Source organism: Caballeronia sp. LjRoot34, assembly GCF_964253815.1.
GTDB lineage: Bacteria > Pseudomonadota > Gammaproteobacteria > Burkholderiales > Burkholderiaceae > Caballeronia.
On the sequence record NZ_CAXUSB020000002.1, the window covers coordinates 2,239,531 to 2,297,201 of the forward strand.

General features: G+C 60.7%; 48 protein-coding genes and 1 pseudogene (2 of these 49 only partly in view). 23 read left to right on the forward strand and 26 right to left on the reverse strand.

What is annotated here, in order from left to right; all coding sequences use genetic code 11:
- Positions 1–112, forward strand: the 3' end of a protein-coding gene (locus ACSQ36_RS29530; RefSeq protein ID WP_436184697.1) for a hypothetical protein. It extends 227 nt beyond the left edge of the window; the window shows 112 of its 339 coding nt (coding positions 228–339); the start codon falls outside the window, past its left edge; it ends in the stop codon at positions 110–112.
- 24 nt (positions 113–136) lie between these two features.
- On the opposite strand, the gene ACSQ36_RS29535 is transcribed toward ACSQ36_RS29530, so the two are convergent.
- Entirely contained in the window at positions 137–844 is a 708-nt protein-coding gene (locus ACSQ36_RS29535) for an aspartate/glutamate racemase family protein (RefSeq protein WP_436184698.1), read from the reverse strand.
- 553 nt (positions 845–1,397) lie between these two features.
- On the opposite strand from ACSQ36_RS29535, the gene ACSQ36_RS29540 reads away from it, so the two are divergent.
- Entirely contained in the window at positions 1,398–1,700 is a 303-nt protein-coding gene (locus ACSQ36_RS29540) for a type II toxin-antitoxin system death-on-curing family toxin (protein ID WP_436184975.1), read from the forward strand.
- An 85-nt stretch (positions 1,701–1,785) separates the two neighbouring features.
- Here ACSQ36_RS29540 and ACSQ36_RS29545 read toward each other — a convergent pair whose 3' ends face one another.
- Entirely contained in the window at positions 1,786–2,580 is a 795-nt protein-coding gene (locus ACSQ36_RS29545) for a CDP-diacylglycerol diphosphatase (RefSeq protein WP_436184699.1), read from the reverse strand.
- A gap of 40 nt (positions 2,581–2,620) precedes the next feature.
- Complete coding sequence (locus ACSQ36_RS29550; RefSeq protein WP_436184700.1) at positions 2,621–4,012, reverse strand: PLP-dependent aminotransferase family protein; 1,392 nt, start codon at positions 4,010–4,012, stop codon at positions 2,621–2,623.
- Between the two features lie 416 nt (positions 4,013–4,428).
- On the opposite strand from ACSQ36_RS29550, the gene ACSQ36_RS29555 reads away from it, so the two are divergent.
- The 8 genes from ACSQ36_RS29555 to ACSQ36_RS29590 are packed head-to-tail and all read left to right on the forward strand — an operon-like array spanning position 4,429 to position 11,352.
- Positions 4,429–4,911 (forward strand): MSMEG_0572/Sll0783 family nitrogen starvation response protein, encoded by a 483-nt coding sequence (locus tag ACSQ36_RS29555; protein WP_213764490.1) that lies wholly within the window; start codon positions 4,429–4,431, stop codon positions 4,909–4,911.
- A gap of 38 nt (positions 4,912–4,949) precedes the next feature.
- A complete protein-coding gene (locus ACSQ36_RS29560; protein ID WP_436184701.1) occupies positions 4,950–5,963 on the forward strand; it encodes a Nit6803 family nitrilase in 1,014 nt (337 codons plus the stop codon).
- Complete coding sequence (locus ACSQ36_RS29565; protein ID WP_436184976.1) at positions 5,956–7,038, forward strand: MSMEG_0568 family radical SAM protein; 1,083 nt, start codon at positions 5,956–5,958, stop codon at positions 7,036–7,038. Before ACSQ36_RS29560 ends, ACSQ36_RS29565 begins: the two co-directional genes overlap by 8 nt.
- A 2-nt stretch (positions 7,039–7,040) precedes the next feature.
- Positions 7,041–7,601 carry an MSMEG_0567/Sll0786 family nitrogen starvation N-acetyltransferase gene (locus tag ACSQ36_RS29570; protein WP_436184702.1) on the forward strand — a complete coding sequence of 187 codons (561 nt, stop codon included), beginning with the start codon at positions 7,041–7,043 and terminating at the stop codon, positions 7,599–7,601.
- On the forward strand, positions 7,598–8,569 hold the full coding sequence (locus ACSQ36_RS29575) for a sll0787 family AIR synthase-like protein (protein WP_436184703.1): 972 nt from the start codon (positions 7,598–7,600) through the stop codon (positions 8,567–8,569). The genes ACSQ36_RS29570 and ACSQ36_RS29575 overlap by 4 nt, the downstream gene beginning before the upstream one ends.
- An 11-nt stretch (positions 8,570–8,580) precedes the next feature.
- Complete coding sequence (locus ACSQ36_RS29580) at positions 8,581–9,750, forward strand: MSMEG_0565 family glycosyltransferase (protein WP_436184704.1); 1,170 nt, start codon at positions 8,581–8,583, stop codon at positions 9,748–9,750.
- Between the two features lie 9 nt (positions 9,751–9,759).
- Positions 9,760–10,044 carry an MSMEG_0570 family nitrogen starvation response protein gene (locus tag ACSQ36_RS29585; RefSeq protein WP_436184705.1) on the forward strand — a complete coding sequence of 95 codons (285 nt, stop codon included), beginning with the start codon at positions 9,760–9,762 and terminating at the stop codon, positions 10,042–10,044.
- Between the two features lie 27 nt (positions 10,045–10,071).
- Positions 10,072–11,352: an MSMEG_0569 family flavin-dependent oxidoreductase gene (locus ACSQ36_RS29590; RefSeq protein ID WP_436184706.1), complete on the forward strand. Its 1,281-nt coding sequence runs from the start codon at positions 10,072–10,074 to the stop codon at positions 11,350–11,352.
- A gap of 112 nt (positions 11,353–11,464) precedes the next feature.
- Here ACSQ36_RS29590 and hydA read toward each other — a convergent pair whose 3' ends face one another.
- The 5 genes from hydA to ACSQ36_RS29615 all read right to left on the reverse strand — a co-directional run bounded on the left by hydA (position 11,465) and on the right by ACSQ36_RS29615 (position 18,593).
- Positions 11,465–12,943: a dihydropyrimidinase gene (hydA, locus tag ACSQ36_RS29595; RefSeq protein WP_436184707.1), complete on the reverse strand. Its 1,479-nt coding sequence runs from the start codon at positions 12,941–12,943 to the stop codon at positions 11,465–11,467.
- Between the two features lie 30 nt (positions 12,944–12,973).
- Positions 12,974–14,482 (reverse strand): NCS1 family nucleobase:cation symporter-1, encoded by a 1,509-nt coding sequence (locus ACSQ36_RS29600; RefSeq protein ID WP_213764481.1) that lies wholly within the window; start codon positions 14,480–14,482, stop codon positions 12,974–12,976.
- Between the two features lie 125 nt (positions 14,483–14,607).
- Positions 14,608–15,900 carry an NAD-dependent dihydropyrimidine dehydrogenase subunit PreA gene (gene preA / locus ACSQ36_RS29605; protein ID WP_436184708.1) on the reverse strand — a complete coding sequence of 431 codons (1,293 nt, stop codon included), beginning with the start codon at positions 15,898–15,900 and terminating at the stop codon, positions 14,608–14,610.
- 37 nt (positions 15,901–15,937) lie between these two features.
- Complete coding sequence (locus ACSQ36_RS29610; protein WP_436184709.1) at positions 15,938–17,275, reverse strand: NAD(P)-dependent oxidoreductase; 1,338 nt, start codon at positions 17,273–17,275, stop codon at positions 15,938–15,940.
- Positions 17,276–17,333: 58 nt separating this feature from the next.
- Positions 17,334–18,593: a Zn-dependent hydrolase gene (locus ACSQ36_RS29615; RefSeq protein WP_436184710.1), complete on the reverse strand. Its 1,260-nt coding sequence runs from the start codon at positions 18,591–18,593 to the stop codon at positions 17,334–17,336.
- A 333-nt stretch (positions 18,594–18,926) separates the two neighbouring features.
- Here ACSQ36_RS29615 and ACSQ36_RS29620 point away from each other — a divergent pair, with 333 nt between their 5' ends.
- From ACSQ36_RS29620 to ACSQ36_RS29630, 3 genes are all read left to right on the forward strand, one after another.
- Positions 18,927–19,661: a TetR family transcriptional regulator C-terminal domain-containing protein gene (locus tag ACSQ36_RS29620; protein WP_436184711.1), complete on the forward strand. Its 735-nt coding sequence runs from the start codon at positions 18,927–18,929 to the stop codon at positions 19,659–19,661.
- Between the two features lie 1,261 nt (positions 19,662–20,922).
- Positions 20,923–22,173 carry an amidohydrolase family protein gene (locus ACSQ36_RS29625; protein WP_436184712.1) on the forward strand — a complete coding sequence of 417 codons (1,251 nt, stop codon included), beginning with the start codon at positions 20,923–20,925 and terminating at the stop codon, positions 22,171–22,173.
- Between the two features lie 62 nt (positions 22,174–22,235).
- A complete protein-coding gene (locus tag ACSQ36_RS29630) occupies positions 22,236–23,615 on the forward strand; it encodes an MFS transporter (protein WP_436184713.1) in 1,380 nt (459 codons plus the stop codon).
- A gap of 36 nt (positions 23,616–23,651) precedes the next feature.
- On the opposite strand, the gene ACSQ36_RS29635 is transcribed toward ACSQ36_RS29630, so the two are convergent.
- From ACSQ36_RS29635 to ACSQ36_RS29650, 4 genes are read right to left on the reverse strand one after another with little or no spacing between them, the layout of a single operon-like run.
- Entirely contained in the window at positions 23,652–27,857 is a 4,206-nt protein-coding gene (locus ACSQ36_RS29635) for a molybdopterin-dependent oxidoreductase (protein WP_436184714.1), read from the reverse strand.
- Positions 27,858–27,882: 25 nt separating this feature from the next.
- Positions 27,883–28,230 carry a nitrite reductase small subunit NirD gene (gene nirD / locus ACSQ36_RS29640; protein WP_436184715.1) on the reverse strand — a complete coding sequence of 116 codons (348 nt, stop codon included), beginning with the start codon at positions 28,228–28,230 and terminating at the stop codon, positions 27,883–27,885.
- A 31-nt stretch (positions 28,231–28,261) separates the two neighbouring features.
- Positions 28,262–30,802, reverse strand: a complete 2,541-nt coding sequence (nirB, locus tag ACSQ36_RS29645) for a nitrite reductase large subunit NirB (RefSeq protein ID WP_436184716.1) — start codon at positions 30,800–30,802, stop codon at positions 28,262–28,264.
- A gap of 13 nt (positions 30,803–30,815) precedes the next feature.
- Positions 30,816–32,144: an MFS transporter gene (locus tag ACSQ36_RS29650; protein ID WP_213766106.1), complete on the reverse strand. Its 1,329-nt coding sequence runs from the start codon at positions 32,142–32,144 to the stop codon at positions 30,816–30,818.
- Positions 32,145–32,886: 742 nt separating this feature from the next.
- On the opposite strand from ACSQ36_RS29650, the gene cobA reads away from it, so the two are divergent.
- From cobA to ACSQ36_RS29675, 5 genes are all read left to right on the forward strand, one after another.
- Positions 32,887–33,699 carry a uroporphyrinogen-III C-methyltransferase gene (gene cobA / locus ACSQ36_RS29655; RefSeq protein WP_436184977.1) on the forward strand — a complete coding sequence of 271 codons (813 nt, stop codon included), beginning with the start codon at positions 32,887–32,889 and terminating at the stop codon, positions 33,697–33,699.
- A 112-nt stretch (positions 33,700–33,811) separates the two neighbouring features.
- Positions 33,812–34,387 carry an ANTAR domain-containing response regulator gene (locus ACSQ36_RS29660; RefSeq protein ID WP_213766104.1) on the forward strand — a complete coding sequence of 192 codons (576 nt, stop codon included), beginning with the start codon at positions 33,812–33,814 and terminating at the stop codon, positions 34,385–34,387.
- Positions 34,388–34,396: 9 nt separating this feature from the next.
- Positions 34,397–35,554 (forward strand): CmpA/NrtA family ABC transporter substrate-binding protein, encoded by a 1,158-nt coding sequence (locus ACSQ36_RS29665; RefSeq protein WP_436184717.1) that lies wholly within the window; start codon positions 34,397–34,399, stop codon positions 35,552–35,554.
- 395 nt (positions 35,555–35,949) lie between these two features.
- Positions 35,950–37,284, forward strand: coding sequence for a YihY/virulence factor BrkB family protein (locus ACSQ36_RS29670; protein WP_436184978.1), 1,335 nt, complete (start codon positions 35,950–35,952; stop codon positions 37,282–37,284).
- 620 nt (positions 37,285–37,904) lie between these two features.
- Positions 37,905–39,092 carry a porin gene (locus tag ACSQ36_RS29675; protein WP_213766101.1) on the forward strand — a complete coding sequence of 396 codons (1,188 nt, stop codon included), beginning with the start codon at positions 37,905–37,907 and terminating at the stop codon, positions 39,090–39,092.
- A 289-nt stretch (positions 39,093–39,381) separates the two neighbouring features.
- On the opposite strand, the gene ACSQ36_RS29680 is transcribed toward ACSQ36_RS29675, so the two are convergent.
- The 7 genes from ACSQ36_RS29680 to ACSQ36_RS29710 form a co-directional block, all read right to left on the reverse strand.
- Positions 39,382–40,251, reverse strand: coding sequence for a proteasome-type protease (locus ACSQ36_RS29680; RefSeq protein ID WP_213766100.1), 870 nt, complete (start codon positions 40,249–40,251; stop codon positions 39,382–39,384).
- Between the two features lie 245 nt (positions 40,252–40,496).
- Complete coding sequence (locus ACSQ36_RS29685) at positions 40,497–41,294, reverse strand: transglutaminase family protein (RefSeq protein WP_213766099.1); 798 nt, start codon at positions 41,292–41,294, stop codon at positions 40,497–40,499.
- A 34-nt stretch (positions 41,295–41,328) separates the two neighbouring features.
- A complete protein-coding gene (locus ACSQ36_RS29690; RefSeq protein ID WP_213766166.1) occupies positions 41,329–42,282 on the reverse strand; it encodes an alpha-E domain-containing protein in 954 nt (317 codons plus the stop codon).
- 81 nt (positions 42,283–42,363) lie between these two features.
- Positions 42,364–43,770 carry a circularly permuted type 2 ATP-grasp protein gene (locus tag ACSQ36_RS29695; RefSeq protein WP_047847114.1) on the reverse strand — a complete coding sequence of 469 codons (1,407 nt, stop codon included), beginning with the start codon at positions 43,768–43,770 and terminating at the stop codon, positions 42,364–42,366.
- A gap of 687 nt (positions 43,771–44,457) precedes the next feature.
- Positions 44,458–45,996 (reverse strand): efflux transporter outer membrane subunit, encoded by a 1,539-nt coding sequence (locus ACSQ36_RS29700; protein ID WP_436184718.1) that lies wholly within the window; start codon positions 45,994–45,996, stop codon positions 44,458–44,460.
- A 1-nt stretch (position 45,997) separates the two neighbouring features.
- Positions 45,998–47,566, reverse strand: a complete 1,569-nt coding sequence (locus tag ACSQ36_RS29705; protein ID WP_213766097.1) for a DHA2 family efflux MFS transporter permease subunit — start codon at positions 47,564–47,566, stop codon at positions 45,998–46,000.
- A complete protein-coding gene (locus tag ACSQ36_RS29710) occupies positions 47,563–48,747 on the reverse strand; it encodes an HlyD family secretion protein (RefSeq protein WP_436184719.1) in 1,185 nt (394 codons plus the stop codon). Before ACSQ36_RS29710 ends, ACSQ36_RS29705 begins: the two co-directional genes overlap by 4 nt.
- Before the next feature lie 498 nt (positions 48,748–49,245).
- Here ACSQ36_RS29710 and ACSQ36_RS29715 point away from each other — a divergent pair, with 498 nt between their 5' ends.
- Complete coding sequence (locus ACSQ36_RS29715; protein ID WP_436184720.1) at positions 49,246–49,644, forward strand: hypothetical protein; 399 nt, start codon at positions 49,246–49,248, stop codon at positions 49,642–49,644.
- Between the two features lie 238 nt (positions 49,645–49,882).
- On the opposite strand, the gene ACSQ36_RS29720 is transcribed toward ACSQ36_RS29715, so the two are convergent.
- The 4 genes and pseudogenes from ACSQ36_RS29720 to ACSQ36_RS29735 form a co-directional block, all read right to left on the reverse strand.
- Positions 49,883–50,365 carry an HU family DNA-binding protein gene (locus ACSQ36_RS29720; RefSeq protein ID WP_213766094.1) on the reverse strand — a complete coding sequence of 161 codons (483 nt, stop codon included), beginning with the start codon at positions 50,363–50,365 and terminating at the stop codon, positions 49,883–49,885.
- A gap of 154 nt (positions 50,366–50,519) precedes the next feature.
- Positions 50,520–50,655, reverse strand: a pseudogene (locus ACSQ36_RS29725) (endonuclease/exonuclease/phosphatase family protein); the annotation flags it as partial.
- Between the two features lie 120 nt (positions 50,656–50,775).
- Positions 50,776–50,997, reverse strand: a complete 222-nt coding sequence (locus ACSQ36_RS29730) for a hypothetical protein (RefSeq protein WP_436184721.1) — start codon at positions 50,995–50,997, stop codon at positions 50,776–50,778.
- 299 nt (positions 50,998–51,296) lie between these two features.
- Positions 51,297–51,716 (reverse strand): hypothetical protein, encoded by a 420-nt coding sequence (locus ACSQ36_RS29735; protein WP_436184722.1) that lies wholly within the window; start codon positions 51,714–51,716, stop codon positions 51,297–51,299.
- 564 nt (positions 51,717–52,280) lie between these two features.
- Between ACSQ36_RS29735 and ACSQ36_RS29740 the strand changes: the two genes are divergently transcribed.
- From ACSQ36_RS29740 to ACSQ36_RS29750, 3 genes are all read left to right on the forward strand, one after another.
- On the forward strand, positions 52,281–52,904 hold the full coding sequence (locus ACSQ36_RS29740; RefSeq protein WP_213766090.1) for a LysE family translocator: 624 nt from the start codon (positions 52,281–52,283) through the stop codon (positions 52,902–52,904).
- A gap of 311 nt (positions 52,905–53,215) precedes the next feature.
- Entirely contained in the window at positions 53,216–53,380 is a 165-nt protein-coding gene (locus ACSQ36_RS29745; protein WP_213766089.1) for a hypothetical protein, read from the forward strand.
- A 255-nt stretch (positions 53,381–53,635) separates the two neighbouring features.
- Positions 53,636–53,797 carry a DUF1328 family protein gene (locus tag ACSQ36_RS29750; RefSeq protein ID WP_031363615.1) on the forward strand — a complete coding sequence of 54 codons (162 nt, stop codon included), beginning with the start codon at positions 53,636–53,638 and terminating at the stop codon, positions 53,795–53,797.
- A gap of 135 nt (positions 53,798–53,932) precedes the next feature.
- On the opposite strand, the gene ACSQ36_RS29755 is transcribed toward ACSQ36_RS29750, so the two are convergent.
- Positions 53,933–55,342 carry a PLP-dependent aminotransferase family protein gene (locus ACSQ36_RS29755; RefSeq protein ID WP_436184723.1) on the reverse strand — a complete coding sequence of 470 codons (1,410 nt, stop codon included), beginning with the start codon at positions 55,340–55,342 and terminating at the stop codon, positions 53,933–53,935.
- A 171-nt stretch (positions 55,343–55,513) separates the two neighbouring features.
- Between ACSQ36_RS29755 and ACSQ36_RS29760 the strand changes: the two genes are divergently transcribed.
- A complete protein-coding gene (locus ACSQ36_RS29760) occupies positions 55,514–56,842 on the forward strand; it encodes an aspartate aminotransferase family protein (protein WP_436184724.1) in 1,329 nt (442 codons plus the stop codon).
- 168 nt (positions 56,843–57,010) lie between these two features.
- On the opposite strand, the gene ACSQ36_RS29765 is transcribed toward ACSQ36_RS29760, so the two are convergent.
- Positions 57,011–57,505: a DUF6496 domain-containing protein gene (locus ACSQ36_RS29765; protein WP_436184725.1), complete on the reverse strand. Its 495-nt coding sequence runs from the start codon at positions 57,503–57,505 to the stop codon at positions 57,011–57,013.
- Between the two features lie 89 nt (positions 57,506–57,594).
- On the reverse strand, positions 57,595–57,671 hold the final stretch of the coding sequence (locus ACSQ36_RS29770; RefSeq protein ID WP_436184726.1) for an ArsR family transcriptional regulator. The gene runs 184 nt beyond the window's last position; 77 of the gene's 261 nt are visible here — the last part of the coding sequence; its start codon lies off the right edge, out of view; the stop codon is at positions 57,595–57,597.

Genomic DNA, 57,671 nt, shown 5'->3' on the forward strand with positions numbered 1-57,671 from the left:
CGTAGCAATGGAAGACCTCGACTTCACGGTGCGCACGCTGCATCAGGTCCTGCCCGAAGCAGTAATCGAAGCCGTGCGTCCGCGTGTGTTTACGCATCGCCACGAGCATTGAACCGCAGCTTCAACGCCTGATCGCTCACGCTTGCGCCAGCGAGAAATCGACGGCGGCGCGGGCGTGAAGCGCGGTGGTATCGAGCAACGGTACGGGGCTGTCGGCTTCGTTCACCAGCAGCATGATCTCGGTGCATCCCAGCACGATCGCTTCCGCACCACGCGCAGCGAGCCCGTGAAGGACATCGCGATACAGTTTGCGGGAATCGTCGTTGACGATCCCGAGACACAACTCGCGATAGATGATGTCGTGAATGACGGCTTGCTCGGCGGGCTCGGGCAAGAGCGTCGAAATGCCATGCCGTTCTTGCAGGCGGTCGCGGAAAAAGCTTTCGCGCATTGAAAACGCCGTGCCGATAAAACCGACCTTGCGTATGCCCCTCTTTTGCGCTTCGATGCCCGTCGGATCGACGATATGCAGGAGCGGCACGGACACCGCTGCGGCAATTTGCGGCGCAACGAGATGCATGGTGTTCGTGCAGAGCACGATGCAGTGCGCGCCGCCGGCTTCGAGATGACGCGCGGCGTCGGCCAGCCGGATGCCCGCGATGTTCCACTGTCCGTCACGCTGAAGTTGTTCGATCGGCGCGAAATTCACGCTATGCAGCAGGACTTGCGCGGAGTTCAGGCCGCCAAGGCGCGTGCGCACATCCCGGTTGATCAGCCGATAATATTCCGTAGTCGATTCCCAACTCATGCCGCCGATCATGCCAATGGTTCGCATGCTGTTCATGATGCCCGTCCTGCAAATCAGATTGGTTGAAGCGACATAGTGCAGCGAAGCGGCATGGAGGGCTAGGGCAAAATTTGGTTCTGTCGCGCCAAGGCGTTGCGGTAAAATTTTGTCGACCCGAATAGACAAAATCGCAGATGAGCCATTGCCTGACACGGCGTGCCGGAGACCGGCATCGCCGTTATGTTCATTGCGATCGAAGCGCGTTATGATGAAACGCAATGTGTATCAGAAGAAAGCTATGTCGCATGCAACCCAGCAAGAATTTTTAAAGTCGGTGAAGGACCCGCTTGGCCTCACTTGAGTTGAAAAGACACAAAGGTGAATGACTATGAAAAATTATGGAGTAACGATTAAAGTTCGAACCTCACCTCAGCGGCCTGTTGAAATGCAGTTGAAGGGTAGTGAGGGATCGCGGGTGGTGATGAGCGCTGCAAAGCGTGTTATCGCGACGCACGAGAAGGTAATCAAGGCTCTCGCGAATCGATGATAGACGCCCAGCAAGTCGTTGAGATTCACGACCTGATCTTGCGACAAGAGCCGGGACTTGCGGGTGGTCACGGAGTCGGCGCCGCTTGAGAGCGCACTGGCACGCATCGCGAGCCGCATGCTCTATGGGCAGCTCGTGGATGTTTTTGATATCGCAGCAATGTCCGCAGTAGCGCTCGCCAGGGGGCACGTCTTTAACGATGCAAACAAGAGAACAGCGTTGGTAACTGCGTTGACCTATCTCGCTTTGCAAGGCTACGACGTACCAAGGTCCGACGTGCTGGAGGACATCATGGTGGACGTTGCGGAAGGCACGTTGGATGAGAGCGGCCTTGCGACCCTGTTATTCTCAATCGCCGTCGAATAGCACCGAAAACGGGACACGCGAATGTCGGTGGTCTATCGCTTGCTCCGGCAATTCTATTTCCTCGTTTCCTAATCCATCCCCAGACCTATTTCGAACGCGCAACGGCGCAGGTATGGTCCTGCAACTCCTCCGACGACCCGAAGTCGCCCGTATCGCGTTGTACGTGGTCGTTGAGAAGGAAGAAGGCGGGCTTGCCGTCGGGCGCCGTGGTACCCGCGAGCAGCAAGGTCTGGTCAGCCATGACCTGACCCTCTCTCGCCACATCCGGGGCCAGGAGTTTGAAGGGATCGATAGACGCAAGGTCTGCGTCATCAATACGGCGAATGCGGTATGCATGCCCGCGTAATAGCGTGGGGAATGCAGTCCATTCGGTGCCGATCTTCGGGCCTTGCTCACGCAGTGCGCGAACCACATCCGGGGCAAGACAATCAATATGGATGTGCAACTGGTTTTGCGTTCGCCCGCTGGTTGAGTTGATGGCGAGCGAGAGTTCGTCGCGGCGAAGGTCCTGCCCTAGTTTCGCTTCAACAAAACGCCGTGCTTCCCATGCCGCCCGCCAATAATTCGGCGAGCCTGGTATCAGCAGATCGGGGCTTTCAATGCCGCCAATGCGAGCAGTCGGAATCAATAAATACTGGGTAAAGCCGTTGATATCCTTGAGGACCGCGAAGCCGCCGGTCGGATCGACATCGACACATTTCTGCGGGACATCGGCACCGCGCGCGGCGGGCTCACACGAGTTGTGAACGATCTGCCATAACGCGTCGGGGTTGCCCGCGTGAGCGGCGGAGAAAAAAAGCGCGGCAACGGTGAGCGAAGCTAAGCGAACGAGGAGCCGGACATTGCGCATGGGATAAGCAGTCGACACGAAAGCGTGCATCGTAACAAGACTTCGTGACGACGGCGTGCAACTCAAGCCCCTACATCACCGGCAAATGCAGATGATGAGGATGTTCGACAGTGTCCGCAATCAGCCTGAGCGCGTCTTCACACTCATCAAGATTCTTCGGACCGCCAAGGCATACGCGAATGGCTTCGGGCGGATTGCCATCGGTCGCGAAGGCCGATGCGGAAACCGCGCCAATCCCTTGCGAGCGCAACTGCAATGCAAGTTCGGACGCGTTCCATCCGCAATCCGCCGGAATGGGCATCCACAAATGGAACCCGGCCGGATCGGCGTCGAACTTCCAGTTGGAAAGCACGCGCGCAGCCAGCTCCTGACGCGCCGCGGACTCCGCACGAATCGCATCAAGCATGAGGTCTGCTGTACCGTCGCTGACCCACTGCGTCGCCAGCAGCACGGTGAAGGGACTCGCCATTACCGTCGTCGCGCGCAGCGCTCCGGCAAGATGCTGGGAGCGCCGGGCGGACGGCGCACGAATGTAAGCCACGCGCAGACCGGCGCCAAAACTCTTGGAGAACCCGGTGACGTAGTAAGTCAGATCGGGGGCGAACGTAGCCAGCGCATCGGGCGCCTGGACCGGCAACATGCCATACGCGTCGTCTTCGATAATAGGCACGCTGTACCTTAGCGCGACATCGGCAAGCGCCTCGCGCCGCTTCGACGACAATGTCACCGTGCTCGGATTCTGGATCGTCGGATTGCAATAGAACGCGCTGGGTTTGTCGCTCTTGCACAGCGCCTCGAACGCATGGGCCAGCGGGCCGTCGTCGTCGCGTGCCAGCGCCTGCAAACGCACACCCAGTTGCGCCGCAATGGCCTTGATGCCCGGGTAAGCCAGCGTATCGAGGCAAATGGTCCCGCCCGGCCGCGCAAGCTGCGACACCAACGCCACCAGCGCGCTATGAATGCCGGGACAGACCAGGACCTTGTCCTCGTCGCAATCGTCGAAACGACGCTTCAGCCACTTCGTTCCAGCGGCACGATCGTCAGCAGTGCCACCGAAATCCTGATACCTCAGCAGCCGATACGGGTCCGTAGCCGACAACAGCCGCGCTGCGGAATCGCGCAAGCGCGCGGCGAGTTCGGCCGGCTCGGGCGGCATGTTCATGGTCATCTCGACACTGCTGCCGCCAGACAGCGGCAGCGTCGCGGTCCGCCCGCGTACGAACGTGCCACTGCCGGCACGGGAGTCAAGCAGCCCTCTTTTGCGCGCCTCGGCGTAGGCCCGCGCCACGGTCGTGTAATTGAGCTGCAGTTCGTCAGCCAGGTCGCGCAGACCCGGCAGTCGATCGCGCGGACGCAAGCGCCCGCTCGCCAGATCTTCTTCAATTAACTCGGGAATCAGCAAATAAGCCGGCTTGCGGCTTTCTGTCAATTTTCTGATCCAGTGATGAGTAAGACTGGCCATGAAACGCTCACGAATAAATACAGTTAAAAAAACGATAGCACGCCGGCGCTCGAAAAAAATAAATTGATCGCTTTATGTGACATTAAATGATTGTATGGAGAATCCGATAAATCAGGGGTCAATGCACATATCCGGTGTTTATTGCACCAGACGGGCGCGGCCGCACCACTGTGATCACGCCATGCTGGTGCGTACTCATTGCCCCACCGGGCCTCAAGTCAAGGCTCCTCGGGACCATTGCAAAAAATTTTCACTGCTCTGCGTGCAATGATCGTTTGAATGATCGGATGTTGATCGCATTAACACAGTCATTGAATGGCATGCCCGTTGCATTAACAGCTTCGTATCTCGTGGTTCGGCGCCGGGTTAAAAACTGCGGCGCCACTGATTAAATTGCCTATTTACTGGAGATTAGAATGCCTGCCGTCAATACCCCGATGCACAAGAAAGGCGATTACCTTGTCGATTATGAAGAAAAGGTGTTTGAAGACGTCAAGGCCACGCCAGGCGAGAAGGCGCTGGTGACATTCCACACGGTCGCGTTCGAAGGTTCCATCGGCTTCGTCAACTTGCTGCAAGCCACCCGGCTGCTGCGCAAGGGCTTCGAAACCTCGGTGCTGCTGTATGGGCCGGGCGTGACGCTCGGGCTTCAGCGCGGCTTCCCGACACTCGGCGACGAAGCATTTCCCGGTCACCTGAACTTCAACAAGCAGATCCAGAAGTTCATGGAGGAAGGCGGCAAGGTCTACGCGTGCCGCTTTGCGCTGCAAGCGCTGTATGGGCAGGGAGAGGCTTCGCTGATCGAAGGCATCAGGCCAATCAGCCCGCTCGACGTGCTCGACATCCAGTTGCTGCATCGCAAGGACGGCGCGCTGATCATCAACACCTGGACCGTCTGACGCTTAAGTCCGAAGCCTTTCATCAACACGGAACGACCATGCCTGACAAGAGAATCGTCCGCGCCGCCGCGGTCCAGATAGCACCGGACCTCGAACGGCCCGGTGGCACGCTCGAGAAGGTCCTCGAAACGATCGACGACGCCGCACGCCAGGGCGTGCAGCTCATCGTCTTTCCGGAGACCTTCCTGCCTTACTACCCGTACTTTTCGTTCGTGCGGGCGCCGGTGGCGTCGGGTCCCGAACACATGCGCCTCTATGACGAAGCTGTAGTCGTGCCCGGTCCGGTGACGCATGCGGTCGCGGAACGGGCACGGCGGCACGGCATGGTCGTCGTACTCGGCGTGAACGAGCGCGATCACGGCAGCTTATACAACGCACAACTGATCTTCGATACCGACGGCGAGTTGCTGCTCAAGCGCCGCAAGATCACGCCGACGTTTCACGAACGGATGATCTGGGGCATGGGCGACGCGGCCGGCCTGAAGGTGGCGGAAACCAGCATCGGCCGGGTGGGCGCACTCGCTTGCTGGGAGCACTACAACCCGCTTGCACGCTATGCGCTGATGACCCAGCACGAAGAGATTCATTGCAGCCAGTTCCCGGGCTCGCTGGTCGGGCCCATCTTCGGTGAACAGATCGAGGTGACCATCCGGCATCACGCACTGGAATCCGGCTGCTTCGTGATCAATTCCACGGGCTGGCTGACCGAACCGCAGATCGAGTCGATCACGAAAGATCCGGGCCTGCAGAAGGCGCTTCGCGGCGGCTGCAACACGGCGATCATCTCGCCAGAGGGCCAGCATCTCGCCCCGCCGCTGCGTGAAGGCGAGGGCATGGTCATCGCTGACCTGGATATGTCGCTGATCACCAAACGCAAACGCATGATGGATTCTGTCGGTCACTACGCGCGGCCCGAACTGCTGAGCCTCGCCATCAACGACCGGCCCGCTGTCACGTCGGCGCCCATGAACAGCTTCTCACCTTCAACCGGGGGATTGCACCTTGAACGCGAACGAGACCTTGTCGGCCGTGAGCCGGCAATTGATGACTGAACTGCAATCGGCGGGCTTGCGTCTCGCCGATCCGGGCGCGGGTGCCGGTCTCAGCGTGGCCAGCCGTCGCGGCGGCGCGGGTCCGTCCGATCACAAGGCGGTCACCATCGACGGCGTGACCATCATGGTGCCCGTGCATACGAACACCGCATGGCACTCGCCGTTCGTGGCATCCGCGCCCAATGCAAACGGCAGCAGTGCGTTGCTGCGCGGTTCGATCCCGATCGCGAGCATCAGTTTCCCGAAGGCGCCGCGCTTCTATGCCATGCAGACCTTCGACGGCGTGCCCTATTCGCACATCGCGACGCTGCATGGGTCGGACGTGCTTGCCACGACCGTGCTGCAAACCTGCATCCGGTATGAAAGCCGCAAGAAGACCTGCAAGTTCTGCGCGATCGGGCAATCACTTGCAGCGGGCAGGACGATCGCCCGCAAGACGCCCGAGCAATTGGCGGAAGTCGCACGGGCCGCCGTATTGCTCGATGGCGTCAAGCATATGGTCCTGACCACCGGCACCCCGCCGACCAAGGATCGCGGCGCGCAGATCCTGTGCGAAAGCGCGTTCGCCATCAAGGCCGCGGTCGACCTGCCGATCCAGGCGCAATGCGAACCGCCGGATGACGACAAATGGTTCGAGCGCATGCGCGCAAGCGGCATCGATACGCTCGGCATGCATCTCGAAGTGGTCACGCCGGCGCTGCGTGAACAGATCATGCCGGGCAAGGCGAGCGTGTCCATCTCGCGCTACATGGAAGCCTTCAGGGAGGCCGTGGCGGTGTTCGGCCGGGGTCAGGTGAGCACCTACATCCTCGCGGGTCTCGGTGACACGGCAGAGGCCATTCTCGCAATCTCGCGCGAGCTGGTCGATCTCGGCGTGTATCCGTTCGTGGTCCCGTTCGTGCCGATCAGCGGCACGCCGCTAGAGGATCATCCCGCGCCTTCGCCGGAGTTCATGAAGTCGGTCCTGCAACCGCTTGGCGCGATGGTGTCGGCAGGCGGCATGCGCTCCGCCGATATCAAGGCGGGCTGCGGCAAATGCGGTGCGTGTTCGTCGTTGTCATCCTACGAGGTCTGATCATGCTTGCCGATACCGAAGATCTCGCGCGTCTTTATACCCCCGCCAGCTACACGATCAAGTGGACCACGCTGCCCTGGGAAGCGAACGAAGCGTACAAGCTGCGGCGGGCGGTGTTCTGCATCGAGCAGGGGATTTTTATCGGCGATGACCGCGATGAAATCGATGAACGCGCGCAACTCCTCGTGGCGGTGAGTTGTATTGGCGGGATGCCTGAACAGGTGGTCGGCACGGTGCGGATTCACGAGGACGAACCTGGTGTATGGACCGGCTCGCGGCTCGCCGTGCATGCCGCGTTCCGGCGGCACGGCAAGCTTGGCGCAACGCTGATCAAGCTTGCCGTCAGCAGTGCGCATGCGCTCGGCTGCACAACATTCCTCGCGCATGTGCAAAGCCAGAACGCGCCGTTGTTTCATGCGCTGCACTGGACCACGCTCTCTGAAGAACTCATGCATGGGCGGCCGCATCATCTGATGCAGGCGGACCTTGGCTTTTACCCGCCTTGCGTGACACCGCAGAGCGGTTTCACAACGCATCAGTCGCCCGCGCGGAGCACTTCATGACGTTGACGGATCTCGTCGCCGCGCTAAGGGAAACGCGCGGCTTTCGCCACAAGACCGATATAGCGGGCGTGATGTCGTCGCTTGCCCGGTACATACCGCGTGACGCTTCCGACGGTTCGCAAGCGGTCGCCATAGGCGACGACTGCGCAGCCATTGCCGATGGAGACTCCCACCTCCTGTTCGCTATTGAAGGTCTGGTCAGCGACTTCGTGCGCGACATGCCCTGGTTCGCCGGCTATAGCAGCGTGATGGTCAACGTCAGCGACATCTACGCGATGGGCGGCCGCCCGATCGCGGTCGTTGACGCACTCTGGAGCGACGGTCTGGGTGCGGCGGAAGAAGTGCTTGCGGGCATGGCGGCGGCATCGTCCGCGTACGGCGTGCCGATCGTCGGTGGCCATAGCAATACGCGCAGCGACCAGGTCCAACTGGCAGTGGCAATCCTTGGGCGCGCGAACAAACTGCTGTCCAGTTTCAACGCCCGTCCCGGCGACCGCCTGATGATGGCGGTCGATCTGCGCGGTGCGTTCGAAGACCCGTATCCGTTCTGGAATGCCTCGGTTGGCGCACCCGCCGCGCGCCTGCGTGCCGACCTCGAGTTGCTGCCGATGCTCGCCGAAAGCGGTCTCTGCGATGCCGCCAAGGACATCAGCATGGCCGGCGCACTCGGCACCGCGTTGATGCTGCTCGAATGCTCGGGCGTAGGCGCGAGCATCGATCTTGCGTGCCTGCCGTCGCCGCCTGGACACGATCGCCTGCGCTGGTTAAGCGCGTTCCCCAGCTTTGGCTTCGTGATGTCCATACGCGAAGAACACGCGGCTCAGGTAGAACAGTTGTTCGTTGAACGCGAGCTGGCATGTGCGGTGATCGGTACGGTCGATGCCTCGCGCAAAGTGGTGCTGCATGAAGGCGCAGAATCGGCCGAGCTTTGGAACTTCAACGATGACGCGTTCATCGTCGGAAGGTAAGGGAGCCGGACATGACACCCATTGCGATGCGGATTGCCCTCACCACGCACTCGGTCAATCCACGCGGCGGGGTGGTGCATGCGCTCGAACTCGCAAGCGCGCTTGTTGACGAAGGTCACGACGTAACGCTCTTCGCGCCGGCCGCAGCGGGAGAAACGCTCTTCCGGGAGCCGCCATGCCGCGTGATTCTCGCCACTATCGAAGGTTCGCAACACAGCACGGTTGCGCTCGTCGACGCACGGCTTCGCGCGCTCAAGGCCAGCGTGAAAGCCTGCGACCCGCGCAGCTTCGACGTGCTGCACGCGCAGGACAGCATCAGCGCAAACGCGCTTGCCGAGTTAACGGCGGAAGGCGAAATAGCGGGTTTTGTGCGAACCGTTCATCACCTGGATCACTTCGACAACCCGCGCCTCGCCGCGTGGCAAACGCGTGCGTGGCGCGACGCGGATCGTGTGCTGTGCGTGAGTGATGTATGGACGCGAGAGATGCGCGGCACGTACGGGATTGAAGCGGCGACGGTTCCGAACGGCGTCGATCTGAAACGCTACTCGACACAGCGCACGCCCCACGACGAAAGGTTGCGGCAGCGTCTTGGCATCGACGGTGGCGGCCCGGTCGTGCTTGCGGTCGGTGGCATTGAAGCGCGCAAGAACACGCTCGGTCTGCTCGACGCGTTCGCGGAACTGATCAAACATCATCCCGATGCGCGCCTGGTGATCGCGGGCGGTGCAAGTCTCCTCGATCACGATAGTTACGCGCGTGCCTTCATGGATCGCGTGACCGACTTCGGTCTGTCGCAAGCGGTGAGTGTCACTGGCCCGCTAGATGACGCCGACATGCCCGCGCTTTTCCGTTGCGCCGATGTCCTGGCCATGGTCTCGCTGCGCGAAGGTTTCGGTCTCGTTGTACTCGAAGCGCTTGCATGCGGCACGCCGGTCGTCGCCTCAAACATTGCGCCATTCACCGAGTATCTCGACAACTCGCTGTGCTGCTGGGCCACGCCCACCGATCCCGCGTCAATAGCTGACGCGCTCGCACGCGTGATCGATGGCCGTCATCGAACCGACTTCAACCATGCCGTGCCTGCGCTGCTCGATCGAATGAGCTGGCAGGCGTCGGCACGAAAACACCTCGACATCTATAGCGCCTTGCTCGCAAGCCGCTCTCTTCCAACACTTTAGGAACCCGTCATGCCGGTCATGCATTTTCGAATCCAGTGGCCCGATAACAGCGAAGCAAACTGTTATTCGCCCTCGCAAGTGGTCAGCGATTTCTTTACGGCGGGAGAAGATTATCCCGTCGATGACTTCGTCTCGCGCGCCCGTGAAGCGCTGAACATTGCATCCGAACGCGTGCGCGAAAAGTACGGCTTTGCATGCTCGGCTGCAATGGATCAACTCGCGAAGATTGAAGTCGAGGCCGAACGATTTATCGGTGAGCCGAACGCGAAGGTCAAGGTCATCGCGCTCGTCTGAGCGCCACACTTTTCGAAAGGACAAGTCATGTCACAAACATCGGACAACACGACGCACACCAGCGTCATTGTGGTGGGTGGCGGTCAGGCGGGATTGTCGGCCAGTTATTACCTGAAGCAGGCGGGAATCGATCATCTCGTGCTGGAGAAAAACACCGTCACGCATACATGGCGCACGCAACGCTGGGACGCGTTCTGCCTCGTCACGCCGAACTGGCAATGTGCGCTGCCCGGCTACCCCTACACCGGCGACGATCCGCATGGCTTCATGAAGAAGGACGAGATCATAGAGTATCTCGATGGCTTCATCCGCACCGTCGATGCTCCCGTGCTTGAGCACGTGGAAGTGCAGCGAGTCGCACGTAACAGCGAAGGCGGCTTCAGCGTATCCACCAGCCAGGGGCAGTTCACGGCGGACCAGGTCGTGGTCGCGTCAGGCGGTTATCACACGCCAATCGTGCCGCGCATGGCCGAACGCCTGCCGCGTTCCATCAAACAAATCCAGTCGTCGGAATATCGCAACCCGCAGTCTTTGCCCGAGGGAGCGGTACTGGTGGTTGGGTCAGGGCAATCGGGTGCGCAAATCGCGGAAGACCTGCATCTGGCCGGACGCAAGGTGATCCTCGCCGTGGGTGAAGCACCGCGTTGCGCGCGCTTTTACAGGGGCCGCGACGTGGTCGACTGGCTCGCCGACATGAAGTATTACGACATGCCCGTCGATCAGCATCCACTGCGTGAAGGTGTCCGCGACAATACCAATCACTATGTGACCGGCCGTGATGGCGGCCGTGATATTGATCTGCGCAAGTTCGCGTCCGAGGGCATGGAATTGTACGGCCGGCTTCAGGATCTGCAGGACGGCGTGCTCCATTTCGCCCCCAACCTGACCGAGAATCTCGACAGCGCGGACAAGACCTTCAACGGCATCAACGCGGGAATTGATTTGTACATCGAAAAGAATGGCATCGATGCCCCGCCGGGATCGCGCTATGAGCCTGTTTGGTCGCCCACGGAAGAACGCACGACACTCGATCTGCAAGCGAGTGGAATAAGCTCAATCGTGTGGTGCATCGGCTTCACGCCAGACTTCAGTTGGCTCGATGCGCCTATTTTCAACGGCCGCGGTTATCCCGCGCATACGCGTGGATTGACGCCGCTCGACGGCCTCTATTTCGTCGGCTTGCCGTGGCTGCATACATGGGGATCGGGCCGCTTTTCTGGCGTTGCCCGGGACGCTGCGCATGTTGTGGAGACTATAGGCGCTTGCCGTAAAGCGAAAGTGCAGGCGCGCGACGAAGCGACCGTCTGAATAGGCAAAGGCCCTGCATTCCGGGCTTAATGCCCAACAAGCGCTTCGTTACATGAAAGCAAAAAAGAACCGGCGCATCGAGCGCCGGTTTGTTGTGACATTACCTTGAACCTCAAGCCGCCTTCACGACCTTGTCGCCGGCACGATGAATCGGATGCGGTTCCTTCAGGTGGTTCGCGATCCGTGTGGCATCGAAATAGGCCCCGTTCGGCGGACGCTTCAGATACTGCCCCGCCCCGCGCACGGCGCGCAGATCGCCGTCCGCCCACGCAAGCGCGCCGCGCGTCAGCGTGTGAGTCGCCACTCCTTGCACGGTCATGCCTTCGAACACGTTGAAATCGACCTTCTGGTGGTGGGTCTTGACCGAGATCGTCCTGGTCGCCGCCGGGTCCCACACCACGAGGTCGGCATCCGCTCCGACCTGAACCGCGCCCTTGCGTGGGAACAGATTAAAAATCTGCGCGGCGTTGGTAGAGGTCACGCGCACGAACTCATTCGGAGTCAGCCGGCCTTTATTCACGCCGTGGTGCCAGAGGATCGACATGCGGTCTTCCACCCCGCCGCAACCATTGGGAATGCGCGTGAAGTCCTCACGGCCCATCGCTTTCTGCGATGCACAAAACACGCAGTGATCAGTCGCCGTGGTGTGCAGTTGTCCCGATTGCAGGCCACGCCACAATGCTTCGCGATGCTCGCTGGTACGGAACGGAGGGCTCATCACGTGCGCAGCCGCCCTCGTCCAGTCCGGGTCGCTATAGACCGATTCATCGATTACCAGATGGCCCGGCAAGACCTCGGCGAACACGCGTTGACCTTCGCTGCGTGCACGCGTGATGACATCGACGGCGTCTTTCGACGACACATGCACGATATAAATGGGCACGCCCAGCACTTGCGCAATCCTGATCGCACGGTTCGCCGCCTCGCCTTCCACCTCAGGCGGCCGCGACAACGGATGTGCTTCCGGCCCCGTGAAACCTTTCGCGAGCAATTGCTTTTGAAGCTGGAACACGAGCTCGCCATTCTCCGCGTGCACAGTGGGCAGTGCTCCCAGTTCCAACGACCGTGCGAAGCTGTTCACGAGAACTTCGTCGTCGGCCATGATGGCGTTTTTATACGCCATGAAGTGCTTGAAACTCGACACGCCATGCTCGTGCACCAGCGTACCCATGTCGCGATGCACCGACTCGTCCCACCACGTCACCGCCACGTGAAAACCATAGTCGGCCGATGCCTTCTCCGCCCAGCCGCGCCATTCGTGAAACGCTTCCATCAGCGGCTGCTTCGGACTGGGAATCACGAAGTCTATGATGCTTGTCGTGCCGCCCGACAACCCCGCTGCCGTACCCGTATAGAAGTCGTCGCTTGCCGTGGTGCCCATGAACGGCAGCTCCATGTGCGTATGCGGATCTATGCCGCCGGGCATCACATACTGGCCCGATGCATCAACCGTTTCGGTACCTGCCGGAACGTCGAGATCGAGGCCGATCTGCAGGATCGTGCCGCCGTCCTTCGGGTCTGCGCACAACACGTCCGCACGGTAGGTACGGTCCGCGTCAATCACCGTGCCGCCGCGAATCAGGATCGTCATCTTGCTGTCTCCCAGAGAAATCACGCGAAATCAGGCGCTGGCAATCCGCGCCGTCGGGCGCTTGCCCATCTTCATCCATGCGCCATAAACAATCGATGCGAGCGCGAGGCCCACGAACCATGCATAGGTATAAAGCGTGTTGAAGAATGCCGGCACGTTCGGGAACGACGCGGGAAATGCCGTGTGCAGGAAGCCGGGCAAGTTGGGCAATACCCCCACGAGCAACGCGACCACAGCAGCTATATTCCAGCCGCCCGTGTAGCTGTATTCGCCGTTCTCGTTGAAGAGCTCGCGCGTATTCAGGCGTGTGCCGCGGATCAGGAAGTAGTCGACCATGAGAATACCCGCCACCGGTCCGAGCAGCGCCGAGTAACCCACGAGCCAGGTAAAAATGTAGCCCTGTGTAGTAGCCAGGATCTTCCACGGCATCATCACAATAGCGATAAACGCTGTAATCATCCCGCCCACGCGATACGAAATACCTTTCGGCCAGAGGCTCGAAAAATCATAAGCAGGACCGACCAGGTTGGCGGCCAGATTGCAGCTCATGGTGTCGAGCGTCAGGATGATCAGCGCCACGCCCACGCCAATGCCGGTCATGCGGCTGGTCAGGTCGATCGGGTCCCAGATCGCCTTGCCGTAGATCACCACGGTCGCCGACGTCACCACCACCGAGATGACCGACAGCAGCGCCATGGGGGCCGGCAGACCGATCGTTTGCCCGATGATCTGATCCTTCTGCGAGCGGGCGAAACGCGTGAAGTCCGGAATGTTAAGCGCGAGCGTGGCCCAGAACCCGACCATGGCCGTGAGACCCGGCCAGAAGGTTGCCCAGAACAAACCCTCCTTCTTGCCGCCGGCCACGAATTGCGACGGCTGCGCGAGCATGGAACCCAGGCCACCCGCCTTCGAGGTTGCCCACCACACCAGCGCAAGGCACATCACCACCTTGATTGGCGCGGACCAGCTTTCGAGGAAACGAATGGAGTCCGTGCCGCGCAAGATGAAATAGACCTGGATCAGCCAGAAGAACAGGAAACACGCCAGTTGCCCAAGCGTGATGTCCAGGAAAGGCAGCGGCGTACCGGGCGTCGAGTTACCGGTGAGGATATTCAGGAGCGTATGGATCGCACTGCCACCGAGCCATGTCTGGATTCCGTACCATCCGCATGCGACGATCGCTCGTAACAATGCCGGCAGCCTCGCGCCCTTCGTACCGAATGACGAGCGCACCAGCACTGCGTACGGAATGCCATGCTTCGCGCCAGCGTGACCGACCAGCAGCATGGGCACGAGCACGATCATGTTGCCGAGCAGCACGGTCAGCACCGCCTGCCACGGCGACATGCCTTCCTCCGTGAGCCCAGCCGCGAGCATGTACGACGCAATATTCATCACCATGCCGACCCACAGCGCTGCAAAGTGATACCACTTCCACGTCCGTTGCGCGGCCGTGGTTGGCGCCAGGTCGTCGTTATATAGACTGCCGCTGGCGCCGGCCGCGAACTGCGGGTCGACAGAATGCGCTGTCTGCTTCATCAGGTTGATCTCCTCAAGATCGTTGCGGTCCGCGCCCGCGGATCAGGCTGTGATTCCAGTCCGGGCGTCGGAGGACGTTGGTGGACGTAAGCGACAGGCGCTACTTTTTATACGGGTTCCAAACTCTATGCGGCCTTCACACTTTCTTCAACGTCGGCGTCCACGCGTGCGGGATTGTTCGGATGAGTCGTCCAGTTCGCATATTCGCCGGCATCCACGCGTTCCATCGTGATGCATTGCTCGACCGGGCACACATGCATGCATAAATTGCAGCCGACACATTCCGAATCGATGACTTCAAAATGCCGTTTGCCATCCTTCTCGCGCATGATCGCCTGATGCGCCGTATCTTCGCAAGCGATGTGACACAGGCCGCACTCAATGCACTTGTCCTGGTTGATGCGCGCCTTGATGTCATATTTCAGATTCAGATACTTCCAGTCAGTCACATTCTGCACCGCCCGCCCGCGGATATCGTCGAGCGTGGCGTAGCCTTTTTCGTCCATCCAGTTCGACAGACCGTCCGCGAGATCGGAGACAATACGAAAGCCGTAGTGCATGGCCGCCGTACAGACCTGCACGTTGCCCGCGCCCAGCACCATGAACTCGGCTGCATCGCGCCATGACGAAATGCCGCCAATGCCGGAGATCGGCAAATCGGGCGTTTCCACGTCGCGGGCAATCTCCGCGACCATGTTCAGCGCGATCGGTTTGACCGCCGGGCCGCAGTATCCCCCATGCGTACCCTTGCCGTCGACTGTCGGCATCGGCGCCATGAGATCCAGGTCCACCGCGACAATCGAATTGATCGTGTTGATCAGCGACACCGCGTCCGCGCCGCCCTTGTAAGCCGCGCGTGAGCTGGTGCGGATGTCGCTGATATTCGGCGTCAGCTTGACGATGCACGGCAGCTTCGTGCCTTCCTTCACCCAGCGCGTGACCATCTCCACGTATTCGGGCACCTGCCCGACCGCCGCGCCCATGCCGCGCTCGCTCATGCCATGCGGACAGCCGAAATTCAGTTCGACGCCATCGGCGCCGGTGTCCTCCACCAGCGGCAAGATCCACTTCCAGTCGCGTTCGTTGCACGGCACCATCAGCGAGACGATCAGCGCCCGATCCGGCCAGTCGCGCTTGACCTCGGTGATCTCCTTCAGGTTGACGTCGAGTGGCCGGTCGGTGATCAGTTCGATATTGTTCAGTCCTGCGATGCGCTGGCCATTCCATTGCACCGCGCCATAACGCGAACTCACGTTCACCACATGCGGGTCGAGCCCGAGCGTTTTCCATACGACGCCGCCCCAACCCGCTTCGAAGGCGCGATTGACGTTGTAGGCTTTATCGGTGGGCGGTGCGGATGCGAGCCAAAAAGGATTCGGCGACGTGATGCCGGCAAACGTATTGCGAAGATCGGCCATGAGCTGGCTCCCTTATTGTGGGATCGTGGAGGTGTTTTTATGCGGCCTTGATGGCCGTTGCCGCGAAGAACGCGTGGATGGACTCGGCGGCAATCTTGCCGTCCTGCACCGCTTGCACCGTCAGGTCGAGCCCGCCGGTGGCCGCGCAGTCGCCGCCGGCCCAGACGTTATCAAGCGACGTACGGCCATTCGAATCCACGGCGATACGGCTGCCGTCGAGCGTGAGCATGTCGCTCTCAAGACCCTCAGGCACGAGCGTTTGCCCGATCGCCTTCAGTACCATGTCGGCTTCAATGACATAGCGATCTCCCTTCGGAGTTTCGAACTCAACGCCGGTAACCTGGCCACCTGTATCGGTTAAACGCACAGGCTTTGCGTGCGTGATGATCGTCACGCCGTTGGTCTGCGCGAACTCCCGTTCGGCCCAGGTGGCGCCCATGGTTTCCACGCCGCGACGGTATGCCATCGTCACTGTTTCAGCACCCAGCTTGCGGCTTTGCACCGCCGCATCAATTGCCGTGTTGCCGCCGCCGATCACCACCACGCGACGCCCTACCGGCACGCTCCCGAGAGCATCCGCCTGACGCACCTGCTCGATGAAATCGACCGCGTTGTACACGCCTTGCAGCGTCTCGCCTTCGAGTCCGAGCGCGCGCACGCCGCCCAAGCCGATGGCGAGAAACACGGCGTCATGCTGCTTTCGCAAATCGCTCAGCTTCACATCGCGGCCGAGCATCACGTCGTTCTTCACTTCGATACCCCCCACCGAATACAGCCACTCTACTTCGCGCTGAGCGAAATCTTCGACCACCTTGTACGCCGCGATGCCGTATTCGTTCAGGCCGCCGGGCTTGGGCCGGGCGTCGAAGAGCGTCACCCGGTGACCGTCGAGCGCAAGGCGATGCGCACAGGCCAGTCCTGCCGGCCCCGCTCCAACCACCGCCACGTGACGCCCCGTATTCGCCGCGCGCTTGAAAAGCGGCTCGCCGCGCGCCATTGCCCAGTCGGTGGCGTGACGTTGCAACGCACCGATCTGAACTGGTTTGTCATCCTGATGATTTCTGACACATGCTCCTTCGCACAGGATTTCAGTCGGACAGACCCGTGCGCATGCGCCGCCCAAGGGATTGGCCGACAAGATATCCATGGCCGCGCCCTTCATGTTGCCGTTACCAATCTTGCGAATGAAGCTGGGAATATCTATTTTTGTGGGGCACGCGTTGATGCATGGTGCGTCGTAGCAGTAGTGGCAACGGCTCGACGCTGCAGCCGCCGCGGTGGCATCGAGTAACGGCGCAACATCTGAAAACTGACACGACAGTTGCTCTTGCGACAGCCGGTTCGATGCTATGTCGCCAATGTGCTTCATGGTCATACACGTTCCTTCTTCAAGGTGGGGACGCAATGGTCTTTCGACTAGAACCAACCCAGGCTTAACGGCCCGCGCGTTCGAGCATGGCGTGGAGCAGCACGTTTGCGCCCGCCTCGATCCATTCCTCCGAGGCATCCTCGATCTCGTTATGACTGATCCCGTCGACGCAAGGCACGAAGACCATCGACGTGGGCGCGACCTTCGAGAGGTAACACGCGTCGTGTCCTGCGCCCGAGACCATGTCCCGATGCGCATAACCAAAGCGCTCGGCGGCTGCGCGCACGGACTTCACGCACGCGGCGTCGAAGGCGATAGGCGCGTAATAGAAGATCTGTTCAAGCTGCGTTTCGAGCCCTGCGGCGCTCGCGATTTTCTCCACGCCAGCACGCAATGCCGCGTCCATTTTTGCGAGCACCGCGTCGTCGGGATGACGGAAATCCACGGTAAAAAACACGCGGCCCGGAATCACGTTGCGCGAGTTCGGATGCACCTGCATCATGCCGACCGTGGCACACGCCAGCGGCGCATTGTCGAGCCCAATGCGGTTCACCAACTCAACCACCCGCGATGCCCCAAGCAACGCATCGCGACGACGCGGCATGGGCGTAGGGCCCGCATGCGCTTCCTGCCCGGTCAGCGTGATCTCGTACCAGCGCTGCCCTTGCGCGTCGGTGACCACGCCGATCGTCATGTTTTCCGCTTCGAGAATCGGCCCTTGTTCAATGTGCAGTTCGAACGCGGCGTGCAGCTTGCGGCCGCCGCACGGTTCATCGCCTGCATAACCAATGCGCTTGAGTTCCTCGCCAATCGTCTTGCCATCCACGTCCTTGCGGGACAACCCATAGTCGAGCGTGAACTCGCCGGCAAACACGCCGGACGCGACCATGGCGGGCGCGAAGCGCGAGCCTTCCTCGTTGGTCCAGATCACGACTTCCACCGGATGTTCAGTCTCGATGCCGCGATCATTGAGCGATCGAATCACTTCGATGCCGCCCAGAACGCCGTAGATGCCGTCGAAGCGACCGCCTGTCGGCTGCGAGTCCGCATGCGAGCCTGTTACGACCGGCGCGGCATCTATGTTGCGCCCGGCACGGCGCATGAACACGTTGCCCATCTGGTCCACCTTGACCGTGCAACCCGCTTCCTTCGCCCAACTGACGATCAGGTCGCGCCCTTCGCGGTCGAGATCGGTGAGCGCAAGCCGGCATACGCCCCCCTTCTTTGTCGCGCCAATTTTTGCCATCGTCATGAGGCTGTCCCAGAGGCGTTTGCCGTTGACTCTGATCGACGTATCCAGCGCTGAATCAGTTACCGCGTCCATTTCGCGTTCTCCTTGCGTGTTGCTCGATTTAGGGTTTTGACTGATACGAATCTGGTGCATCGGCGTCGGCTTTTGGGGCGCTGGCGCACGGCAGCGGTGCAACATTTATCCGCTCACCTTGTCCGTTTCGTAGCGGTGAATCCATCGCAATCCGCCGCCTCTCAAATCCTGTCCAACTGGACAGGTTGTAGCCGATTAATATTTGCAAATCAACGTCTTTCGGCGTTTCCGATTAGAGTAAAAGCATAGCGAGAAGCGTGCCATTGCAATGCAGCAGAGCCTTGGGACAAGCGAAACGACGGGCTATGCAGCGGTGGCGTCAAAGCGCATAGAATGAGGCGCGATCAAGATGGAGAAGGCGCACGGCGCCATGCAAGGAAAACGATGAGAGATGACGAAGCGACAGCCGAGGCGACGAAAAACGATAGTGCGCCCGTTCCATTGCGGCGGCGCAAGGCACACATTCGCGAGACCAATGAAGCGCATCTTTTAGCGTGCGCCGAGGCCGTGTTCGCCGAGCGCGGACTCGAAGGCGCGAGTACCGCGATGATTGCGGAACGTGCAGGCTTGCCGAAAGCTAACCTGCATTATTACTTTCCGACCAAGCTGGCGCTTTATCGGCGCGTGCTTGAGGATTTGTTCGAAGACTGGCATCGTGCTGCCGATACCTTCGAGTCCAGCGATGACCCGGTCGAAGCAATCGGCGGCTATGTACGCACGAAAATGGAGTTGTCGCGGCGGCGTCCGCTCGGCTCGAAGGTGTGGGCAAGCGAGATCATTCACGGCGCCGTGCACATGCAGGACATCTTGAACGAACGCGTCAAGCCATGGCTTGACACGCGGGTGATCGTGATTGATGGCTGGATTGCGCGGGGCTTGCTCGCACCCGTGGACGCGCAGACGCTGATGTTCATGATCTGGGCCACGACCCAGCACTATGCGGATTTCGATGCGCAGATTCGCGCGTTGAAAGGTAAGCGGGCGCTTTCGCAGAAGGCCTTCGATGCGTCCACTGAGGAAGTGGTCAAGCTCGTGATTCGCGCGTGTGGTGCGAAATCAGCGAAGTGACAAAGTTGTTTCGCTCGCGCCGGTGGACGGGTTGGGGGTTTTGGTGGGGTTGGGGTTAGTGGTTGGGGTTAGTGGTCGGGGTCCTGGTTCCAAGGTTCGCGGTTCTGGGTCTATGCCGGGGTGGTGCTTTCGGCCGTGGTGGTCTGCGAGAGTCGGATTTTCTCTTTATCACTATTAGCCACTGTGCGTGGCGGCACGTCATTTCTTGGTCCTTAGCGACAAAGAAACGAAGCAAAGAAAGCGCTTTTAAACCACGCTACCCTAAGTGTCCACAGCGTGCAGTTTTCATTCATGGGTGCCCCAAAAGCACGGTGCTCGCCAGAGCGGAGGAAGTGTGAATCCCTCCTTCTCGCGAATCCTGACACGAACACGCTTCGCCCCCAACGCTCTCGGGCAAGCACAGTTCGCCAAGGGACCCGCACGGCCTCACGCGTCTTCACTGCGTCATGGCTTGGCAGGTTGCAGGCGTAGTTTGCGCCGTCGTCTTCGCGGGTTACGGTCGGACGCATATTTAAAGCTTCGTTCTTTTTGGATTACTTGCGTGGCCTGCACCTTATTTTCGCCTACTATGGCCTCGCGCATTTCGATGCGCCTCGTTTCTGCGCGGGTTAGTGATATGGTTCGACGTGCGTACTAATTCGGCGGGAGGTCCTCCGCGGATAGCGCGGGGTGCCCCTTGGGCAGGTTCAATCACTGGTGGCGAAGCGTGTGGGTATCCGTGTTCGGAGAAGGAGGGGTTCACACATCCGTCGCTCTGGCGAGCACCGTGCTTTTGGGGCACCTATGAATCAAAACTGCACGCTGTGGACACTTAGGGTAGCGTGGTTTGAAAGCGTTTTCTTTGCTTCGTTTCTTTGTCGCTAAGGACCAAGAAATGACGTGCCGCCACGCACAGTGGCTAATAGTGGTAAAGAGAAAATCCGACTCTCGCAGACCACCACGGCCGAAAGCACCAACCCGGCATAGACGCCGACCGCTAACCCAGAACCGACCAACCCGGCATCAACCCCGACCACTAACCCCAACCGCCAACCGCCAACCCCAAAACCTGGCATCGCCCTAAGCCACATCTGGCAAGTCCAAAACCAAACCCCGAGTGCGAACGAAACCCAATTCCGCGACGACTTCTTATGCAATTAATGACACGCTAGCGCGCTCGCCCACGCGCGGCGTATAGTTTCCTGCTCGTGCAATCGAGCCAACCTGGCGCGTCCACTCCCGCAGTCCGCGCCCCGGATTCCGCCTTCTCAGGAGAGTCACGATGACGTCGGTGTTGTTTCGCAACGGCGCGCTGCTGGACCCGTTGCAGCCAGAACTGATCCCCGGCCACGAGGTATTGGTCGAAGAGGGCCGAATCAAGGAAGTCTCCGACCGCCCGATCAAAACCGCCAATGCCCGCGTGATCGATTTGAAAGGCAAGACGTTGATGCCCGGCCTGATCGATCTCCACGTGCATGTCATCGCGGTCGAGTTCAACCTGCCACGCGTGGCAACCTTACCCAACGTGCTTGTCACGCTACGCGCCGTGCCGTTGATGCGCGCGATGCTGCGTCGCGGCTTTACCAGCATCCGCGACGCCGGCGGCGCCGGCTACCCGTTCAAGCAGGCAGTGGAAGCCGGACTGGCCGAAGGCCCACGCATGTTCGTCTCCGGCCGCGCACTGAGCCAGACCGGCGGTCACGGCGACATGCGTACGCGCACCGACTACATGCCACCGGACGCGCCTTGCGGCTGCTGCGTACGCGTCGGTGCGCTCACACGGGTAGCGGACGGCGTGGACGAGGTGCGACGCGCCGTTCGCGAAGAACTCCAGATGGGCGCGGACCAGATCAAGATCATGGCATCCGGCGGTGTTGCCTCGCCGACCGACCCCGTCGGTGCATGGGGATACTCAGAGGACGAGATCCGCGCGATCGTTGCCGAGGCGCGCGGCCGCCAGACCTACGTACTGGCTCACGCCTACACGCCCGACGCGATTGCACGTGCGGTGCGCTGCGGCGTGCGCACCATCGAGCACGGCAATCTCATCGACGACGCGACTGCACGTATGGTTGCCGAGCACGATGCATTCGTAGTTCCCACGCTGGTGACGTACGAAGCGCTCGCCAGCGAGGGCGGCAAATACGGCCTGCCCGAAGCGAGCTTGGCGAAGGTGGCCGATGTACACGAGGCCGGCCTCAGGTCGCTCGAAATCATGAAACGCGCGGGCGTGCGCATGGGCTTCGGCACGGATCTGCTGGGTGAATCGCAACGTCTGCAAAGCGATGAATTCCGGCTGCGCGCCGAGGTTTTATCGCCGGCTGAAGCCATAGCAAGTGCAACGGTGGTAGGCGCCGACGTGCTTGGCATGACGGGCAAACTCGGCCGCCTCGTGCCGGGCGCGTTCGCCGATGTGCTGGTTGTGGACGGCAATCCACTTCGATCCATCGACTGCCTGCTCGGTCAGGGCGAACACATTCCGTTCGTGATGAAAGGCGGTCACATCCACTTCGATGAACTCGAGCACGCCTGACTCGAGCACGCTTGGACCCCCAGCCGAATCCGTTCATTCCTGACAGCGAGGCGCGTTACCCAATGTCGACGATTTCCGCCCGTATCGAACGCATGCCGTTTTCTTCGTTTCATCGACGGCTATTGCTGATGGGCGGTCTCGGCTACACCTTCGACGCCATGGACGCCGCCGTGCTCGCGTTCCTGCTGCCGGTGCTGCGCACGCAGTGGTCGCTCAGCAGCGTGCAGACGGGCGTGCTCGGCAGCGGTACGTTCATCGGCTATTTCCTCGGGGCGATGCTCGCAGGCATGCTCGGCGATCTGATCGGACGGCGGCGCGTGATGATGGTTGCGCTGGTGATCTACTGCGTTGCATCGCTGGCCAGCGCAACCGCCCACGACTGGCCGTTCTTTCTCGCGACACGCATCGTCGCCGGACTCGGCACGGGCGCCGAAAGCGCGATCGTCGCACCGTTCCTGTCGGAGTTCGTGGCGCGCCGGTATCGCGGTGCGTTCACGGGTAGTCTCGCCGGCTTCTTCTCATTTGGCTTCGTGGCTGCTGCGCTGCTTGGTTATCTCGTGATCCCGCTTGCACCGAACGCGTGGCGCGTGGTGATGGTGATCACCGCCCTGCCTATTGTGATGTTGCTGTGGTGGCGGCGCGCGTTGCCTGAATCGCCGCGCTGGCTGGTCGCGCGCGGGCGGCACGCGGAAGCCGAGGTAATCGTCGCGCGGGCGGAAGCCGAATTGATGGCTGCGGGCGTGAAACTGGAACCCCTGCCGGCAACCGATGCAGCCGCCGAAGCGGAGGTTCCCATCGCGGCGCAACGTGCTTCGGTGCTCGCGAACGTTAAGGCCCTCTGGTCGCGCGAGCTCGCGCGCATCACCACCATGACGTGGCTCATGTGGCTTTCGATCACCTTCAGCTACTACGCGTTCTTCACGTGGATTCCAAGCCTGCTCGTGCAGAACGGCATGACGATCACACGCAGCTTTTCTTACTCGCTCGTGATCTATATCGCGCAGATACCGGGTTATTTTTCAGGCGCGTGGCTGAACGAAAAGATCGGCCGGCAAGCGACCATTGCGTCGTACATGGTGCTGGGAGGCGTCTCGGCATTAGGACTTGCGCTCACGCGTAGCGACGGGGGCATCATGCTATCCGGCGTGCTGCTGTCGTTCTTCATGAATGGCACGTATGCGGGTGTCTACGCCTACACGCCCGAGGTTTTTCCAACCGATGTCCGCGCAACCGGCACGGGGCTGGCTTCATCGATTGGTCGGCTAGGCGCGATCGCCGCCCCTATCCTGGTTGGGTATGTGTATCCGTTGCTGGGCTTTCCAGGCGTGTTTGGGGCAACCACATTCGTACTGCTGATCGGTGCGGCGGCAGTGGTGCTGATGGGCGTGCCAACGCGCGGAAGATCGCTTGAAGACATCGCGGCGCAGCAGTTGCGCGATTAGCGAGATCACCGAACTCGCACGTGACTCAAGCGAAACTCAATACACGTCCCGCACATAACGCTTGTCCCTGACCATGCCACTAACATATTCCTGAGCCTTGTCGTCGCTCATGCCGGCATGCTGAGCCACGACAGACTTGAGCGCTGCGTCAACGTCCTTGGCCATGCGGCCCGCGTCACCGCAGACATAGAAATGCGCGCCGGCCTCAAGCCACGACCACAGCTCGGCCCCGTGTTCACGCATACGATCCTGCACATAGATCTTGTCGGCCTGATCCCGCGAGAACGCGAGATCGAGACGGTTCAGCAGACCCTTGCGGCGCATCTCATCGAGTTCATCGCCGTAGTAATAATCCGTGGCGGCATGCTGCTCGCCAAAGAACAACCAGTTGCGGCCGGTGTCGCCGCGCGCGAGGCGTTCATGCAGGAAGCCCCTGAACGGGGCCACGCCGGTGCCGGGGCCGACCATGATCATGGGTGCATCGCCACTATGGGGAAGACGGAAATGCGCCGATTTCTGCACGAATACCGGCACGCTGGCATCGCCCGCGCGATCGGCCAGAAAGGTCGAGGACACGCCCTTGCGCTGACGCCGGCCGTTGTTATACCGGACCGCCGATACGGTCAGGTGTATCTCGCCAGGGTGGGCCTTGGGACTCGATGCAATCGAGTAAAGGCGCGGCTGCATGCGCTTGAGCATGCCGATCAGTTCCGTGGCTGAAAGCTCCACCGGGAATTCATGCAGCACGTCAGCCAGTTGCTGGCCCCAGAGCCATTTCTTCAAGTCCGCCTTGTTGTCCTCGCGAAGCAGCCTGCCCAATGCATTATTCGCACCATTCGCACCCTCTGCACCGTTGCGCGTCCGGGCTGCGATGAACGCCAACGCGTCGTGATTCGGGCGCGCTATTTCATAGTGCTTGCCGAGTGCGTCGGCCAGCCGCATCTCACCCGCGCCCGCCACATTGACGGCGGCATCAGCGCTAAGGCCACTCAGTCCGATGAGTTCATCGACCAGTTCGGGACAGTTTCTCGGCCACACCCCGAGCGCATCGCCGACCTCATAATCAAGACCCGAGTCAGCGGTATCCAGCGAGAAATAACGCGTGTCCTTCGTCGCGCCCTGCTTGTTCAGCCGCAGATTCTTCACCAGCCGCGACGCTGCCGGATGGGTCTTCGAAGGCGCGGTGCCAGGCAGCACGGCCGGAATCATGCCGTCGGCCGGGACTGCATGCAGGGCCGCATCTTCTTCCTTGATACGCGCGACGATCCGCTCGAGCCAAGCGTCGGCTGCGGGCTGGTAATCGGCATCGCAGTCGACCCGCTCCAGCAAAGGTATCCCGCCGCGTTCGAGCAAACGGGCATCGAGCTTGCGGCCGTGACCGCAGAACGCATCGTAGTTGCGATCGCCAAAAGCCAGCACGGCGTAGCGCACGCCATCCAGGCGCGGGGCGTTATCGGCACTGATCCCGGTCCAGAAACTCGCGCCGTTATCGGGGGCATCGCCGTCGCCGAACGTACTCGTCATCAGCAAAACGTACTGCGCTTTCTCCAGGTCGGAAACCGCATAGTCGGCCATACACGTGGTGCGTATTTCGAAGCCGGACTCCATCAACTGGGTCGCATATCGCTCGGTCAACGATTCGATATTCCCCGTCTGAGAAGCCCACAGCAACACGACTTTTGGCCGCGCCCGCGCAATGCGCACAGAGGACTCGGCGGTGGTTGCTGCAACCGGTGCGGTCAACGTAGGCATAGCCGTTTCAGCGCGGCTGAAGAGCCCCGCGAGGACACCATCGAGCCAAAGCCGCGTAGCAGGGGCGATGGGCGCACCAAGCGGCAACGTCGGTACGCCGCCTGTTGCGCGGCCTTCCGTCGAGCGCAGGCCACTCATGAAACCGTCGACGTAGATGCGTTCGGTCTCGCTAAGTTCGGGTGGCGGCGTTTTCGGAATACCGAGCAGCGCGGCAAGGGCATCAATACGGGACATGTCCAGTTCCTGGTTCGGACGGGCGTGATCGGCGGCGACGGGCTCAACGCGTTCCGAGCCGGCGGCATCGTCACGCGTCTCAGGATTCGCCGTGTCAGCTTTAGGCGCTACGCGGCTGAGCGCAACAGCACAGAACTTGAATTCAGGCTGCTGCGATATCGGGTCGATCGCGTCGTTCGTCACGGCGTTGATGCAGAGTTCTTCGCCAAAGACGTCGTTCCAATGCATGGGGGCAAAGCAGTTGCCGGCACGAACCCGATCGGTGACCACTGCCGGCAAAACGGCGCGGCCGCGGCGCGAGCGAATCTCGACCGCGTCCTTCGCCTTGATACCCAGCGCCGCCGCATCTTCGGGATGAATTTCCACGAACGGGGCGGGATTCAGCTTGTTCAGCATGGGCACCTTGCCGGTCTTGGTCATGGTGTGCCACTGGTGCTGCAAGCGGCCCGTATTCAGCACGATAGGCCGTTCACTGTCAGGCATTTCCGCAGGAGCCACATGCGGGCGAGCGAAGAAAACGGCCTTGCCGGTTGAAGTGGGAAAGCTCAGGCGCGGGCGGCTGCCGTCAGGCATTTGCCTGAGCGTCTGGCTCACGCCGTCGTTGATATAACGCACCGGATTGCGATCGGCTGCAACGTCCGGTGCACAGGGCCATTGCAACGGCGTCTCGCGCAAGCGTTCATGGCTCGCACCGCGCAGGTCGTAGCCCGTCTTGAGATTCGACGTCCGGGTAATCTCCGCGAACACCTCTTCTGCCGATGCATAACTGAATGCATCGGCGAAACCCATTTCACATGCGACGCGCGCGATGATCTGCCAGTCCGGCAACGCGGCGCCCGGCGGCTCGATGGCCTTCTGCGTGAGCGTCATGTTGCGCTCGGAGTTGATCATCACGCCTTCAGCCTCAGCCCACAGCGCGCCAGGCAGAAGGACATCGGCGTAGCGATTGGTTTCGGTATCGAGGAAGGCATCCTGTGCGATGACCAGCTCCGCGGCCTGCAACCCCGCAATCACGGTCTGCCGGTTCGGCACGCTTGCAACAGGATTGGTGCAGATGATCCAGCAGGCCTTGATCTCGCCGGTCGACATGCGCGAGAACATGTCCACGGTGCCTTGGCCGAGCGAAGTCTTGAGTGTGCCCTTAGGGACATTCCACAGGTCTTCTATGAAATCCCTATCCTCCGCTACCAGCACCGAACGTTGCCCGGGAAGCCCGGGTCCCATGTAACCCATCTCGCGCCCGCCCATGGCATTAGGCTGCCCCGTGAGCGAGAACGGTCCGCTGCCCGGCCGGCATATCTTGCCCGTGGCGAGATGCAGGTTGCAGATGGCGTTTGTGTTCCAGGTGCCATGCGTGCTTTGGTTGAGGCCCATGGTCCAGCAGCTCATCCACTCGGGCGCCTCGCCCATCCATTGCGCCGCTCGGCGGATGTCCGCTTCGGGAATACCGGTGATCTCAGCGACCTTATCCGGCGCATAGTCCTCCAGAAAGGCCGGCATCGCGTCCCAGCCTTCGGTAAATTCGGCAATAAAATCCGCATCGGTATGAGCGTTCCGATGCAGCAAATAAAGCAGGCCGTTCAGCAACGCGAGATCGGTGCCCGGCTTGATCTGCATGAAGAGGCTGGCTTTGTCGGCGGTCGCGTTGCGGCGCGGGTCCACCACGATCAGCTTCGCGCCGGCCTTCACGCGATCCATCATGCGCAGGAACAGGATCGGGTGACAGTCGGCCATGTTCGCGCCGATCACAAAAAACAGGTTGGCCCGGTCGATGTCCTCGTACGAGCCCGGTGGCCCGTCAGCACCCAGCGACAGTTTGTAGCCGCTGCCGGCGCTCGCCATGCAGAGCCGAGAATTGGACTCTATGTTGTTGGTGCCGACAAACCCCTTCGCGAGCTTGTTGACGAGGTACTGCGCCTCGATCGACATCTGCCCCGACACATAGAACGAAAGCGCGTCCGGGCCGTGCTCGTCAAGCAGCCCACGCAGGCGCTGAGCGGTGTCGGAAATCGCTTGCGCCATGGGTAACGGGATCGGGTCGCGATCCCGTTCGCGGCGAATGAAAGCGCCCTCCAGACGGCCCGATTTGCGCAAGACCACATGCGCCGACGAACCCTTGGTACAGAGGCGTCCAAAGTTGGCCGGATGCTCCTTGTCACCGGACACCTTGACCACTTCTCCCTTCTCGACTTGCAAGACCATGCCGCAGCCAACGCCGCAGTATGGACACACGGTTTTTACGCTGCCGGAGATCATGACCGACGCTCGAACCCGCTCACCTTCATACCGCGACCCACACGTGGCCGTCCTCTACGCGCGCGGCAAAAGCGTTGACCGAGTTCGCCGGTATCTCGATGCATTCGCCCGTGCGAAGATCATAGTGATGCTTGAAGATCGGCGATGCCACCACAATGCGCTCGCCCAGATTGCCGATCAGTCCGCGCGACAATACAGACGCCTGTGAGCCCGGGTCGAAGTTATCGATCGCGTACACGCTTGGGGTTCCATCGAAGAGATAGAACACGGCGACCTGCTCGCCGTTGATGAGCGCACAGACGCCGGTGTTCGGCACGATGTCATCAAGCGGGCATACAGGCACCCATGAGCTTGAGATTCGATCGTTGTTCATGATGATGTCCTCAGTGTGTTTCGCGGGCGCTTCAAACGGTCTCGACAACCACCGGAATGTCGATTCGCTTCAGTTGCCGCTCAGCCGGCGTCGCGGGGCGAATCTGGCCACGCTCTTCGACGAAACTCACGTTCGCATCGGCTTCATCGCTGTTGACGAAATGACGGAAGCGCTTGCGCGTGTCCGGATCGTTGACTGCCTTTTTCCACTCGCATTCGTAGGTATCGACCACGTACTGCATCTCCGCTTCGAGTTCCGCGGCAAGCTGAAGCTTGTCGCGCACCACGACATCGATCAGGTATTCGAGCCCGCCTTCCAGGTTGTCGCGCCAGACGCTCGTGCGCTGCAAGCGGTCCGCGGTACGGATGTAGAACATCAGGAAGCGGTCGATGTACTGGATCAGCGTGACACGGTCGAGATCGGATGCGAGCAACTCGGCGTGACGCGGTTTCATGCCGCCGTTACCGCATACGTAGAGGTTCCAGCCCTTCTCTGTGGCAATCATGCCAATGTCCTTGCCTTGCGCCTCGGCACATTCGCGTGTGCAGCCGGAGACGCCGAACTTGATCTTGTGGGGAGTGCGCAAACCCTTGTAGCGGTTCTCGATGTCGATCGCGAGACCGACCGAATCGCCCACGCCATAGCGGCACCAGGTCGAACCCACGCAGGACTTCACGGTCCGCACCGACTTGCCGTACGCATGACCGGACTCGAAGCCGGCCGCGATCAGTTCTTCCCAGATCAGCGGCAGCTGTTCAACCCGCGCGCCGAACAGGTCAACACGTGCCCCGCCCGTGACCTTGGTGTACAGGCCATACTTTTTTGCGACCTGGCCGACGGCGATCAAACCGTCCGGCGTGACCTCGCCACCGGGCATCCGGGGGACGACGGAATAGGTGCCGTCGCGCTGGATATTCGCGAGATAGTAGTCGTTCGAATCCTGCAGGCTTGCATGCTCTTTCTTCAGCACGAACTCGTTCCAGCACGATGCAAGAATCGCGGCGGCAGCCGGCTTGCAGATATCGCAGCCAAGACCGTGGCCATGCTTCGCGAGCAACGCGCCAAACGTCTCGATGCGCTCGACGCGCACCATGTGATAAAGCTCCTGACGCGAGTAAGGGAAGTGCTCGCACACGTGGTTGTTGACCGCGAGACCCTGCTTTTTCATCTCGGCCTTCATCACCTGCGTGACCAGCGCCACACAACCTCCGCACGAACTGCCGGCCTTGGTCGCGGACTTCAACGCACCAATGCTGGTTGCACCCGCGCAGACCGCCTCGCATATCTGCCCTTTCGACACGTTGTTGCACGAACAGATCTGCGCAGCTTCAGGCAGCGCCTCGACACCAAGACCAGGCTTTTGCTTGCCATCGGCGGAAGGGAGAATCAGGAATTCGGGTGCATCAGGCAACTCGATGCGGTTCAGCATCATCTGCAACAGCGTGCCGTATTCGCCTGCGTCGCCGACCATCACGCCACCGAGCAAATACTTGCCGCACTCGGACACCACCAGTTTCTTGTAGACCTGCTTGCGTTCATCGCTGAACTGGTATGCACGGCTGCCCGGCGTCTTGCCGTGCGCGTCGCCAATACTCGCCACGTCCACGCCCATCAGCTTGAGCTTCGTGCTCATATCGGCGCCGGTGAAACCAGCCTGTTCGCCAGCCAACTGTTTTGCAACAACACGGGCCATGTCATAACCCGGCGCGACCAGCCCGAAGACCTGTCCGTTCCAGAGTGCGCATTCGCCGATCGCATAGATATCGGCGTCACTTGTGCGGCAGTTGTCGTCAATCACAATGCCGCCGCGCGCACCGACTTCAAGGCCACTGATACGCGCAATCTCATCGCGCGGGCGGATGCCGGCGGAGAACACGATCATGTCGGTGTCGAGATGGCTTGCGTCGGCGAACTCCATGCGGTGCGTGCCGTTCTCGCCATCGACTATGGCTACGGTGTTCTTCTGCGTATGAACCGTCACCCCCAGCTCTTCGATCTTGCTGCGCAATACGCGCGCGCCGCTGTCGTCAACCTGCACGGCCATCAAGCGCGGCGCGAACTCGACCACGTGCGTCTGCAAGCCCATGTCGCGCAACGCCTTGGCGCACTCAAGCCCCAGCAGTCCGCCGCCTACCACCGTGCCCGTTTTCGAGCGCGCGCCGCATTCCTTCATTGCTTCGAGATCTTCAATAGTGCGGTACACGAAGCAATCACGACGCTCATTGCCCGCCACCGGCGGCACGAACGGGTAAGAACCGGTAGCGAGCACCAGCTTGTCGTACGCCAGCACCTCGCCGGTCGACACCGTCACGGTACGCGCCGCGCGATCGATCGACACCGCCTTCGCATTGAGCTCAAGCCGCACGCGCGCGCGCTCGAAGAATCCCGGCTCGACCAGTGACAGGTCCTGCGCCGTCTTGCCCGAGAAGAACTCCGACAGATGCACGCGATCGTAAGCCGGTCGCGGCTCTTCGCATAGCACGGTGATATCAAGCTCGTGCGCTGCGTTTTCAGCGAGGCATTCAAGGAGTTTATGGCCGACCATGCCATGACCGACGACGACGATTTTCATGATCAGGACGCTCTCAATTGGCAATGCTGTTATTGACACCCAATGCATCTGCACGCAGCGCGGCTTCCTGTGCCTTGTGCTCGGAGCTAAAGCGCACGGCGAGTGCGCACAGCGCGGACAACGTGACCAGCACGCCGAGCATGGCGAGCGTCTGCTGGACGCTGCCGAAGCCCTTCATCAGGAAGCCGGCGGCCACCGCTCCCACGTTGCCGCCCGCACCGATAATCCCCGCCACGCCGCCCAGCGCCTTGCGGTCGATGAACGGCACAAGCGCATACGTCGCGCCGCACGCCATGTGCGTGAACAGGCCGAAGCTCAGCATGGCGACCACGGCGAGCGCCGCGCTATCCGCATGCGAAAACCATAACAGCCCAAGACCTTCGCCCGCTATGAGCGCGAACAACAAAGTCGAACGAATTTCCAGGCCGCGACGTGCAGCGGCTTTGTCTGATATCCAGCCGCCGAGCGCACGGGCGAACAGGGCGAGCAGTCCAAAGCTGCCGGCAGCGGCACCGGCGGCTTTCAGCGAGAGATGAAAGTGATCGACGTAATAGATGGCGGCAATGTTGTGGATGAACACTTCGACGCCAAAGCAAGCCGCATAGGTGATGAAAAGCATCCATACGCGATAGTTCGCGCAGGCCGTGCGAAAGCTCGCCCAGCCGCCTTTCTTGCCACCGTCGATGGTGATGCCTTGCGCACGCAACTGCGTGAAGTTGCCTTGCGGGCAGTCCTGCGTGAAGCGCCAGTAGAACCAGGCCATCACCGGCATGGCCAGCCCGGGAACCACGAGCGCGAGGCGCCACGCGGATGCATCTGCGGCGCCGAGCGCGAGCATGCCCGCGAGCAGCAACGGCACCAGTATTTGCGCCGCGCCGGCCCCGGCATTACCCCAACCGGCGCTGGTCGCGTTGGCCGTGCCGACCACGTTCGGCGCGAACATCACAGATGTGTGGTACTGCGTAATAACGAAGCTCGCACCCACGGCGCCAATGCCCAGGCGGCACAGCAGGAAGCTTTCGTAACCGCCCGAGAGCGCCGCGCCGAACACGGGGAATGCACCGAGGAGCAGCAGCCCCGTATAGACCTTGCGCGGACCGTAGCGGTCGCACATTGGGCCAATGATGAGCCTTACCAGAATCGTCGCGGCAACCGCTGCGATGTTGATATTGGCGACCTGATCGATGGACAGGCCGAACTCGCGCTTGATCAACGGCATCAGCGGCGCACAGGCGAACCACGCGAAGAAGCAGACGAAGAACGCCATCCACGTGAGGTGGAAGGCACGCATGGGCACGGTGCGCAGGCTGAAGAGATCGATCCGGGTTGCTTTGTCTGCCATTGTCTTTCCACAAAACAAAAAGGCGTCCCGTGAACCCAGCCGATGACTGAGTTCAGGGGACGCCATTGTCCAAAAAGCCCGTCACGGGCCGCTGCTGAAGCCTTGCGATGAAACCGGACCGCCGTTGGTCCATGGGCGCTCTATTTGCAAGGGCCATGCCATACGCTGCGTTTCTATATTTGGCGGGCGTTTGCGCTCGACGGCGCGTTTGTCGGGCGATTATGGGCGATGCATTTTGATGCAACGCCGCACACTCGCGGTGCGACGCAGCACTGTCCGCGTGCGAGTGGAACGGCACCCTGCTTGGGGCGTTCCGGTCCGCTACGCAAGATCAAAGAGGGCGTTCTTCGTGCGGGCACGCTTAAGGAGCGCTGCTTCGCGCGGCGGACGCGTTATTGCCCGCATCGTTCGTTGCCGGGCGCGCCAGGGCAATACTCGTCTGGCCTGGATATTGCCTATCACTGGCCGTGCGCGGCAACGATGTCGGGCGCTTGGATACACGGTTTTATCGATTGAATGCCGGTCACCATCGGCGACTCAGGACAACGGCGTCCCTTCGTGCAAGAGCACGAGCGGATGCCGTTTTTCGTTGGAGCGCCGTGTTGTCGCATTGCCCGAATGCAGGTCATCTGATCTGCGCGACGCGCGACCCATGCGGCTCATTCCGAACTTCGGTCTTTTAAGCAACGCGGCGGTGGCTGCGCTTTTCTCAAGCTTTCTCAAGCCGCCAAAGGACATCACGATGACAACTGGCAAGGTCACCTTGCTTAGCGCCGGTCCCGGCGATCTGGACCTGCTCACGATCAAAGCCGCCAAAGCATTGGCGCTGGCGGATATCGTGTTGCTGGACGATCTCGCCAATCCCGAGATCGTCTCGCTTGCGCCCCGCGCGCGCGTGATCCGCGTCGGCAAGCGCGGCGGCTGCAAGTCGACACCGCAAGCGTTCATTCAACGGCTGATGCAACGTTATGCCCTCAAAGGGCTGCACGTGGTTCGCGTGAAGGGTGGCGACGCGCTGCTGTTCGGACGCGCGGGAGAAGAACTCACAGCACTGCGCCACGCGCAGATTCCGGTGGAGATCATCAACGGCATTTCGTCGGGCTTTGCAGCGGCCGCGAGTCTCGGGATATCGCTGACGCATCGGGAACATTGCCAGGGAGTGACCTTCGTCACGGCGCACAAGCAGGATCATGGCGAACCCAACTGGGCCGCACTCGCTGCAACCGGCACGACGCTCGCGATCTACATGGGCATGACGCGCATCGAAAGCCTCTGCCATGCGCTGCTCTCGGCGTTACCGGCATCCACCCCTGCCGCCGTGGTTCAATGGGCCGGTACCGCATCCGAGCGGCGCTGGCTTGGACCGCTGGACCGCCTGGCTATCGACGCCGTGAAGGAAGGGCTGGGAAGCCCCGCCGTGATCCTCGTTGGCAATGCGATCAGCGAAGCGGTAGATTGGGTGACTCACAACGGAAGCGGCGCTCTTGCCGTGGACAAGCATGCCGCCTTCAACGCATGGCAAGACATCACTGAAGCGGTTCAGCATGCAGCCTGACCGGCGCAAACGGCATCGAGCGGCGAAAGCGGTCTTTATGGCGCGCGCTGATCGTCCGCCAGAGAGCGTTGCGTCAAGCATTCCATGCATGAGCTATCCCGGCGCCTGACCCATGCTTCGCGTACTGCTCGTCACCGACACCGACAAACCCATTGGCGATCTTCGCCAGGCACTCGCACGCCTGGGCTACGACATGCTGGCCGAGGTCGCGACCCCCGCGGCATTGCCCAAGGTGGTGGAGGAACAGCGCCCGGATGTGGTCATCATCGATACTGAATCGCCTTCACGCGATACGCTCGAACAACTTGCCGTGATGAACGAAACCGCGCCGCGCCCGGTCCTGATGTTCAGCAACGACGGCGACCAGCAACTGATTCACGCCGCGGTCGGTGCAGGCGTGAGCGCTTACCTTGTCGAAGGCCTGGAGGCCGCGCGTCTCGCCCCCATTCTCGAAGTCGCGCTGGCGCGTTTCGCCCGCGAGGAGCAATTGCGCAAGCGGCTCGCCAAAGCCGAAAATGAACTCGCCGACCGCAAGCTGATCGACCGGGCCAAGCGCCTGTTGATGGACCGGCGCAAGATGTCGGAACCTGAGGCATACGCCATGCTGCGCAAGCGCGCGATGGACGAGGGACTGAAGCTTGCCGAGGTTGCGCGCCAGTTGGTGTCGATGGTCGATTTACTAGGGTAGCCCTACTACATGAATACGCCCAAAGCCGTTTTGAACCGCGCGTCCGCGCAACCCGAGAAGACCCACATTCGCCTGGGTTTCGTGGCGCTGAGCGATGCCGCCCCGCTCGCCGTTGCCAAGATCCTCGAGTTTGGCCACAGCCACGGCCTGACGCTCGAGTTGTGCCGGCAGCCTTCCTGGGCGGCTGTGCGCGACAAGCTGTTGTCCGGCGAGATCGATGCGGCGCACGCGCTGTACGGGCTCGTGTACGGCGTGCAGCTCGGTATTGGCGGACCGCAGGGCGACATGGCCGTGTTGATGGTGCTGAACCGCAATGGCCAGGCCATCACGCTGTCGAACCCGCTTGCCGATGCGCTCAGCAGGAGCGGCAATTTGAAGGAGGCGCTTGCGACGCTCGGCCGTCCTCCGGTTTTCGCACAGACCTTTCCGACCGGCACGCACGCGATGTGGTTGTACTACTGGCTCGCAGCTCTTGGCGTGCATCCGCTGCGCGACATTCGCAGCATCGTGATCCCGCCGCCGCAAATGGTCGATGCGTTGGCCGAAGGCCAGCTCGACGGATTCTGTGCCGGTGAGCCGTGGAACGCGGTTGCCGAGGCGCGTCACGCGGGCAGGACCGTCGCGATTTCGAGCCAGATCTGGCCGGACCACCCGGAAAAGGTGCTTGCCAGCCGGCGCGATTTTGTCGCCCTTTATCCGAACACGGCGCGCGCGCTAGTCCAGACCATGCTCGAGGCGTGCCGGTGGCTTGACGACCCCGCGCATCGGGCCGAGATCTCCAAGTGGCTCGCCGCGCCGGAACTGTTAGGTGTGCCGCAGGAATTGATCGCGCCACGGCTGCTCGGTGAGTATGACGCAGCGCAATTCCCCGGGCAGCCGCGCCCCCTCGCCGTGAGCTTCTTCGATAAAGGCGCCGTCAACTATCCGCGACCGTCCGATGGCTTGTGGTTCCTGACACAATATCGCCGATGGGGTCTATTGAGCGGCGCTCACGACGCCGCCGCCATTGCGTCGGCGATCAGCCAGACGGCGCTGTATCGCGAGGCCGCTGCCTTGGCGGACGTTCGCGTGCCGGACGAGATTCGCGCGGATATGCTGATCGATGGGCGCATCTGGGACGGACAAGATCCCGCCGCCTATCTCGACGGGTTCGCCATACGCGCCTGACGCTGTCGGCGCGTTTGTCCGTTTGTCCGTTTTGTCGCTGGCTGCAACGGCTCGGCGATGCATGTCCCCTCGTGACGGCGTGGCGTTCATTCCTTCATTCGCCCATTCACATGCCCACACGTGCCCATTCCCGCACCGATTGAAACCCCGCTGCCCCCGAACGTAGAACTACGTAAAACAAAGTTAACGATTGGTGGCGAAAGTGTGCGCCAAAGGCATCCGAACGGCCTATGAGCCCGATTTGGGTTGCCAAGCTGCGGCAGGATGACGGATGCTCCATGACTCCGGGCAAGCACTGGCGCAACCGCAGGCTTAACGACCGTGGGAACGCATCGTGCTTCGACGCGTTACAAACCATCAAGATCATCATTACCATCATCGAAGTTGAGGTTTCCATGAGCACATTGTCCACCGAGAAAATTCAGGCTGCCGTGAAAAAGGACGCATCCTGGGTGATGGGCGCGCTCAGGAAATTTGGCGAGGATCGCTGTGCCGCCATGGCGGCGAGCATCGCGTTCTACTCCGCGTTTTCGCTGGCGCCGACGCTGGTCATGGTCATCGCCGTGGCCGGCTGGGTGTTCGGGGCCGACGCCGCGCGCGGCCAGTTGTTTCATCACGTCAATGGACTGCTCGGCGATCAGGCCGCGGCGAGCGTGCAGAGCATTGTCGAGAATGCCCACCGTAGCGGCGGCACGGGAGTCGCCGCCGTGATCTCGTTCGTGTTGCTGGCGCTGGGTGCATCGGCGACATTTTCATCGCTCAACACCGCGCTGAACCTCGTGTGGCCACTTACCGGCGAGCAGAAATCCAGCGTTTTCGCGCTGGTGCGGGTGCGGCTGATCTCATTCGGCCTGGTGCTGGGGGTAGCGTTTCTGCTGATCGTCTCGCTAGTCCTCGATACCGCCATCCAGGCCGTGGGCAAATGGCTTTGGGGTAATTCGCCGTTCGTGATCGTCGGTGACATTGTGCAGTTGCTGGTCGGACTGGTGATTCTCTCGCTCGCATTCGGAGCGCTTCTGAAGTTCCTCCCCGACGGCCGGGTGCAATGGCGGGACGCACTGGTTGGCGGGTTTGTTGCCGCGATCCTGTTTTCGGTCGGCAAAAAACTGTTTGCGTTCTACCTGACTCACGCCGGCACGGCGAATTCATTCGGCGCGGCGGGCTCGCTTGCAGTGTTGCTGATGTGGCTGTACTTCTCGGCAGCAGTCCTGCTGCTTGGCGCGGAGTTTTCAGCCGCGCGAGCACGTTTGCACGATCCCCGCGGTGCATGGGGCCAGCAAAGCGCCCGGGTCCCGCCAGGCAGCCGGGCCAAGATCGGCTCGATGCTGGCGGGCTCGACAGTTCCCGGAGCCGGCCGTGTAGATGCGGACAACCCCGGAAACACGAAAGCCTTTACGGTCGTGCCGGGACGTTCGCGAGCATCCATCGAAAGAAGGGCTGAACGCTCGCAGCATTTGACGCAGCAGGCGCGCCAACGGGTGTCAGCATTGAGCACCGCGTTGACCCTGAGCCGCAAGCTGGCCCGTGCGGAGACCGCGGCTACCCGGGTGACGGCGCAAGCCATGCTGGATTGCGGGCGCAAGGCGGTCCAGGCAAATGACCTGGTGAAGCGGTATCCGTGGCGTGCCGTGTTGCTGGCCGGCGGCGCAGGTTTGGCGCTCGCGCTGCTATCGGGACGCGAAACCGGACGCGAAGCCGGACGTGACCATCCTGCGGCAAACGACGAATAACGCCGTCAAGCCGAGCGGGATCAGGAGCGGAATCAAGTCGCAAACCAGAGTAATCCGCGACACGACAGTTTTCCGTGTCAAAAGCTTGACTGCCGAAACTTCGTCAAATCGCATGGACCCGCCGCGACGAGTGAGCACAGCGTTTGTTGCGCTGGACGCAAAAATGGCGCTCTCAATGAGTAAAGGTGTTGGTAATACGCCACGCGCGAACTCATCTCGCGGTGTCGGACGCTGCTCGGCCGCGTCGGGCCGCTTCCCGGCGTAAACCCTCGCCGAGCCATGCGCAGCGCTCCTCTCGCCTGTAAAAGCCTTCCTCGCAAGGGCCTCCCGGCATACCTCGCTTATAACGCCGAATTAGTAAAAAACTAATAAAAAGCGCCCATTCTCGCTGAACCAATTGCGTTAAAAGGAACTTTATGACGGCATCCATGCTAATGCGCTTTCGCTAGATGAATCAACGGCTAAAGCCTTGACAGGCTTGCCTTACAAGACATCACACGGTCGACCATAAAGTGTCTTTTTTTCGAGACATGTTTTAATTTTTCAGTTCTTAAGTTTTGTAACGCTGCGTTATTCTCTGCGCCGGCAACAACGAATTTAATCCTAGCGTGGAGAACCTGATGAAACGTTTCGCACTGACTTCCCTTTCGCTGGCACTGCTCGGCACGGCTGGCGTGGCTCACGCACAAAGCAGCGTAACTCTGTATGGCTTGATCGATGAGGCTGTTGGTTATGTTGGCCACGCGTCCGGCAACGAGAAGCAGGTCGGCCTCTTTGCCGGCAACTTGTCCGGTGACCGTTGGGGCGTGAAGGGTACGGAAGACTTGGGCGGTGGTTTGAAGGCAATTTTCCAATTGGAAAACGGTTTCAACCTCAATACGGGCGGATTGGGTCAAGGTGGTCGCGAATTTGGCCGCCAGGCATTCGTCGGCTTGACGGCTGATAAGCTCGGTACCGTCACGATCGGTCGTCAATACGATCCGCTCGTCGACATGGTGCAAGGCATCACGGGTGACAACTACTGGGCGTCGATCGTCGGTACGCCGGGCGACGTTGACAACTACGACAACAGCTTGCGTGTTTCGAACACGGTGAAGTATGTTTCGCCGAACTACGCCGGCCTGCAATTCGAAGGCTTGTATGGCTTCAGCAACCTGGCTGGCACGACGGGTCAAGGCCAGACGTGGAGCGGTGCAGTTGCGTATAACAACGGCCCGTTGGGCTTGGCTGCTGGTTACTTCTACGCAAGCAACCCGAGCGCAGGCCGTACGGCTGCAGCAGGATCGGTCTGGAGCGCCAACCAGTCGTCGGACTCGATTTTCGACGGTCCGATCAACAGCGGCTACACCTCGGCTCACTCGCTCAGCATCGCTCGTGCAGCAGCTCAGTACGCTATCGGCCCGGTAACGCTCGGCGCTTCGTACAGCAATGCGCAATACGCCCCGGATGCCTTGTCGGCATTCACGTCGACGCAGAAGTACAACATCGGCAGCGTGTTCGCGAACTACCAGCTTACGCCGGCTTTGCTGGTCGGTGCAGGCTACACGTACGAGAAAGCTAGCGGCGACACGGCTGCCAAGTACCATCAAGTGGGTATCGGCGCGGACTACACAGTGTCCAAGCGTACGGACTTCTACGCAGTCGGCGCTTACCAGCACGCAAGCGGCACGCAAGCTGTGTACACCACGAACGCGGCAGGCCAGACGGTTCGCGTAGACCAAGCAGCGCAAGCATCGATCGGTTCGTTCGGCTTCGCCGGTACGAGCTCGCAAGAAATGGTGCTCGTCGGTATTCGTCACAAGTTCTAAAGCCGGACCCGGAGCGCAAGCGGTTCACTGCATAGCGCGCCGATTTCGACTGCGGTTCAAAAACAGCCATCGGCGAAACCGATGGCTGTTTTTTTATGCGCAGGGTATTGACCGCCGGTTCACGGCAATCAATACGCCAAAGCTAAAAACAACGCCAAAAACAAGAACGGCCCAATCTGCGTAAAGCCGATTGGGCCGTTCTTGTTCAGGCTACCTGTCTTGCAGAGTTTCCAGCACGCGCTCTCAAACCGCCTCTACTAATCTACTAATTGACCAATCCCAGTCCGGTTCAATGCTGCGACTGCCCGCTTTCCGGCTGCATCAAGGTCTGAAACGGCGGCGCTGACGTATCGGGTTCGGCCCGCAGATCGCTGCCTGTCACGCGCGGCACGTTCGATACCGTTTCGCGCGCTCGCAGCGGCACATTGGCAGGATCGGCCCAGGTCGGATTCGGAATCTCTCCGAAAATCTGCCGCAACCGTTCGCCCCAGGTGCGATGAATCATCTGGAAATAGTGGTTGTCGTTATCGATTGTGGAAAAGCGCGTGACCCGCAACGCGTCCTTCTCATACACAAGCAGATCGAGCGGTAATCCCACTGATAAATTGGACCGCAGCGTGGAGTCCATTGACACCAGCGCGCATTTCGCGACTTCGTCCAGCGGCGTGGACGGTGTGACAACGCGATCGATGATCGGCTTGCCATACTTCGATTCACCGATCTGGAAATACGGGCTGACCTGCGACGACTCCACAAAGTTACCTGCCGAGTAAATCATGAACAGGCGCGTATTCGCCCCGCGGATCTGGCCGCCGAGAATGAAGCTGCAATTGAAGTCGACGCTGAATTCTGCAAGCGTAGCCGCATCCCGCCGATGTACCTCGCGCACCGCATCGCCCACCAGCCGCGCCGCTTCCGCCATGGTGGGTACGTTATACAGCGTGGGTTTATCTTCGGGCGCCGGTTCCGACAGCAGTTGCATGACTGCCTGCGTCAGGGCGAGATTACCCGCGGCGAGGAGCACGAGGACGCGGTCGCCGGGCTGCTCGAAGACTGCCATCTTGCGGGCGGCGCTCACATGGTCGACCCCGGCATTCGTGCGGGTGTCGGACAGGAACACCAGTCCTTCGTCGACGCGCATTGCCACGCAATAAGTCATGCGTCCAATTCCTGAAAGAAGCAAATACGTATTGTAATCGGGTAATCGGGTCATCGCCCGGATCGGGCTGATCGAGGTGACTCGTGCACAGGCATGAGTCCCCCGCCAAACGCGCCGCCTCCCGTCACCCGGTCAAGGTGCGGTAAGCCAGGCCGCGCCACCTCACCTTCTAATAGTTATCGGCAGATGGGGGCGCGGCTTGAATGTTCCGGCGCCTGAGGAATACGAGCGCCGCGACGTGTCACTCACTGGTCGGCCGAGGCCTGCACGGAGACGTCAACGCTCATGCGCTCTTCCTTGCCGCCCACGCGCGAGCCGCGCACAGGTGCGGCCGCCTCATAGTCGCGCGCAACCGCGAGCCGGCAGTAGCGGCCGCTGGCGAACGCTGTGTGTGTAACGTCCACCGACACCCATCCGTCGTCGATCCACACATCTACCCAAGCGTGGCTTGCCGCGTGCGGGACATCGCCTGGATCGATGTAACCGCTCACATAGCGCGCCGGGAGGCCCCGGGCGCGGCAGCACGCCAACATGATGTGAGCGTGATCCTGGCACACGCCGTTACCGAGCTGCAGCGCCTGAGCAGCCGTGCTCGTGACCTCGGTTACGCCCGCCTTGAACTGCACCCTGGCTTCAATATTCTCCGCCAGCGCAATCAGCGCCGACGGTGAGTCGAGCTTGGGCACCGAGTTCGCGAGTTCGCGGATCACTGCGTCCGGCTCGGTCAGCGCGGTCGCACAGGTGTAGTGCTGCAGCGGAATCCGGCCGGGACCGTCGTTCAGGCGGCCGCCGTCGAGCAACGTGGTTTCCACCTGACCGGTCACGGAAAGATGGATCTCCATATGAGGTTTCGTCAGCACCAGCGTATGCAGCGTGTTGGCGTAGGCGTCGCGGGTGACGTCGAGCTTGCCCACTGTGTCGATATTCCAGCGCCGCACCATCTGCGCCGACCCGTTGGCGGGCGTCATGCGCAGTTGCTGGATGGAGTACTGCACGGGCACGGCGTAACGGTAGCTTGTGTGATGACGAATGGTCAGAAGCATGATGGTTTCCAGGACGGATGCGGGACGAACGCGTTCAGGCGAGAGGCAACATGAGGAAGGTGCGCATCACGCGAACACCGAGCTCATCGACCCGTTTCAGGAATTGCGTCAGATAGGCGTGCACTCCGGTTTCAAGGATCTGGCGGATATCCATGTACAGCACGTCCGCGCGCAGCTTGCCGGCGAAACGTTCACACTCGTTCGAGCCGCTGGTGCGCAACTTGTCGAGCGTCGCGCAGACCCCATCCAGCGACGCCAGCAGCGAACGCGGCATCTGCGAGTTGAGGATAAGCAACTCCACTACCCGCGACGGCGTCACGACATCGCGATACACCTTCCGGTAGATTTCCAGCGCGGACACTGAACTCAAGATGGAGGTCCAGTAGTAGAAGTCTTCCAGTTGACGGGCGGCTTCGCGCGAGTTCGGTTCGGCATCGGCGAAACGCACGTCCAGGATCCGCGCCGTGTTGTCCGCGCGTTCCAGGTACATGCCTAGCTGGATGAACCAGAAGGCGTCGTCCTGAAGCGCGGTGCCGACCATCACGCCGCGGCACAGATTCGAGCGGTACTTGACCCATTCGAACAGCATGTCGGGGCTTTTTCCCAGCTCGCCCACGGCGAGTTTTTCGCCGAATTCGAGCCACGTGAAATTGATAGTCTCCCACGCTTCCGTGGTCAGGGTCCCGCGTACGGCTCGCGCGTTTTCGCGAGCCGCGTGCAGGCATGAAATGATGCTCGACGGATTGCCGGTATCGGCGACCATGAAGTGCAGCATGTCTTCGCGCGAATCCGAGCCCGGGAAACGCTCCTCGAATCGGGATTCAAGTTCCGAAATACGCAGTACCGAACGTTGTGCGCGAGCGGCCTGATCCGGCGTCTGCGGGAGCAGCATGCCCTTCAGGTTGATATCGAGCATGCGGGCGGTATTTTCCGCTCGCTCCATGTAGCGAGCCATCCAGAAAAGGTGATCGGCTGTGCGGCTTAGCATCATGATGGCGTTCCGTTGTTGTGTGGCGCGCGCGGGCGCAGCGCTTGGAAGCACGCCCGTGCGAACAATCCCGGTGGGTGCTTAGTCCACCATCCAGGTGTCTTTCGTGCCGCCGCCCTGCGACGAATTCACGACGAGAGAACCCTCCTTCAACGCCACGCGAGTCAGGCCGCCGGCGGCCATCGTCACTTCTTTACCCGACAGCACGAACGGCCGCAAGTCGATATGGCGCGGCGCGATACCCGATTCCACGAAGGTCGGGCAGGCGGAGAGCGCCAAGGTAGGCTGGGCGATATACCCATCCGGCCGCGCGATCAGGCGTTCGCGGAACGCCTCGATTTCGGCTTTCGTCGATGCCGGCCCGACCAGCATGCCGTAACCGCCCGCGCCGTGAACCTCCTTCACGACCAGCTCGGGCAGATGCGCGAGCGTGTAGGCGAGATCGTCGGGCTTGCGGCACTGGAACGTCGGCACGTTGTTCAGGATCGGGGTTTCGCCGAGATAGAACTCAATCATGTCCGGGACGAACGGATAGATGGATTTATCGTCGGCGATACCCGTGCCCATCGCGTTGGCCAATGCCACGCGGCCCGCGCGATACGACGTCAGCAGGCCCGGCACGCCGAGCGCCGAGTCCGTGCGGAACGCGAGCGGGTCCATGAAGTCATCGTCGAGGCGCCGGTAGATCACGTCGACGCGTTTCGGCCCTTGCGTCGTGCGCATGAACACGTAGTTTTCATCGACGAAGAGGTCCTTGCCCTCCACCAGCTCCACGCCCATTTGTTGCGCGAGAAACGAGTGCTCGAAGTACGCCGAGTTGTACATGCCGGGCGTGAGCACCACCACGTTGGGGTCGTCCACGCCGGCCGGCGCGATCGAGCGCAAGGTTTCGAGCAGCAGATCCGGATAATGCGCGACCGGGGCAATGCGGTTCTGCACGAACAATTCGGGGAAGAGCCGCATCATCATCTTGCGGTTTTCGAGCATGTACGACACGCCCGACGGCACCCGGAGGTTATCTTCAAGTACGTAGAACTCGCCTGCGTCACCGGCGCGCACTACGTCCACGCCAGCGACGTGCGCGTAGACGTCGAGCGGCACATCCACGCCCTGCATCTCGGGGCGATATTGCGCGTTCGTGTACACCTGCTCGGCGGGAATCTTCCCCGCCCGGACGATGTCGTGATCGTGGTAGACGTCGCGGATAAACATGTTCAACGCGCGTACCCGCTGTCGGAGGCCAGCTTCAAGCTTGCGCCATTCATCGCCAGGGATGATGCGCGGGATCATGTCGAAGGGAATCAGGCGCTCAGTGCCCGACAGATCGCCGTTCACGGCAAACGTGATGCCGACACGCCTGAACAGCAGATCAGCTTCCGCGCGCTTGCGTGCGATGGTTTCGGGGCTTTGAGTGGAAAGCCACCGGGAGAAACGTGCGTAGTGCGCCCGCACGGTTTCCTCGTGACGCATTTCGTCGTAGATCTGCATCTTGCGTCCTTTTTTGATCGCGGCCTGGTGCCGCCTGTGCGTGGAAATGCCGCTCGATACCGCTCTTCAAGCTGGGCCACGCCTGTCCGACGCTTCGGTAGTTTCAGTATCTACAATTAAGCAACAGACGTGCCATTTTTTCTACTACTTGTTTTTACTCATTGTTTTGGCGGGTTAGGGGGGAGTTTGCTTCAAATGAGTGCGGTGGGGGCGGTGGGGGGGTGATGGGGTGGAAGGGGTGCCCTGTTTTGGTGCGGAGGGGATGTTCGTTCGCACTTGGGGTTTGGGGTGGTTTGGTTGGGCGGTTTTGGGGTTAGCGGTCGGGGTCTATGCCGGGGTGGTGCTTTCGGCCGTGGTGGTCTGCGTGAGTCGGATTTTCTCTTTATCACTGTTAGCCACTGTGCGTGGCGGCACGTCATTTCTTTGTCCAAAGCGACAAAGAAACGAAGCAAAGAAAACGCTTTCAACCACGCTACCCTAAGTGTCCACAGCGTGCAGTTTTCATTCATAGGTGCCCCAAAAGCACGGTGCTCGCCAGAGCGCCGGATGTGTGAACCCCTCCTTCTCGCGAATCCTGACACGAACACGCTTCGCCCCCAACGCTCTCGGGCAAGCACAAGTTGCCCAGGAATCGGCACGGCCTTAACTGTCTTCGCCAAATGTTTTCATCGTGCTGTCTGCCCCCCCTCACCGAACTCCCACCGCCTCCGGCGTGCCCTGCCATCCGCCTCCCAGCGACTTATATACAGCGATCAGATCCGTCGTCACACTTACCGTCGATTGCGCCAGTTGTTGCCGCGTCTTAGCCAACTGCCGCTCCGCATCCAGAACGGTAATGAAACTCACCAGCCCCTTCCGGTAACTGTCGGTCGCAAGCTGCAAACTGATCCGGTTAGCCTCCACCGTACGCGTCAGCGCCTCGCGACGGTCCTGGTCCGTCCGGTACGATACCAACGCGTTATCCACGTCCTGCAACGCCTTCAGCACCGTCGAGCGATATTGCAGCGCCGCCTGACCCGCCTGAACCTTCGCTATCCGCACGTTCGCCCGCAACGCACCTCCTTCAAAAATCGGCAGCGAAATGCTAGGCCCGACCGTCCAGAACAAACTCGACCAGTGCGCCAGATATTTCGCCTGAGTAGCACGCGTTCCCACAGTCCCCGTCAACGATACATCCGGGTACATCTGCGCCACCGCCACTCCAATCTCAGCAGTCGCCGAATGCAAATCACTCTCCGCACGACGAATGTCAGGACGCCGCCGCGCCAACGTGGACGGCAAACCAATCGGTACGCTCGGCGGCACCGGCGGCACAGCGCCCGCCGCCTCCAACTCCGCATCCAACGCCCCCGGCGCACTGCCGGTCAATACGGCAAGGCCATTCATCGCCTGCGCAATCTGTGCATCGAACTGCGGTAACTGCGCCTGCAACGATCCCACCTGCGCTGTCGCGCTCTCCACGTCGCTCTGGCTCGTCAGCCCCACCCGCGCCTGTTCACGGGTCAGATCAAGGATCTGCTGCTCCGAATCGATCTCGGCCAGCGTGATCCGCTTCAGTAGTTGCGCCCCGCGCAGTTGCGAATAGGTCTGCGCAACCTCCGCTTCGAGCGAGACAAGCGCGTCGTTACGGTTCTCTATCTCCGACTCCGTCTGCGCATTCGCAGACTCCACCGAGCGCCGCACACGCCCGAACAGATCAAGTTCCCAGGAGGCATCGAAACCATCCTGGAACAGGTTCACCGGAGCCGTCAAGGAATTCAGGGCGCTGGTCGCGCTCGCGCTGTTCGACCCGAGCGCATTGACCTTGTCGTAGACACCCTGCGATTGCAGCAAGCCCTTCAAGCCCAGTTGCTCACGCTTATAGCTCGCGTTCGCACTGACTTGCGGCAACCCCTGCGCCCCCGATACCACCGCCTGTTCGCGCGCCGCCGCAATGCGCAGCACGGCGCTCTGCAAATCCAGATTGCCCGCCGCCGCACGGTCAATCAGCGAGTCCAGCGTGGCATCGTTGAATTGCCGCCACCAGCGAGGATCGGGGTCCGCATTGGTATCCACCAGCGACGGCACGCTGGCATGGGGGAAACGCATGTCATCGGGCGGGTTCTGCGCGCGCTGCAGATCGTGCCAGTTGTCCGGCGCTTTCGCGTCGGGCGGCGTGAAATTCGGACCGACCGAACACGCGCCGGCGAGCATGGAAAGCAGCAGCGGAATCAAGCGTTTGCTCATCTCAATGCCCTCCCCCGCCACCCGCGGCTTTCACCGGCGAGAAGAAAAAGGTGATCGGCACGAAACACAACGCAAAGATCGCCACCGCGCCGAACACGTCCAGATAGGCCAGGATCGTGGACTGCGAAATATATTGCTTGTACATCAGCCCGGTCGCCGTGGTCATGGCCTGCTGCATGGTCTGCCCCATGTCCATCAACGTGTGCGTGAGACGTTGTATCGAATCGTTGTAGTTCGGGTTCAACGGCGTCATATGCACGGCCATGTGCGCCATGTTCGCCTGCGTGCGCTCGACAATCGCAGCGGTGGAGAGCGAAATTCCAATCGATCCCGCCACGTTGCGGAACATGGTGAACAACGCGGAAGCGTCCGCATTCTCCGATGCCTTCAGCGTCAGATAAGCCAGCGTGGTGATCGGCACGAACAGGAACGCGATGGCGATGGATTGCGAACTTCGCATCATGGTCAACGTCTTGAAGTCGATGTTCGGCACCAGGTGATGCGTATAAAACAACGCACACGCCATGAGGAAAAAACCGAAACCGACCAGGTAACGGGTTTGTATGATCGGCATCAGCTTGCTCACCACCGGAATGATGGCCACGATCATCATCGCGCCCGGCGACAACACCAGCCCCGCGAGCGTCGCGGTATAACCCAGTTGCTGCTGGGCAAGCTGAGGCACAAGCACCGCACTTCCGTAAAGGATCGTTGCAAAACCCGCCATGCATACCGAACCCAGCGCAAAATTCCTGTCCTTGAATACTCGTAGATCGACCACCGGTTTCTTCGCGTAAAGCAACCAGAAGATCGCGCCGACTATGCCGATCGCCGACAGAATCGCGAAGGTCGTGATGAACCCGGACTTGAACCAGTCGTCGTCCTCGCCGCGATCGAGGAACACTTGCAGGCAGCCGAGACCCAGCGCAATCAATCCAATGCCGATGAAATCGAGCCCCAGTTCCTTGCGATCCTTTTTCCGCTCCCACGGCGGGTCTTCAACAAACTGCATCACGGCAATGGTCGTGATCACGCCGATCGGCACGTTGATCAGGAACACCCAGCGCCACGTGAGGTTGTCGGTGATCCAGCCGCCGAGCGTCGGCCCAATCACCGGCGCCACCACGATCGCCACGGCCGAGATCGAGAACGCCCGGCCGCGCTGCTCGGGCGGAAAGGTATCGAGGATGATGGACTGCTGGTTCGGTTGTAATCCACCACCGAAGAAGCCCTGCAAGACCCGGAATACGATCAGTTGCCACAGGTCGGTGGCCAGGCCGCACAGCAGCGAACAGACCGTGAACGCGCCGATGCAGATCAGGAAATATCGCTTACGTCCCAGCAGTTTCGAGAAAAAAGCGGAGATGGGAAGCACAATGCCGTTCGCGACAAGATACGCGGTCAGCGTCCAGGTGGCTTCGTCGTAACTCGCGGACATCGCGCCCGAAATGTGCGGCAACGCGACGTTCACAATGGTGGTGTCGAGCACTTCCATGAACGCCGCAAGCGTGACCACGACCGCAATCAGCCAGGGGTTCGACTTCGGTTTCCAGCCGGAATGGTCGCTCATTTCAACATCACCTTCGGCACCACGGAAAGTCCGAGCGGCAGCGGCAGGTCAGGCTGCATCCCACTATCGATCAGGATCTTCACCGGCACGCGCTGCACGATCTTCACGAAGTTGCCCGTCGCGTTCTCAGCGGGGAAAGCCGAAAAACGCGAGCCACTGCCGAGCTGGATACTATCCACGTGGCCGTGCAGTTTCAGATCAGGATAGGCATCGACGGATACATCCACCGAATCACCCGGGCGCATGCGCTCGAGTTGCGACTCCTTGAAGTTGGCCGTGACCCAGACCGTGGTGGTCACGAGTGAAAAAATCGACGTGCCCGCCTGCAGGAAAGTGCCGTACTGCACGTTGCGTTTGGTGACCCAGCCGTCCGCAGGCGCGCGCAGTTCCGTGTAAGACAGGTTCAACGCGGCCGCTTCCACCTGCGCCTCGGCCTGTTCAACCTGCTGCCGGCGTTCCTCTACCGTTGCCTGCGCCTGGCTGATTTGCTGGGGAACCAGGCTCGCGGTTTTCACCTGCGCCTGTGCCTGCGCGACGTTGGCCAGCGCGCTCTTTTGCTGAGCCGTCGCAGTGTCGATATTTTGCTGCGATGTCGCCCGGACATCGACGGCACGCTGCCGTTCGTAAGCCGCGCGGGTCTGCGCCAGGCTCGCTTGCGCGCTTTGTTCCTGTGCCTTCGCCTGCGTCAGCTGCGCGGGATATTGCACGCGGGCAATATCGAGTTGCACTTGAGCCGCGTTGAGTTGTGCCTTCGCCAGGCCAAGTTGGGCGTTCGCCTGGTCCAGTTGAGCCTGATAGTCGCGCGGATCGATCTTGATCAGCAGATCGCCCTTGTGAACGAACTTGTTGTCGCCGAGGTTCATGACCACGACGTAGCCCGAGACCTTCGGCGCGATTGTCACTGCATCGCCGTCGGTGTACGCATCGTCGGTACTGACCTGATTCCGGGTCGCGAACCACCAGATCAAACCACCCAGGATCAGCAGCACCACAACGATCGCCAGGATGATCAGCGGCTTTTTGCCCGGGCCTTTCTTTTCCCCGTTGGACTTGTCGTCGGATTTGTCGTTGGACTTGTCCTGGCCGCCGTTTTTATCGTTATCGTTTTTTTGCTCGCCGCGGTTTGAATTATCCCCGGCCTTGTCTTCGTTATGGTCAGGTCGTGCGTCTTGATCTGGCATCAGGCCCTCTCTCACTCATTGAAACGCGGAATGACACAAGTGTCTGGCCACTCCCCAGGTCGCAGGTCGACAGAATGGGAATCTCTTGCTGTTGAACTTTTTTCTTCTTTTCACGCGACGGTTCAGCGTAAGGGCAAGCCTTAAGCAAGCCACGTGCCGTCATTACTGAGTGACGGTTGAGCCGCTTTCAGTTTGTTTTCAGAGGGTTATACCCGCGCCGGGGACATTCAATTCGGCCCGGGTTTCAAGGGTCTTTATTGTGTTGCCCCTGTTTTGGCGCGAAAGCCGTACGGCTTCCACGCCTTTTATGCTTGGCTGGACGCTCTGCCTCACTGCAATCGTTTTAGGTAAATGGCCGCGTAAATGTGACATTGACAGCGCGTTCCTACCCGCGCTTTTTATCCGGCATCGGTGTTGCTTTCCTTCTCGAACTTCCAGCGCAGCATTGCGTGTGGGTTCGAAAACTATCTCGCCGCTTTTTCTTCGAAGGATTTCGTCATGCTGACCGACCAGGAAATCTCATCGCTTCAAGACGTCGTGCCGCACCTTCTCAGTGAAGCTAAAACTGCTTCGCCCGATAACGCCAGCTTCATCTTCACCATGGAACTCGGAACGCATCTTCAACCTGGGCTGCGTATCCGCGCGCCGAATTTTTCCATCGATTCCGCGCCGCCGTTTCCGCTGAATCTTTTCGTCGGCATCCCGATAGACGAACTGCGAACGCTCGCGCATGCAACTCCCGCACAACGCGATCAACTCATCGCTCGCTTCGGCGCCACGTTCTCGCCTCGCCTCCTGCGCGCGATCCAGCGCTTCGATGCGCATACCATCGACTATGACGCGGGCTGCCAAAGTGAGCCGGGACCGTCGACGGTGATCCTTGAAGAGCCGGTTTGAGCCGAGCCTTCGCGCCACGCTAAACCACACTTTGTTACGCGAAACCCGGGCAGAGCTCGACAGGAATCGCTGTTTGGACATCAGCCATCATGTTCGAACGTCGTTGTCATCCAGCCTCGCATCATCGGAAGAAGGCAAAAAAATGGCCGGTTTCCTCGCGGAAACCGGCCATTTTTTTTCGACTACGGTTCGCCTCTACTCCTGCGCTGCCATAGTCCTTCGATGCTGTTCCGTCAGCTTACGCTGCGGCGTCCTTCAACTTCTTCAACGCACGTGCCTTGATACGCACGCTCGCCGGCTTTGCATCGAACCAACGGTCTTCACCCGAGAACGGGTCCTTGCCGAAGCGCTTCTTCTTCGCCGGCACGACTTGCGCCGTAATCTTCAAGAGGCCCGACAGCGTGAACTCGCCTGCACCCTTCTTGTGAACCGCACCGAGGATGGTGTCCTCGAGTGCCGACAAGACGGCCTTCACTGCTTTCAGGTCGACAGTCGCACGGTCCGCCAGATGCGCGGCGAGCGATGCCTTCGTGAACGTGTCCTTGATCGGCGACAGCGTTGCCGTCGTCTTCACGGCCGCTTTCTTCGCCACAGTAGCCGGCGTCGATGCGGCCTTCTTGGCAGCTACCTTCTTGACGGGCGCTGCTGCAGTTTTCGTTGCAGCCTTGGGAGCAGCTTTGGTCGCAGCTTTCTTGGCGGCGGTTTTTGCGGAAGTCGGCATGTTTCTCCTACCTGTTGAGGTCAGTGTTTTTAGAATACGGTCGCGTGAATGCATCCGTATCAACGCCGGATTCTACAAGCGCCATTGAACTTCGTGCGAGTCTTTTTGTGTTTCTAAGCCTTTTTTTAAGGGGTTTTCGTTACAACCGTCTTTTTTAAGGCGACAAGGATAGCTGCGCGATCAACGGATAGTGATCCGATACCACCTGAGACAAGCGAACTTCGATGCACATCCACCCGTACAAGACGCTCGCCCGGATGCACCCGGATGCGGTCCAAAGCGAACAACGGATGGCAGGATCCGCAGGATCACGACGACGATCAAGCCGCGTTTTACCCCCCATTCGCTGAACTTGTTCACTCACGCTCCCGCCACGCGCCGCACGATGTGGCGACCGGGCCATTGGCCCATCAGATAGCTAACCGCAGCCGCAGCGAGCGTCCCGCGAGCGCATAAAAGCTGCCCCAGGCTGCGTCAAACACCAGACCCGTGGATGTAGTCGGCAGCGTGATCGCCACGGATATCACTGCGGTCAGCACGTAAGCTGGCATGATCGCGAGCGGCGCGAGCGCCAAGACATCGATACGTTGGGCCACTTGTGTGAGCGCTTTCAGATTGAGCGTATCGCCCAAGCTGCGTCCAATGCCAGGCCGCCGCAAAACCGACGATCGCCATCGCGAGCAACACAAACCCGCCAATCAAACGACGCGGCGTCTCGACCGGCACGAACTGTCCAACGCGTTCGTCCGACTCGACCGGTTTCTCCGGATCGATCAACGCTTCGGGCGGCACAGAATCCCGCGCGACTTCACATACTCGAGCGCGTGAACCCTACCGTCTCCCCCGATATCGATCGGCTCGTCGTCGATCACCATCAATTTGCTGTGCACATTCACGCAACCCGTTTCAAGCGGCGGCACGCTCGGCAACGTCAGGCGATACCGGTCGTGAGAAATCCGTGCAGCCGTGCGCGCAGCACGCCCATTGTCATTTCCTGGAGCCAGCCGCGCTGCTTGCGTGGCGCGATGATGGCGAGATCGAGACCATCGGGCTTCTCAAGCGTCTCGCGCGCGGCGTCGCCGTCGAACATGGTATGGACATCGTGAAAGGGTTGATACGGTTGCTCGTTCACATCGCGGCGATGCGGGTTCACAACGGCATGCTCGGGCGTGTCCCGGCGCGAACACGTCGGATCGAGGCCGCGGACGAATGCAAGCTTGTCGTCGATCATTACCCTCTTCTGGTGATGCCCCATTGGATGTTTGCCGTCCATCTGGAACGAGACCCGCAGGTGCGTCCGCCATCCCATCTTGTAGACCGGCAACCACTCGCGCTCGAACGCATGAAGCATCGCGAAATCCCACGCGAGCATGTCAATACGCAGCCGTTTTTCGGTCGCCGCAACATCATGCAGGAAGCCGCCGAGCGCGTCGGGTAACCATCGCCGGCTGCTTTCGGCGTGAGTTGCATGCGGCTGTCGATACGATATCCCAGCCGAAGATGAACACCATGCATGATGGCCGCGTGATCGCCTTCGTAAGGATAGGAAAATAATCCGAGCCGTCGATCGGCGGGCTAAAACGATCAGCTTGCCGAACGCTGTCGCAATTGCAGCCCGGTTGAAAAACGCTGCAGTACTCATGCGGCCACCGGGTTCGAACGGATTCTCGAATGGACTTGTCGGCCGCAAAAAGCGCTGAACGTGAGATGGATCGTGTCGATCAAGTAAGGGTTCCTATGACAATTTTTTGCAAGCGCAGTGCCCGATTGCGCGCTGTGCGCAAAACCTGCCACACCGTACAGGAAATGATTCAATCATCTGTACCGGTACTGTACAGATCACATCTCATACACTGACGCCAGCGGACTACCGATCCGACTCAGTTCTCGTCTCAGGGAAACACCAGGAAACACCATGCATCTCGACACTGCCGCCTTGCTGACAGCCCTCCCCGCCGCCGTGCTGTTCGCGCTCGTCACCACTATCACACCCGGTCCGAACAACACCATGCTGCTTGCGTCGGGGGTGAACTTCGGATTGCGCCGCACGGTGCCGCATGTGCTTGGCATTAGCGTTGGCGTCGCCATTCTGATGGTGCTGGTCGGTCTCGGCGTGGGGCAGGCATTTGCGCGTTTCACCTGGGCTTACACGTTGCTTGAAACCTTAAGCGTGGCGTACCTGCTGTATCTCGCCTGGAAGATCGCGACCTCCGCGACCATGCAGGTTCGCGACGGCGAGCGTCGGCCCATGCGGTTTATCGAAGCAGCCGCGTTTCAATGGATCAACCCGAAGGCATGGATGATGGTGCTGACAGCCGCGACCACTATCCATTTGCATTCAAGCTTTTCGCTCAATGCCGTCTTCATGGCGGTGGTGTTCATCGTCGTCGGATTGCCGTGCATCACCCTGTGGGCCGCGTTCGGCACGTCCATGCGGCGCCTGCTCACGCAACCGCGCTGGCTGCGCGCTTTCAACTGGACAATGGCTACGCTGCTCGTGTTGTCGTTGTATCCGATCGTCGAGCGTGCGTTGGCGTAATGGCATGGTTACGTGATAACGGACGTATTGAAGTAACCACGTAACCAGTGGTTCCGGCGTTGCACGCGCGGCGCGCCGATTTGGTGGTTCCAGGTTCAGATCCAGCCTATTTTTTCGTAGGCGGCGCATACTGGTTCATGCCTGCCGTCGCGCAAAATATGCAGCCTGATTGCAACTTTGGCCGTAAAAAGCGGCAAGAAATGCGCACACTCCGTTATCCCCGGGGGATCGACAGGCATGTACGAAGCTTGCTGCCCGATCAACTCGCGCCTCTGTTGGCGCGGCTTTGAAATCTCCCAAGGAGTTACGCCATGTCTGGAGCAAACCGCCCGTCCGGTCCCGCAACACGCAAGTCGCTCGATCTCGCCGATCAAATTGAACGCGATGAACTCGAGAACCAACTGCCGGATGCGCTAAACCACGCCGACGATGACGACCTCGACGACGAACCCGACAACGGCAAGCCCCGCCGATAACATTTCTCCTCCATTCCCGCGCCGGTTGGCGCGTATTCCAAGGCCGCACTCGCGCAACGCAGTGCGGCTTTTTTGCGCGTGAATCTTTTTGCGCCCTGTTTTCCGGGGCGGAGGGTTCTGGGCACGGCGGTTGCTCTAAGTTCGGGCGTCGCGGGATACAGCGGCACACTGGCGGCACAGTTCAAGCAGTCAAGGCGGCGAAGGCGTCAAGCCAGCACGCAAACCAATCCGATAATCGACCCTTTGGAGGGCTTCATGCTTCGATACGCTGTCATCTTTTTCATCATCGCGATTATCGCGGCGTTTTTTGGCTTCGGCGGTATTGCGAGTGGTGCAACCGAAATTGCGAAGATCCTGTTCTTCATCTTCATCGTGATCTTCCTGGCAACGTTGTTGCTCGGCGTGTTCCGGAGATGAAGCAGCAGGCCGGCGTTTGATCGATTGATCCAATGCCCGAACGCTGGTCGCACAGGACGAAAAAGCCTCGCTTGAATCTCGATTCTCGCGAGGCTTTTTCATTTGGCGGATCAGCCGATCATGGGCAATCACGCTTTAGCGTTCGATCCACTTCTCGATAAACCCCCACAACGCGTCGTCGGTGGAATACGGCACGTTGAAGCGAAACCAGTTGCTCGCGGCATCGCCTGGACGGAAGTACGAACCTGGCGCGAGCCAGATGCCGTCTTCCAGCGCCTGCGTAGCCAGGTCGCTCGCTTGTTCGGGTTCAACCGGTAACCGTGCCCACACGAACAAGCCTGCACGCGGCCGATGAAACAGCTCAAGCCCGAGCGCGTCCATCCGGTCCTCGACCTGCACGTGCGCGTCCTTGAGTTTTTCGGTGACGGATTCCACGTGACGCGCATAACGCCCTTCAGTCAGCACCTTCTCGACAATGCGTTCCGTCGCCGCCGATGAAGTCAGCCCCACCGCCATCTTTGTACGCGCCAGTTCACGCAGCACATCACGCTCGGCGACCACATACCCGCAGCGCAATCCCGGCGTGATCGTCTTCGAAAATCCGCCGACGTACAGCACGCGGTTCAAGCCTTCCATGGCGGCCAGAAGCGGCGCACCGGGCGGCGCGAGTTCGCGGTTCACATCGTCTTCCACCACCCACAGGCCATAGCGTTCCGCGATCTGCAACAGGCGAAACGCCGCCGCCATGCCGAAGGTTGCACCGGTCGGGTTCTGCAGCGTCGTGTTGAGAAAGATGGCCTTGGGACGATGCTCGATCACCCGTTGCTCAAGCACGTCGTTGTCGATTCCTGCCGGTGTGCGCGGCACGCCTCGCACGATCAGGCCGCCCAGTTGCAGGATCTGCAGCAGATTGCAGTAACCTGGATCTTCCACGATGACCGTATCGCCGGGGCGCAGTAATGTGCGCACAATCAGGTCGAGCGCCTGCGTAGCCCCGGCGGTCAGCAACACGTTCGTGGCCGGGTCGGCGGGCAAACCATAGCGGTCCAGTTGCTCGGCAATCCGCTCGCGCAACGGCGCAAAACCGTACGGGTGCCCGTAGTCGGCCATGCGCGCCGCCGGCACGCGGCTGATCGAGCGCAACGCGTGATGCAGCCCGCTTTCATTGACCCATTCGTTGGGCAGCCAGCCGCAGCCGGCTTTGATCGGCACGGAATGATCGGCGAAGACATCGGACAGGAGCCAGGTCGCCGTGAGGCTCGGCGGTTGCCATGCCACGGCGCGCTTGTGGGCGGCCGGCGCTCGCGGCGCCACCCGATAACCCGAGCCGCGCCGCGCGATGACGAGGCCCATCGACACGAGACGTCCATACGCCTCCGTTACCGTGAAGGTGCTCAGCCGCTCTGCCTGCGCGAGTTGGCGCACCGAAGGCAGCAACGCGCCGGCGCGTAATGCCTGCTGCTCGATGGCGCCTGAAAACGCCCGCACCAGTTGTTCGACGAGCGTCGCTTGCGCGCGGTCACGGTCCAGTTGAAGTTCGATCATGAGTCGGCAGGAAGAGGATGATCAAGGGATGATCAAGGTTGACCGCCCAAAATGGATGACCAATACAGTTTGCACCATTTTGCCAGCACAGTTCTCTCCGCGACAGGACAACTGTCTATGCCGCGGGTTTTTATCGAGGACTACATTGCGTGTTCTAACAGGAGATTTCCCATGACTTCGCGCCCCGTCATCGACGACCTTTCGTCGTTCTGGATGCCCTTCACCTCCAACCGGCAGTTCAAAGCTGCACCGCGCCTGATCGAGGGCGCCAAGGGCATGTACTACCGCGCGACCGATGGCCGCGAGATTCTGGACGGCTGCGCCGGCCTGTGGTGCGTGAATGCAGGCCATTGCCGCGATGAAATCGTCGCCGCGATCCAGCAGCAAGCCGCCACGCTCGACTTCGCGCCGACCTTCCAGATGGGCCATCCGCTCGCGTTCGAAGCGGCCACGAAGGTCGCCGCGATCATGCCGGAAGGCCTCGACCGCATCTTCTTCACGAATTCCGGCTCCGAATCCGTCGATACCGCGCTGAAAATCGCCCTCGCCTATCACCGCGCACGCGGCGAAGGCCAGCGCACGAACCTGATCGGCCGCGAGCGCGGGTATCACGGCGTGGGTTTCGGCGGCATCTCGGTCGGCGGCATTGGGCCGAACCGCAAGACGTTTTCAGGCGCGTTGCTGCCTGGCATCGACCATCTGCCGCACACGCACGCGCCTGAACACAACGCGTTCTCGAAGGGCCAGCCCGTGTGGGGCGCGCATCTCGCCGATGAACTCGAACGCATCGTCGCGCTGCACGATGCATCGACAATCGCTGCCGTGATCGTGGAACCGCTGGCGGGATCGACGGGTGTACTCGTGCCGCCGCAGGGTTATCTGCAAAAGCTGCGCGAAATCTGCACGAAGCACGGCATCCTGCTGATTTTCGATGAAGTCATCACGGGTTTCGGCCGGCTCGGCAAAGCGACAGCGGCCGAATATTTCGGCGTGACGCCGGACCTGATGACGCTGGCAAAAGCAATCAACAACGCTGCCATTCCAATGGGCGCGGTGGCTGCGCATCGCAACGTGCATGACACCATCGTCAATGCGGGTGCGACGAACGGTATCGAGTTGTTCCACGGCTACACGTATTCGGCGCACCCCATGGCCGCCGCCGCCGCGATCGCCACGCTTGACCTGTACGCACGCGATCAATTGTTTGAACGGGCGGCATCGAAGGCACCGAAATTCGAAGCGGCCGCTCATGCGTTGCGCGACGCGCCTCACGTGAAGGACGTGCGCAATCTCGGCATGGTGGCCGGTATCGAACTGGAATCGCGCGATGGCGCGCCGGGCGCGCGGGCCTACGAAGCGTTCGTGAAATGCTTCGAGGCAGGCGTTCTGGTGCGCTACACAAGCGATATTCTTGCGTTCTCGCCACCGCTGATCATTGAAGATGACCAGATCGAGCAGATTTTCAGCACAGTTCGCAAGGTGCTCGAAACGGTGAAATAACGCGGTTTCGATAGCCGCATACGGTCATTGATCCATGCGGCTACAAGTGATTCACAAGCTGGTGCACATGCTCGAAGGCCGTTCTGGCGCGATCCGGAACGGCCTTTTTCTTGTGCGAAAGCAACGAATGCAACCTGCTTACGTACGAACCGCTGCACGAACCGCGCTCTAGCGCGCATGCCGCGCTGCGCCCGCCTTCGACGCCGCCTTGCGGCGCGTCTGCCAGCCCTTCTTGGCGGAAGCCGAACGGTCAGCCGCGGAACGCCGGCTTGCGCTCGCATGCGTCTGCTTCGACAGCGACTTGTGCGAAGCGGCCTTGGTGCCTTCACGTTTGAGAACCCGCGTGGACGTCGCGGAACGTTTCGACTTCGATTCCGTGCTCGCGCTGCGTTGGGTCTTGTGCTGACCGGCGTGGGTGTCCTTCGCGGCTTTCTTGCGAGTGGCAGCAGACGCGGCGCCCTTCTTCGGCGCTTTCACGCCCACCCCCGACCTGCGCGCCTCCGATAACCCGATCGCGATCGCCTGCTTCGCGGATTTCGCACCGTGCTTGCCTTCGCGCACGTGATCGATCTGTTCCTTCACGAACGCGCCGGCCTGCGTGCTGGACGATTTCCCCGCACGTTTGGCCGCGTGGGCACGTTCGATGGTTTTCTTCTCAGGCATGATCACACTCCTTTGAGAGAACGTCGTTGGATTACCAGTAACGAGCGCAGCAACGCGCGTGCCATATCGTGCGGTTGGGAGGTTGAAGCCTAAGCGGTTTTCTCAACACATCGCTCATCAATGCTCAGTTGTTCTTTGAGCCCGGCCCATCCTTTCGGCGTCACCT

Excerpts from the sequence above, each read along its gene's own strand:
- ACSQ36_RS29535 (WP_436184698.1), bottom strand. The coding sequence starts at position 844 with ATGAACAGCATGCGAACCATTGGCATGATCGGCGGCATGAGTTGGGAA.
- ACSQ36_RS29545 (WP_436184699.1), bottom strand. The coding sequence starts at position 2,580 with ATGCACGCTTTCGTGTCGACTGCTTATCCCATGCGCAATGTCCGGCTC.
- ACSQ36_RS29550 (WP_436184700.1), bottom strand. The coding sequence starts at position 4,012 with ATGGCCAGTCTTACTCATCACTGGATCAGAAAATTGACAGAAAGCCGC.
- ACSQ36_RS29555 (WP_213764490.1), top strand. The coding sequence starts at position 4,429 with ATGCCTGCCGTCAATACCCCGATGCACAAGAAAGGCGATTACCTTGTC.
- ACSQ36_RS29560 (WP_436184701.1), top strand. The coding sequence starts at position 4,950 with ATGCCTGACAAGAGAATCGTCCGCGCCGCCGCGGTCCAGATAGCACCG.
- ACSQ36_RS29565 (WP_436184976.1), top strand. The coding sequence starts at position 5,956 with ATGACTGAACTGCAATCGGCGGGCTTGCGTCTCGCCGATCCGGGCGCG.
- ACSQ36_RS29570 (WP_436184702.1), top strand. The coding sequence starts at position 7,041 with ATGCTTGCCGATACCGAAGATCTCGCGCGTCTTTATACCCCCGCCAGC.
- ACSQ36_RS29575 (WP_436184703.1), top strand. The coding sequence starts at position 7,598 with ATGACGTTGACGGATCTCGTCGCCGCGCTAAGGGAAACGCGCGGCTTT.
- ACSQ36_RS29580 (WP_436184704.1), top strand. The coding sequence starts at position 8,581 with ATGACACCCATTGCGATGCGGATTGCCCTCACCACGCACTCGGTCAAT.
- ACSQ36_RS29585 (WP_436184705.1), top strand. The coding sequence starts at position 9,760 with ATGCCGGTCATGCATTTTCGAATCCAGTGGCCCGATAACAGCGAAGCA.
- ACSQ36_RS29590 (WP_436184706.1), top strand. The coding sequence starts at position 10,072 with ATGTCACAAACATCGGACAACACGACGCACACCAGCGTCATTGTGGTG.
- hydA (WP_436184707.1), bottom strand. The coding sequence starts at position 12,943 with ATGACGATCCTGATTCGCGGCGGCACGGTGATTGACGCGGACCGTACC.
- ACSQ36_RS29600 (WP_213764481.1), bottom strand. The coding sequence starts at position 14,482 with ATGAAGCAGACAGCGCATTCTGTCGACCCGCAGTTCGCGGCCGGCGCC.
- preA (WP_436184708.1), bottom strand. The coding sequence starts at position 15,900 with ATGGCCGATCTTCGCAATACGTTTGCCGGCATCACGTCGCCGAATCCT.
- ACSQ36_RS29610 (WP_436184709.1), bottom strand. The coding sequence starts at position 17,275 with ATGACCATGAAGCACATTGGCGACATAGCATCGAACCGGCTGTCGCAA.
- ACSQ36_RS29615 (WP_436184710.1), bottom strand. The coding sequence starts at position 18,593 with ATGGACGCGGTAACTGATTCAGCGCTGGATACGTCGATCAGAGTCAAC.
- ACSQ36_RS29620 (WP_436184711.1), top strand. The coding sequence starts at position 18,927 with ATGAGGCGCGATCAAGATGGAGAAGGCGCACGGCGCCATGCAAGGAAA.
- ACSQ36_RS29625 (WP_436184712.1), top strand. The coding sequence starts at position 20,923 with ATGACGTCGGTGTTGTTTCGCAACGGCGCGCTGCTGGACCCGTTGCAG.
- ACSQ36_RS29630 (WP_436184713.1), top strand. The coding sequence starts at position 22,236 with ATGTCGACGATTTCCGCCCGTATCGAACGCATGCCGTTTTCTTCGTTT.
- ACSQ36_RS29635 (WP_436184714.1), bottom strand. The coding sequence starts at position 27,857 with ATGATCTCCGGCAGCGTAAAAACCGTGTGTCCATACTGCGGCGTTGGC.
- nirD (WP_436184715.1), bottom strand. The coding sequence starts at position 28,230 with ATGAACAACGATCGAATCTCAAGCTCATGGGTGCCTGTATGCCCGCTT.
- nirB (WP_436184716.1), bottom strand. The coding sequence starts at position 30,802 with ATGAAAATCGTCGTCGTCGGTCATGGCATGGTCGGCCATAAACTCCTT.
- ACSQ36_RS29650 (WP_213766106.1), bottom strand. The coding sequence starts at position 32,144 with ATGGCAGACAAAGCAACCCGGATCGATCTCTTCAGCCTGCGCACCGTG.
- cobA (WP_436184977.1), top strand. The coding sequence starts at position 32,887 with ATGACAACTGGCAAGGTCACCTTGCTTAGCGCCGGTCCCGGCGATCTG.
- ACSQ36_RS29660 (WP_213766104.1), top strand. The coding sequence starts at position 33,812 with ATGCTTCGCGTACTGCTCGTCACCGACACCGACAAACCCATTGGCGAT.
- ACSQ36_RS29665 (WP_436184717.1), top strand. The coding sequence starts at position 34,397 with ATGAATACGCCCAAAGCCGTTTTGAACCGCGCGTCCGCGCAACCCGAG.
- ACSQ36_RS29670 (WP_436184978.1), top strand. The coding sequence starts at position 35,950 with ATGAGCACATTGTCCACCGAGAAAATTCAGGCTGCCGTGAAAAAGGAC.
- ACSQ36_RS29675 (WP_213766101.1), top strand. The coding sequence starts at position 37,905 with ATGAAACGTTTCGCACTGACTTCCCTTTCGCTGGCACTGCTCGGCACG.
- ACSQ36_RS29680 (WP_213766100.1), bottom strand. The coding sequence starts at position 40,251 with ATGACTTATTGCGTGGCAATGCGCGTCGACGAAGGACTGGTGTTCCTG.
- ACSQ36_RS29685 (WP_213766099.1), bottom strand. The coding sequence starts at position 41,294 with ATGCTTCTGACCATTCGTCATCACACAAGCTACCGTTACGCCGTGCCC.
- ACSQ36_RS29690 (WP_213766166.1), bottom strand. The coding sequence starts at position 42,282 with ATGCTAAGCCGCACAGCCGATCACCTTTTCTGGATGGCTCGCTACATG.
- ACSQ36_RS29695 (WP_047847114.1), bottom strand. The coding sequence starts at position 43,770 with ATGCAGATCTACGACGAAATGCGTCACGAGGAAACCGTGCGGGCGCAC.
- ACSQ36_RS29700 (WP_436184718.1), bottom strand. The coding sequence starts at position 45,996 with ATGAGCAAACGCTTGATTCCGCTGCTGCTTTCCATGCTCGCCGGCGCG.
- ACSQ36_RS29705 (WP_213766097.1), bottom strand. The coding sequence starts at position 47,566 with ATGAGCGACCATTCCGGCTGGAAACCGAAGTCGAACCCCTGGCTGATT.
- ACSQ36_RS29710 (WP_436184719.1), bottom strand. The coding sequence starts at position 48,747 with ATGCCAGATCAAGACGCACGACCTGACCATAACGAAGACAAGGCCGGG.
- ACSQ36_RS29715 (WP_436184720.1), top strand. The coding sequence starts at position 49,246 with ATGCTGACCGACCAGGAAATCTCATCGCTTCAAGACGTCGTGCCGCAC.
- ACSQ36_RS29720 (WP_213766094.1), bottom strand. The coding sequence starts at position 50,365 with ATGCCGACTTCCGCAAAAACCGCCGCCAAGAAAGCTGCGACCAAAGCT.
- ACSQ36_RS29735 (WP_436184722.1), bottom strand. The coding sequence starts at position 51,716 with ATGCTTCATGCGTTCGAGCGCGAGTGGTTGCCGGTCTACAAGATGGGA.
- ACSQ36_RS29740 (WP_213766090.1), top strand. The coding sequence starts at position 52,281 with ATGCATCTCGACACTGCCGCCTTGCTGACAGCCCTCCCCGCCGCCGTG.
- ACSQ36_RS29745 (WP_213766089.1), top strand. The coding sequence starts at position 53,216 with ATGTCTGGAGCAAACCGCCCGTCCGGTCCCGCAACACGCAAGTCGCTC.
- ACSQ36_RS29750 (WP_031363615.1), top strand. The coding sequence starts at position 53,636 with ATGCTTCGATACGCTGTCATCTTTTTCATCATCGCGATTATCGCGGCG.
- ACSQ36_RS29755 (WP_436184723.1), bottom strand. The coding sequence starts at position 55,342 with ATGATCGAACTTCAACTGGACCGTGACCGCGCGCAAGCGACGCTCGTC.
- ACSQ36_RS29760 (WP_436184724.1), top strand. The coding sequence starts at position 55,514 with ATGACTTCGCGCCCCGTCATCGACGACCTTTCGTCGTTCTGGATGCCC.
- ACSQ36_RS29765 (WP_436184725.1), bottom strand. The coding sequence starts at position 57,505 with ATGCCTGAGAAGAAAACCATCGAACGTGCCCACGCGGCCAAACGTGCG.